The 56109-nt window shown below is 67.2% G+C and carries 54 protein-coding genes and 2 pseudogenes (2 of these 56 running past the window's edge); 35 read left to right on the top strand and 21 right to left on the bottom strand.

Annotated elements, in window-relative coordinates; translation table 11 throughout:
- From argB to HPA01S_RS04545, 9 genes are all read left to right on the top strand, one after another.
- On the top strand, positions 1-571 hold the 3' portion of the coding sequence (argB, locus tag HPA01S_RS04585; protein WP_066267234.1) for an acetylglutamate kinase. Its footprint begins 329 nt before the window's first position; the window shows 571 of its 900 coding nt (coding positions 330-900); its start codon lies off the left edge, out of view; its stop codon occupies positions 569-571.
- 138 nt (positions 572-709) lie between these two features.
- Entirely contained in the window at positions 710-1417 is a 708-nt protein-coding gene (gene slmA, locus HPA01S_RS04580) for a nucleoid occlusion factor SlmA (protein WP_084360461.1), read from the top strand.
- Positions 1418-1645: 228 nt separating this feature from the next.
- Entirely contained in the window at positions 1646-2353 is a 708-nt protein-coding gene (locus HPA01S_RS04575; RefSeq protein ID WP_066267230.1) for a TetR/AcrR family transcriptional regulator, read from the top strand.
- Positions 2354-2393: 40 nt separating this feature from the next.
- Positions 2394-4190, top strand: coding sequence for an acyl-CoA dehydrogenase C-terminal domain-containing protein (locus HPA01S_RS04570; protein WP_066267227.1), 1797 nt, complete (start codon positions 2394-2396; stop codon positions 4188-4190).
- Between the two features lie 118 nt (positions 4191-4308).
- Positions 4309-4746, top strand: coding sequence for a DUF2147 domain-containing protein (locus HPA01S_RS04565; protein ID WP_066267224.1), 438 nt, complete (start codon positions 4309-4311; stop codon positions 4744-4746).
- Positions 4747-4777: 31 nt separating this feature from the next.
- A complete protein-coding gene (locus HPA01S_RS04560; RefSeq protein ID WP_066267222.1) occupies positions 4778-7177 on the top strand; it encodes a 3-hydroxyacyl-CoA dehydrogenase/enoyl-CoA hydratase family protein in 2400 nt (799 codons plus the stop codon).
- Between the two features lie 4 nt (positions 7178-7181).
- Positions 7182-7637, top strand: a complete 456-nt coding sequence (locus tag HPA01S_RS04555; protein ID WP_218005323.1) for an endonuclease domain-containing protein — start codon at positions 7182-7184, stop codon at positions 7635-7637.
- Positions 7634-8842, top strand: coding sequence for an acetyl-CoA C-acyltransferase (locus HPA01S_RS04550; protein WP_066267220.1), 1209 nt, complete (start codon positions 7634-7636; stop codon positions 8840-8842). The genes HPA01S_RS04555 and HPA01S_RS04550 overlap by 4 nt, the downstream gene beginning before the upstream one ends.
- A 171-nt stretch (positions 8843-9013) precedes the next feature.
- Complete coding sequence (locus HPA01S_RS04545) at positions 9014-9838, top strand: acyl-CoA thioesterase (protein ID WP_066267218.1); 825 nt, start codon at positions 9014-9016, stop codon at positions 9836-9838.
- A 150-nt stretch (positions 9839-9988) separates the two neighbouring features.
- Here the strand turns inward: HPA01S_RS04545 and HPA01S_RS04540 are convergent, their stop codons facing one another.
- A complete protein-coding gene (locus HPA01S_RS04540; RefSeq protein ID WP_245638568.1) occupies positions 9989-12256 on the bottom strand; it encodes a patatin-like phospholipase family protein in 2268 nt (755 codons plus the stop codon).
- A gap of 235 nt (positions 12257-12491) precedes the next feature.
- Here HPA01S_RS04540 and HPA01S_RS04535 point away from each other — a divergent pair, with 235 nt between their 5' ends.
- Positions 12492-13256 carry an enoyl-CoA hydratase gene (locus tag HPA01S_RS04535; RefSeq protein WP_066267212.1) on the top strand — a complete coding sequence of 255 codons (765 nt, stop codon included), beginning with the start codon at positions 12492-12494 and terminating at the stop codon, positions 13254-13256.
- A gap of 25 nt (positions 13257-13281) precedes the next feature.
- On the opposite strand, the gene HPA01S_RS04530 is transcribed toward HPA01S_RS04535, so the two are convergent.
- Positions 13282-14760: a sensor histidine kinase gene (locus HPA01S_RS04530; RefSeq protein WP_066267210.1), complete on the bottom strand. Its 1479-nt coding sequence runs from the start codon at positions 14758-14760 to the stop codon at positions 13282-13284.
- Between the two features lies 1 nt (position 14761).
- Positions 14762-15451: a response regulator transcription factor gene (locus HPA01S_RS04525; protein WP_066267208.1), complete on the bottom strand. Its 690-nt coding sequence runs from the start codon at positions 15449-15451 to the stop codon at positions 14762-14764.
- A gap of 157 nt (positions 15452-15608) precedes the next feature.
- On the opposite strand from HPA01S_RS04525, the gene HPA01S_RS22985 reads away from it, so the two are divergent.
- From HPA01S_RS22985 to HPA01S_RS04505, 6 genes are all read left to right on the top strand, one after another.
- The gene (locus HPA01S_RS22985; RefSeq protein ID WP_157084897.1) at positions 15609-15878 is read left to right on the top strand and encodes a hypothetical protein; all 270 of its coding nucleotides are present in this window, start codon (positions 15609-15611) and stop codon (positions 15876-15878) included.
- Positions 15879-15928: 50 nt separating this feature from the next.
- Complete coding sequence (locus HPA01S_RS04520) at positions 15929-17239, top strand: carbohydrate porin (protein ID WP_066267206.1); 1311 nt, start codon at positions 15929-15931, stop codon at positions 17237-17239.
- A gap of 106 nt (positions 17240-17345) precedes the next feature.
- Entirely contained in the window at positions 17346-18341 is a 996-nt protein-coding gene (locus tag HPA01S_RS04515) for an ROK family protein (RefSeq protein WP_084360460.1), read from the top strand.
- 110 nt (positions 18342-18451) lie between these two features.
- Positions 18452-18586, top strand: coding sequence for a hypothetical protein (locus HPA01S_RS23695; protein WP_281192891.1), 135 nt, complete (start codon positions 18452-18454; stop codon positions 18584-18586).
- A gap of 9 nt (positions 18587-18595) precedes the next feature.
- Entirely contained in the window at positions 18596-19819 is a 1224-nt protein-coding gene (locus HPA01S_RS04510) for a tetratricopeptide repeat protein (protein WP_066267204.1), read from the top strand.
- A complete protein-coding gene (locus HPA01S_RS04505; protein WP_066267202.1) occupies positions 19816-20283 on the top strand; it encodes a GNAT family N-acetyltransferase in 468 nt (155 codons plus the stop codon). Before HPA01S_RS04510 ends, HPA01S_RS04505 begins: the two co-directional genes overlap by 4 nt.
- Positions 20284-20300: 17 nt before the next feature.
- On the opposite strand, the gene HPA01S_RS04500 is transcribed toward HPA01S_RS04505, so the two are convergent.
- The gene (locus tag HPA01S_RS04500; protein WP_066267195.1) at positions 20301-21341 is read right to left on the bottom strand and encodes an endonuclease/exonuclease/phosphatase family protein; all 1041 of its coding nucleotides are present in this window, start codon (positions 21339-21341) and stop codon (positions 20301-20303) included.
- A gap of 104 nt (positions 21342-21445) precedes the next feature.
- Positions 21446-21727 carry a cupin domain-containing protein gene (locus HPA01S_RS04495; protein WP_066267193.1) on the bottom strand — a complete coding sequence of 94 codons (282 nt, stop codon included), beginning with the start codon at positions 21725-21727 and terminating at the stop codon, positions 21446-21448.
- Between the two features lie 80 nt (positions 21728-21807).
- Here HPA01S_RS04495 and HPA01S_RS23785 point away from each other — a divergent pair.
- The 7 genes and pseudogenes from HPA01S_RS23785 to HPA01S_RS04460 form a co-directional block, all read left to right on the top strand.
- A pseudogene (locus HPA01S_RS23785) lies at positions 21808-22104 on the top strand (YciI family protein); the annotation flags it as partial.
- Positions 22105-22390: 286 nt separating this feature from the next.
- The gene (locus HPA01S_RS04485; protein ID WP_066267191.1) at positions 22391-23626 is read left to right on the top strand and encodes a flavin-containing monooxygenase; all 1236 of its coding nucleotides are present in this window, start codon (positions 22391-22393) and stop codon (positions 23624-23626) included.
- The gene (locus HPA01S_RS04480) at positions 23619-24119 is read left to right on the top strand and encodes a hypothetical protein (protein ID WP_066267188.1); all 501 of its coding nucleotides are present in this window, start codon (positions 23619-23621) and stop codon (positions 24117-24119) included. The genes HPA01S_RS04485 and HPA01S_RS04480 overlap by 8 nt, the downstream gene beginning before the upstream one ends.
- Before the next feature lie 13 nt (positions 24120-24132).
- Positions 24133-24522, top strand: coding sequence for a nuclear transport factor 2 family protein (locus HPA01S_RS04475; RefSeq protein ID WP_066267185.1), 390 nt, complete (start codon positions 24133-24135; stop codon positions 24520-24522).
- Positions 24519-24938 (top strand): YciI family protein, encoded by a 420-nt coding sequence (locus HPA01S_RS04470; RefSeq protein WP_066267182.1) that lies wholly within the window; start codon positions 24519-24521, stop codon positions 24936-24938. Before HPA01S_RS04475 ends, HPA01S_RS04470 begins: the two co-directional genes overlap by 4 nt.
- The gene (locus HPA01S_RS04465; protein WP_066267180.1) at positions 24925-25926 is read left to right on the top strand and encodes an alpha/beta hydrolase family protein; all 1002 of its coding nucleotides are present in this window, start codon (positions 24925-24927) and stop codon (positions 25924-25926) included. Before HPA01S_RS04470 ends, HPA01S_RS04465 begins: the two co-directional genes overlap by 14 nt.
- Before the next feature lie 232 nt (positions 25927-26158).
- On the top strand, positions 26159-27163 hold the full coding sequence (locus HPA01S_RS04460) for a porin (RefSeq protein WP_084360457.1): 1005 nt from the start codon (positions 26159-26161) through the stop codon (positions 27161-27163).
- 107 nt (positions 27164-27270) lie between these two features.
- On the opposite strand, the gene HPA01S_RS04455 is transcribed toward HPA01S_RS04460, so the two are convergent.
- Genes HPA01S_RS04455 through HPA01S_RS04420 form a run of 8 tightly spaced genes read right to left on the bottom strand, consistent with a single transcriptional unit; the run spans position 27271 to position 34518 of the window.
- Entirely contained in the window at positions 27271-27939 is a 669-nt protein-coding gene (locus HPA01S_RS04455) for a cysteine hydrolase family protein (protein ID WP_066267168.1), read from the bottom strand.
- Positions 27940-27947: 8 nt separating this feature from the next.
- Entirely contained in the window at positions 27948-28322 is a 375-nt protein-coding gene (hpxZ, locus tag HPA01S_RS04450) for an oxalurate catabolism protein HpxZ (protein WP_066267304.1), read from the bottom strand.
- Entirely contained in the window at positions 28322-29716 is a 1395-nt protein-coding gene (locus tag HPA01S_RS04445) for an AtzE family amidohydrolase (protein ID WP_066267166.1), read from the bottom strand. Before HPA01S_RS04445 ends, hpxZ begins: the two co-directional genes overlap by 1 nt.
- A 1-nt stretch (position 29717) precedes the next feature.
- The gene (locus tag HPA01S_RS04440; protein ID WP_066267164.1) at positions 29718-29924 is read right to left on the bottom strand and encodes a DUF4089 domain-containing protein; all 207 of its coding nucleotides are present in this window, start codon (positions 29922-29924) and stop codon (positions 29718-29720) included.
- Positions 29925-30848, bottom strand: coding sequence for an ABC transporter permease (locus tag HPA01S_RS04435; RefSeq protein WP_066267162.1), 924 nt, complete (start codon positions 30846-30848; stop codon positions 29925-29927).
- Positions 30845-31927, bottom strand: a complete 1083-nt coding sequence (locus tag HPA01S_RS04430) for an ABC transporter permease (protein WP_066267160.1) — start codon at positions 31925-31927, stop codon at positions 30845-30847. The genes HPA01S_RS04435 and HPA01S_RS04430 overlap by 4 nt, the downstream gene beginning before the upstream one ends.
- Positions 31924-33519 carry an ABC transporter ATP-binding protein gene (locus HPA01S_RS04425; RefSeq protein ID WP_084360456.1) on the bottom strand — a complete coding sequence of 532 codons (1596 nt, stop codon included), beginning with the start codon at positions 33517-33519 and terminating at the stop codon, positions 31924-31926. Before HPA01S_RS04425 ends, HPA01S_RS04430 begins: the two co-directional genes overlap by 4 nt.
- Positions 33520-33525: 6 nt before the next feature.
- Positions 33526-34518, bottom strand: coding sequence for a BMP family protein (locus HPA01S_RS04420; RefSeq protein ID WP_066267159.1), 993 nt, complete (start codon positions 34516-34518; stop codon positions 33526-33528).
- Between the two features lie 177 nt (positions 34519-34695).
- Between HPA01S_RS04420 and HPA01S_RS04415 the strand changes: the two genes are divergently transcribed.
- From HPA01S_RS04415 to HPA01S_RS04360, 12 genes and pseudogenes are all read left to right on the top strand, one after another.
- On the top strand, positions 34696-35496 hold the full coding sequence (locus HPA01S_RS04415; RefSeq protein ID WP_084360455.1) for a cysteine hydrolase family protein: 801 nt from the start codon (positions 34696-34698) through the stop codon (positions 35494-35496).
- Positions 35493-36680 carry an amidase gene (locus HPA01S_RS04410; RefSeq protein WP_066267157.1) on the top strand — a complete coding sequence of 396 codons (1188 nt, stop codon included), beginning with the start codon at positions 35493-35495 and terminating at the stop codon, positions 36678-36680. Before HPA01S_RS04415 ends, HPA01S_RS04410 begins: the two co-directional genes overlap by 4 nt.
- Positions 36681-36733: 53 nt before the next feature.
- The gene (locus HPA01S_RS04405) at positions 36734-37363 is read left to right on the top strand and encodes a TetR/AcrR family transcriptional regulator (RefSeq protein WP_066267154.1); all 630 of its coding nucleotides are present in this window, start codon (positions 36734-36736) and stop codon (positions 37361-37363) included.
- Between the two features lie 51 nt (positions 37364-37414).
- Entirely contained in the window at positions 37415-38572 is a 1158-nt protein-coding gene (locus tag HPA01S_RS04400; RefSeq protein ID WP_066267151.1) for a glycosyltransferase, read from the top strand.
- A 116-nt stretch (positions 38573-38688) separates the two neighbouring features.
- A complete protein-coding gene (locus HPA01S_RS04395) occupies positions 38689-39378 on the top strand; it encodes a TetR/AcrR family transcriptional regulator (protein ID WP_245638567.1) in 690 nt (229 codons plus the stop codon).
- Positions 39375-40286, top strand: coding sequence for an SDR family oxidoreductase (locus HPA01S_RS04390; RefSeq protein ID WP_066267148.1), 912 nt, complete (start codon positions 39375-39377; stop codon positions 40284-40286). The genes HPA01S_RS04395 and HPA01S_RS04390 overlap by 4 nt, the downstream gene beginning before the upstream one ends.
- Complete coding sequence (locus HPA01S_RS04385; protein WP_066267147.1) at positions 40279-41892, top strand: acyl-CoA carboxylase subunit beta; 1614 nt, start codon at positions 40279-40281, stop codon at positions 41890-41892. The genes HPA01S_RS04390 and HPA01S_RS04385 overlap by 8 nt, the downstream gene beginning before the upstream one ends.
- A gap of 127 nt (positions 41893-42019) precedes the next feature.
- Complete coding sequence (locus HPA01S_RS04380; RefSeq protein ID WP_066267145.1) at positions 42020-43192, top strand: acyl-CoA dehydrogenase family protein; 1173 nt, start codon at positions 42020-42022, stop codon at positions 43190-43192.
- A gap of 124 nt (positions 43193-43316) precedes the next feature.
- On the top strand, positions 43317-44111 hold the full coding sequence (locus HPA01S_RS04375; protein WP_066267142.1) for an enoyl-CoA hydratase/isomerase family protein: 795 nt from the start codon (positions 43317-43319) through the stop codon (positions 44109-44111).
- Positions 44108-46069: an ATP-binding protein gene (locus HPA01S_RS04370; protein ID WP_066267141.1), complete on the top strand. Its 1962-nt coding sequence runs from the start codon at positions 44108-44110 to the stop codon at positions 46067-46069. Before HPA01S_RS04375 ends, HPA01S_RS04370 begins: the two co-directional genes overlap by 4 nt.
- 23 nt (positions 46070-46092) lie before the next feature.
- Positions 46093-47245: pseudogene (locus HPA01S_RS04365) on the top strand (acyl-CoA dehydrogenase family protein).
- A complete protein-coding gene (locus tag HPA01S_RS04360; RefSeq protein ID WP_066267136.1) occupies positions 47242-47748 on the top strand; it encodes a thioesterase family protein in 507 nt (168 codons plus the stop codon). Before HPA01S_RS04365 ends, HPA01S_RS04360 begins: the two are co-directional and overlap by 4 nt.
- A gap of 43 nt (positions 47749-47791) precedes the next feature.
- Here HPA01S_RS04360 and HPA01S_RS04355 read toward each other — a convergent pair whose 3' ends face one another.
- The 8 genes from HPA01S_RS04355 to HPA01S_RS04325 all read right to left on the bottom strand — a co-directional run.
- A complete protein-coding gene (locus HPA01S_RS04355; protein ID WP_066267131.1) occupies positions 47792-48610 on the bottom strand; it encodes an endonuclease in 819 nt (272 codons plus the stop codon).
- Between the two features lie 3 nt (positions 48611-48613).
- Positions 48614-49891 carry a DNA cytosine methyltransferase gene (locus HPA01S_RS22565; protein WP_084360454.1) on the bottom strand — a complete coding sequence of 426 codons (1278 nt, stop codon included), beginning with the start codon at positions 49889-49891 and terminating at the stop codon, positions 48614-48616.
- A gap of 103 nt (positions 49892-49994) precedes the next feature.
- Positions 49995-50462, bottom strand: coding sequence for a DUF2784 domain-containing protein (locus HPA01S_RS04350; protein WP_157084896.1), 468 nt, complete (start codon positions 50460-50462; stop codon positions 49995-49997).
- 161 nt (positions 50463-50623) lie between these two features.
- Positions 50624-51796, bottom strand: coding sequence for an ABC transporter substrate-binding protein (locus HPA01S_RS04345; protein ID WP_066267129.1), 1173 nt, complete (start codon positions 51794-51796; stop codon positions 50624-50626).
- Between the two features lie 87 nt (positions 51797-51883).
- On the bottom strand, positions 51884-53050 hold the full coding sequence (locus HPA01S_RS04340) for an ABC transporter substrate-binding protein (RefSeq protein WP_066267128.1): 1167 nt from the start codon (positions 53048-53050) through the stop codon (positions 51884-51886).
- Positions 53051-53095: 45 nt separating this feature from the next.
- Positions 53096-54952 carry an AMP-dependent synthetase/ligase gene (locus HPA01S_RS04335; RefSeq protein WP_066267123.1) on the bottom strand — a complete coding sequence of 619 codons (1857 nt, stop codon included), beginning with the start codon at positions 54950-54952 and terminating at the stop codon, positions 53096-53098.
- A 49-nt stretch (positions 54953-55001) separates the two neighbouring features.
- Positions 55002-55790, bottom strand: coding sequence for an ABC transporter ATP-binding protein (locus HPA01S_RS04330; RefSeq protein WP_066267120.1), 789 nt, complete (start codon positions 55788-55790; stop codon positions 55002-55004).
- Positions 55787-56109 carry the 3' portion of an ABC transporter ATP-binding protein gene (locus tag HPA01S_RS04325; protein ID WP_066267114.1) on the bottom strand. Its footprint extends 502 nt past the window's final position, so the window shows 323 of its 825 coding nt (coding positions 503-825); the start codon falls outside the window, past its right edge; the stop codon is at positions 55787-55789. Before HPA01S_RS04325 ends, HPA01S_RS04330 begins: the two co-directional genes overlap by 4 nt.

Below are 56109 nucleotides of genomic sequence, written 5' to 3'. Positions count from 1 at the left end.
CGAGGTGCAGCAGGACATCGTGGGCCTGATCAACCAGGCCGGCGGCAAGGCCGTGGGCCTGACCGGGCGCGACGGCGCCATGATCCGCGCGCAGAAGCTGCGCATGGCCGACCAGAAAGACCCGAGCCTGCAGCACGACGTCGGCCAGGTGGGCGACATCGTCAGTATCGACCCCGCCGTGGTGAAGGCGCTGCAGGACGACCAGTTCATCCCCGTCGTCAGCCCGATCGGTTTTGGCGAGCAGAACGAGAGCTACAACATCAACGCCGATGTGGTGGCTGCCAAGCTGGCCACGGTGCTGCAGGCCGAGAAGCTGCTCATGCTGACCAACATCCGCGGCGTGCTCGACAAGGACATGCAGCTGCTCACCGAGCTCACGCCCCGCCGCATCGACGAGCTGGTGGAAGACGGCACCATCTCGGGCGGCATGATCCCCAAGATCGCCGGCGCACTGGACGCGGCGAAGAGCGGCGTGAACGCGGTGCACATCATCGACGGCCGCGTGCCGCACGCGCTGCTGCTCGAGGTGCTCGGCAACGAGCCCTTCGGCACCATGATCCGCTCACACTGAGGCGGTCACTCACTGCCTGAAAAGGGCTGGTGGCCACACAACAGTGGACGGCCCCTGCTGTGCGAGAATCCGCGAGGCAACATTCAGTAACGGCTCCAGGGCCGTACCGTCTGCACACACCACCCGGATCGCTCGCCCATGACCTCTACCGCCCCCGAGTCCCCTTCCCCGGAAGACCAGGCCGCCCGCGAAGCCGCCGAGGCGATCGGGGCCGCGGCAGCGCACACCGACGCGGCGGGCGGCAGCAGCGGCCGCAAACGGCCCAAGCCGGGCGAACGCCGGGTGCAGATCCTCGAAGCCCTGGCCACCATGCTGGAGCAACCCGGTGCCGAACGCATCACCACTGCCGCGCTCGCTGCCCGGCTGGACGTGAGCGAAGCCGCGCTGTACCGCCATTTCGCCAGCAAGGCGCAGATGTTCGAAGGCCTGATCGAATTCATCGAGCAGTCCATCTTCGGCCTGATCAACCAGCTCGGCGAACGTGAGCCCGATGCCAACACACGCTCGCGCAAGCTCGTCACCCTGCTGCTGCAGTTCGGTGAAAAGAACCCCGGCATGACGCGCGTGATGGTGGGCGATGCCCTGGTGTTCGAGAACGAGCGCCTGCAGCAACGCATGAACCTGTTCTTCGACAAGATCGAAGCCGCCTTGCGCCAGAACCTGCGCGAAACCTCGGTGGTGGCCGGCGCGGCCACGCCCACGGTGGACGCCCATGCCGACGCCTCGGCCATCACGGCTTTCTGCGTCGGGCGCCTGCAGCGTTTTGCGCGCAGCGGCTTCAAGCGCGTGCCGAGCGAAAGCCTGGAACACAGCCTGGCGCTGCTGCTGCCCATCGTCCGCCACTGACGGTTGCGGACGCCGCCGCGCCGTTTTAGGTCGCGGCCCCTAGACAAAACGCACACAAATCGCAGCGCGTTTGCGCACCAGCCCGGTTTTGCGGTAAAAATAGTACGACCGTTCGATTATTCGAGCGGTCGCTTTTTTCAGCCCTTCAACCAGGACCGATCGCATGAGCGTTGCGCAGACCCGCCTCCAGCCTTCCGCCACCGCCGTGCGCCGCATGGACGTGCCGGCATGAGCTCGATGCCGACGCCATCGCGGCGCGCGCGCGCCGACAGCACGGCACACAAGCCGCTGCAGAAGGGCCAGCAGACCAAGGCCGCCATCGTCGATGCCGCGCTCGGCCTGGCCACCCAGATCGGGCTCGAGGGCCTGTCCATCGGCGCCTTGGCCGAGGTCATGCAGATGAGCAAGTCGGGCGTGTTCGCCCACTTCGGCTCGCGCGAAGAGCTGCAGATTTCCGTCATCCGCGAGTACCACACGCGCTTCGAGGAAGAGGTGTTCTACCCGGCCATGGGGGCCGCGCGTGGCCTGCCGCGGCTGCGCAAGCTGTTCGACAACTGGATGAAACGCACCTCGGTCGAAATCGACTCGGGCTGCATCTACATCAGCGGCGCGGTCGAGTTCGACGACCGGCCCGGCCCGGTGCGCGATGCGCTGGCCAGCTCGGTCAACACCTGGCTCACCGCCATGCGCCGCGCGGTCGAGATCGCCATCGAAGAGGGCCACCTGGCGGCCGACACCGACGCCTCCCAGATGGCCTTTGAAATCCACGCGCAGATTCTCGCGCTGCACTACGAAGCGCGTTTCCTGCGCAGTCCCGATTCGGTGCAACGCGCCCTGCGCGCGTTCGAGGGCATCGTCGAACGCTACAGCCGCACTCCGGCCGCCGCCACGCCCGCCCGCCACACCTCAGCCGCTGCGCGCAAAGCGCAGGGCTGATCCCTTTCGCCTTTTCACAAACCCAGCACAGGAGTTCCCCATGCCCGTTTACAACCCGCCCCTGAGAGACATGCAGTTTGTGATGCACGAAGTGCTCAAGGTCACCGACGATTTCAAGGGCATGCCGCAGCATGCCGAGGTCGATGTCGACACCATCAACGCGGTGCTGGAAGAGGCCGGCAAGTTCGCCTCGCAGGTGATCTTCCCGCTCAACATCAGCGGCGACACCGAAGGCTGCACGCTCGACCAGAAGACGCACGAGGTCAAGACGCCCACCGGCTTCAAGGACGCCTACAAGACCTACGTGGAAGGCGGCTGGGCCGCGCTGTCGTGCGACCCGGCCTTTGGCGGCCAGGGCCTGCCGCTGGTGGTGAACCAGTGCTTCTACGAAATGATGAATTCGGCCAACCAGGCCTGGACCATGTACCCCGGCCTCACGCACGGCGCCTACGCCGCGCTGCACACCTACGGCACCGACGAGCAGAAGAAGACCTACCTGCCGAAGATGACCAGCGGCGAATGGACCGGCACCATGTGCCTGACCGAACCGCACTGCGGCACCGACCTGGGCCTGATGCGCACCAAGGCCGAACCGCAGGCCGACGGCACCTACAAGCTCACCGGCAACAAGATCTTCATCAGCGCCGGTGAACACGACATGGCCGAGAACATCATCCACCTGGTGCTGGCCCGCCTGCCCGACGCGCCGCCCGGCATCAAGGGCGTGAGCCTGTTCATCGTGCCCAAGTTCAACGTGAAGGCCGACGGCTCGCTGGGCGAGCGCAACGGCATCTACTGCGGCGGCCTGGAGCACAAGATGGGCATCCACGGCAACGCCACCGCGCAGATCGTGATCGACGGCGCCATCGGCACCATCGTCGGCCAGCCCAACAAGGGCATGCAGGCCATGTTCGTGATGATGAACGCGGCCCGCCTGGGCGTGGGCAACCAGTCGCTCGGCCTGACCGAAGTGGCCTACCAGAATGCCCTGGCTTACGCGAAAGACCGTATCCAGATGCGCTCGCTGACCGGCCCCAAGGCCAAGGACAAGCCGGCCGACCCGATCATCGTGCACCCCGACGTGCGCAAGATGCTGCTCACCGCCAAGGCCTACGCCGAAGGTGGCCGCGCACTGGCGATTTTCTGTTCCGTGCTGCTCGAGAAGGCGCACAACCACCCCGACGAGAAGGTGCGCAAGGACAGCGACGAGATGCTCTCGCTGCTCACGCCCATCACCAAGGCCTTCCTCACCGACAACGGCTACAACGCGGCGACGCAGTGCCAGCAGGTGTTCGGCGGCCATGGCTACATCAAGGAATGGGGCATGGAGCAGTTCGTGCGTGATGCCCGCATCAACATGATCTACGAAGGCACCAACACCATCCAGAGCCTGGACCTGCTGGGCCGCAAGGTGCTGGGCAACAACGGCGCCACGCTGAAGAAGTTTGGCAAGCTGGTCGGCGCGCTGGTGATGGAAGAGGGCGTGAACGAGAAGATGGCCGAGTTCATCAACCCGCTGGCGGTGCTGGGTGAGCAGATCACCAAATTCACCACCGAGATCGGCTTCAAGGGCCTGCAGAACGCCGACGAAGTGGGTGCCGCCGCGGTGGACTACCTGCGCGTCGCCGGCCACCTGGTGTTCGGTTACTTCTGGGCCCGCATGGCGCAGGTGGCCCTGCGCGAGATCGCCGCTGGCAACACCGACCCGTTCTACACCGCCAAGCTGCAGACCGCGCGTTTCTACTTCGCCAAGCTGTTCCCCGAGACGGCGTCGCTGATGCGGACCGCGCGCGCGGGTTCGAAAGTCCTCATGGACACCGACGCGGCTCTCGCGTGAAATGAGCTCCCCCCTGCGCCGCTTCGCGGCTTCCCTCAGGGGGGACGACACCAGCGGGCTGGCAAAGCCGGTTCCGCGGTGTCTCTGGTAGAAAACTTTTCACACCAAGGAGACTTCGATGATCAAGACAACGTTTGCTGTTTCGCTTCTTGCGCTCACTGGCCACGCGTTCGCTCAGATGTCGCCCGTGGGCCTGTGGAAGACGATCGACGACGACACGAAAAAAGAGAAGTCCCTGGTGCGCATCCAGGAAACCAACGGTGTCTACAGCGGCACCATCGAGAAGTTTCTGGATCCCGCGACCAAGGCCGATGCGGTGTGCGACAAGTGCACCGACGAACGCAAGGACAAGCCCATTCTGGGCATGACCATCCTGCGCAACCTCAAGCAGAGCACGGACGACAAGACCGTGTACGACGGCGGCGACATCGTTGACCCGAACAACGGCAAGGTCTACCGCTCGCGCCTCAAGCCGGTGGACGGCGGCAAGAAGCTGGAGATGCGCGGCTACATCGGCCCGTTCTATCGAACCCAAGTGTGGCTGCGTGTGGAATGAACACGCCCGGCAAAGCAACCATGGAAAACCAATGAACCGATTTCAAGTGAAGAAAGTCGCCGTGCTCGGCGCCGGCGTGATGGGTGCCCAGATCGCCGCGCACCTGGTCAACGTCAAGGTGCCGGTGGTGTTGTTCGACCTGCCTGCGAAGGAAGGACCGAAGAACGGCATCGTCACCCGCGCGGTGGAAGGCCTGAAGAAGCTCAAGCCTTCGCCGCTGGGCGTGGCGACCGATGCCGACCTGATCGGCCAGGCCAACTACGAAGAGCACATGGAGCAGCTGCGCGGTTGTGACCTGATCATCGAGGCCATCGCCGAGCGCATGGACTGGAAGCTCGACCTGTACCAGAAGATCGCGCCGTTCATTGCCGAACACGCCATCGTCGCGTCCAACACCTCGGGCCTGTCGATCACCAAGCTCAGCGAGGCTCTGCCCGAAGCCATCAAGCCGCGCTTCTGCGGCATCCACTTCTTCAACCCGCCGCGTTACATGACGCTGGTGGAGCTGATCGCCACGCCCACCACCGAACCGCAGATCCTCAACGACCTGGAGACCTTCGTCACCAGTGGCCTCGGCAAGGGCGTGGTGCGTGCCAAGGACACGCCCAACTTCGTGGCCAACCGCATCGGCATCGCCGGCATGCTGGCGACGATGAAAGAGGTGGAGAACTTCGGCCTCACCTATGACGTGGTCGACGACCTCACCGGCAAACGCCTGGGCCGCGCCAGCAGCGGTACCTTCCGCACCGCCGACGTGGTGGGCCTGGACACCATGGCCCATGTGGTGAAGACGCTGCAGGACAACCTGAGCCTCGACACCGACCCGTTCTACGACAGCTTCGGCACGCCGCCGGTGCTCAAGGCGCTGATCGACGCCGGCAATCTGGGCCAGAAGGCCAAGGCGGGTTTCTACAAGAAGGTGGGCCGCGACATCCTGCGCTTTGACCTGGCGAGTGGCGAGTACGTGCCCGGCGGCGAGAAGGCCGACGAGGTGTACGGCCGCATGCTCAAGCGCCCGGCCGCCGAACGCCTGAAGCTGCTGCGCAACGCCGAAGGCCCGCAGGGCCAGTTCCTCTGGGCCATCCTGCGCAACAGCTTCCACTACGCCGCCGTGCACCTGGCCACCATCGCCGAGACCGCGCGCGATGTCGACCAGGCCATGCGCTGGGGCTTCGGCATGAAGCAGGGCCCGTTTGAACTCTGGCAGGAAGCCGGCTGGCTGGAGGTGGCGAAGATGATCCAGGAGGACATCGACGCCGGCAAGGCATTGAGCAAGGCGCCGCTGCCCGAGTGGGTGTTCAAGGGCCCGGTGGCCGAGGCCGGTGGCGTGCACACGGCGCAGGGTTCGTGGAACCCGGGCAAGGGCGCGTTCGAAGGCCGCCTGCAACTGCCGGTGTTCCAGCGCCAGCATTTCCCCGAACTGCTGCTCGGCGAAGCCGGGCCGAAGTTCGAGACGGCCGGCAGCACGCTGGAAGAGAACGATTCGATCCGCCTCTGGACGCTGGACGAGCAGGTGCTCATCGCCAGCATCAAGACCAAGATGCACGCCATCAGCCCCGAGGTGTGCGAAGGCCTGATGGCGGCGGTGGACCTGGCCGAGAAGGAATACCAGGGCCTGGTGATCTGGTCGGGCGACGAGCCCTTCAGCGCCGGTGCCGACCTGCAGGCCATGCTGCCGGCCTTCATGGCCGTGGGCGTGGCCGCGATCGAAGACGCCGAAGGCTTCATGCAGCAGACCATGCTGCGCCTGCGTTATGCCAACGTGCCGGTGGTGTCCGCCGTGCGCGGCCTGGCGCTCGGCGGTGGCTGCGAAATGGCGGTGCACAGCGCGCGCCGCGTGGTGCACATGGAGAGCTACATCGGCCTGGTGGAAGTGGGTGTGGGCCTGGTGCCGGGTGCCGGCGGCCTCACCTACATCGCCCGCCGCGCGGCCGAAAACGCCGAGACCTCGACGGGCAAGGACCTGCTGCCCTTCCTCACCGAAGGCTTCACCGCCGCGGCGATGGCCAAGGTGGGCACCAGCGCCATCGAATCGCGCCAGCTCGGTTACGTGCTGCATTCCGACGTGATCGTGCCGCACAAGGACGAGCTGCTGTACGTGGCGATCAACGAAGCCAAGGGCTTGTTCAACGGCGGCTACCGTGCACCGCACAAGCGCCTGTTCCCGGTGGCCGGCCGCGACGGCAAGGCCACCATCCTGGGCAGCCTCGTCAACATGCGCGACGGTGGCTTCATCAGCCAGCACGATTTCCACATCGCTTCGCTGATCGCCAACGTGGTCACCGGCGGCGACGTGGAAGCCGGCACGCTGGTGAGCGAGGAGTATCTGATGACGCTGGAGCGCCAGGCTTTCTGCTCGCTGATCGTGCACCCGAAGACGCAGGAGCGGATTCTGGGGATGTTGAACACGGGCAAGCCGGTGCGGAACTGAGCGCATGAAGTCTGCCGAGGCCGACATGACTTGCCCCCTCTCCCACGAGCGGGAGAGGGTTGGGGTGAGGGCGGACGCCAAGGCGCATGCGCGTGAACTGAGGACACGCACTACCGAAGCCGAGGCCCTGCTGTGGCAACAGCTTCGAGGACGTCGTTTCCAGGGCTTCAAGTTTCGCCGTCAACGACCGCTGGGGCCTTACATCCTCGACTTTGTGTGTCTCGAAGCCGGTCTGGTCATCGAGGTCGATGGCTGGCAGCACAGCGATCAGCATGCCTACGACCAGAAGAGAACTGAACTGATCAAAAGCCAGGGCCTCATCGTGATCCGCTTCTGGAACCATGAAGTCATGAACGAAACCCCTGCCGTGCTGGAGAAGATCTGGCAGACGTTGCAGGCCCTCACCCCAACCCTCTCCCGCCAGCGGGAGAGGGGGCAAGACAACCAGGAACCATCATGAGCAAACAGATCCAAGACGCCTACATCGTCGCCGCCACCCGCACCCCCATCGGCCGTTCGCACAAGGGTTCCTTCAAGCACCTGCGCCCGGACGACATGCTGGCCCTCGCGCTGCGCTCCGCACTCGCACAAGCCCCCGGCCTGGACCCGAAGGCCATCGAAGACGTGATCTGCGGCTGCGCCATTCCCGAGGCACAACAAGGCCTGAACGTGGCGCGCATCGGCGCCATCCTGGCCGGCCTGCCCAACAGCGTGGGTGGCATCACCGTCAACCGCTTCTGCGCCTCCGGCCTGTCGGCCGTGCAGATGGCGGCCGACCGCATCCGAGTGGGTGAGGCCGACGTGATGATCGCCGCCGGCACCGAGAGCATGAGCATGGTGCCGATGATGGGCAACTCGCCCAGCCTCTCGCCCACCATCTTCAGCAACACCGACGACGTGGAGAGCTACGGCATCGCCTACGGCATGGGCCTCACGGCCGAGAAGGTGGCGCAGAAGTGGAAGGTCTCGCGCGAAGCGCAGGATGCCTTCGCCCTGCAGTCGCACCAGCGCGCCATGCTCGCCATGAAGAACGGCGAGTTCAGCGACGAGATCACGCCGGTGGAAGTGACCGAGCGCAGTGTGGACCTGGAGAGCGCAGAAGTCACCACGAGCACCCGCACCGTGAGCCTGGACGAAGGCGCGCGGCCCGACACCTCCATCGAAGGCCTGGCGAAGCTGCGCACCGTGTTCGCCGCACGCGGCTCGGTGACGGCTGGCAACAGCTCGCAGACCAGCGATGGCGCGGGTGCGCTCATCCTCGCCAGCGAAGCCGCCATCAAGCGCTTCGGCCTCACGCCGCTGGCGCGCTTCGTGAGCTACGCCTCGCGCGGCGTGCCGCCGCACCTGATGGGCATCGGCCCGATCGAGGCGATTCCCGCCGCGCTGAAGTACGCCGGCCTCACGCAGGACCAGATCGACTGGATCGAGCTCAACGAAGCGTTTGCCGCGCAGTCGCTCGCCGTCATCAACACCCTGGGCCTGGACCCGAGCAAGGTCAACCCCATGGGCGGCGCGATTGCGCTGGGCCACCCGCTGGGTGCCACCGGCGCCATCCGTTCGGCCACCGTGGTGCACGCGCTCAAGCGGCACAACAAGAAGTACGGCATGGTGACGATGTGCGTGGGCATGGGGCAGGGCGCCGCGGGCATTTTCGAAAGGGTGTGACGGCGCTCCCCCCCGCGCCGCGCTTGCAGCGCGTCACCCCCCTGTGAGGGGGGGCGATGACTTGGGCCGGCGGAGCCGGACCCTTGTCATCTCTGGATGGTGTTGCCTCGCGCCGGCCAGTCTGTCGCGTTGTGGACCTGAAATCCAGAGTGCCTCCAGCAAACTCTTCGCATGACCACACCGCACCCCTTCGATCAGGCCATCGCCCTCACGCCCGCCGGCCCGCACACCTACAGCGGCGCCACCTCGCCGGCCTACGGCAACATGGTGGGGCCGTTCGGTGGCATCACGGCGGCCACCGCCATGCAGGCGGTGATGCTGCACCCGCAGCGCCTGGGTGAACCGATCTCGCTCACGGTGAACTACGCGGCAGCGCTGGCCGATGGGGCCTTCACGCTCATGGCGCGGCCTGTGCGCACCAACCGATCCACCCAGCACTGGCTGCTGGAGATCACCCAGCCCGACGCGCAAGGTGAGCCCGCCACCGTGCTCACCGCCAGTGCGGTGACCGCCGTGCGGCGCGAGACCTGGAGCGTGGACGACGAGCCGATGCCGGCCGTTCCCCCGCCCGACCGCGTGGCGCAGGCCAACATCGCACCCCATGTGGCCTGGCCGCAGCGCTACGGCATGCGTTTCGTCACCGGCAGCATCCCCGAACGCTGGGACGGCCAGGGCGACACCAGCCTGTTGCAGATGTGGGTGCGCGACGAGCCCGGCCGTGCGCTCGACTTCCCCAGCCTGTCGGCACTGGCCGATGTGTTCTACCCGCGCGTCTGGCTGCGCCGCGCCAAACCGGTGCCCACCGGCACGGTGTCGATGACGGTGTACTTCCACGCTGGTGCGGCCGAGCTCGCCGCCACCGGCAGCGGCTGGTTGCTGGCGCAGGCGCGTGGCCAGGTGTTTCGCAACGGCTTTTTCGACCAGACCGCGCAGCTCTGGAACGAGGCCGGCCTGCTGCTGGTGACTACGCACCAGATCGTTTACTACAAAGAGTGAGCACCCCCGCCGCGCTGCGCGCCGACAACGGCTGCAGCCTGGCAAGGTTCTTGGTCTGATGGGGACTGGGGTGTGCGCGGCGAACGCCGACCCGCTGGCTGCGTCTCCCTCCAGGGGGAACGCGCGCAGCGCGGCAGGGGCTGGTTTCTTCTAGGGGCGGCCGAGGAACAGGTACAGACCGGTGTAGCCTCGCGGCGCGCTCACCAGGCTCAGGTACAGCGGGCCGATGCCGGTGTCCGCGCCCACGAACAGGCTGGAGCCTGCGCGCAGGTCTCTGGCGGAGATGTCGCTGCGTTGCGTCCAGGCGTTGCCCGCTTCCAGCGAGCCGCCCACGAACAGCGCGCGCGCCACGCCCACGCTCCAGGGCAGCCGGCGGTAGTAGGTGAGGCGGCCGAACACCAGGTAGTTGCCCGCCACCTGCCCGGCGCGGTAGCCGGACAGGTGCTGGAAGCCGCCCAGCGCGTACTCGTCAATCGCGCCGAGCGGAATCTGGCTGGCATACGCCACGCGGGCGCCGACGTTGAAGGTGTGTACGCCCCAGCTCTTCACACCGGTGGCCGTGCCTTCCAGGCGCGTGAAGCTGCCGCTGTTTCCGTAGTTGCGGAACGAGCGGCGGCCCGTCACGATCTCGCCCTTGGCCCGGTAACCGCGCGAGGGGAAGTTCGCGAAGTCGAGCTGGTCGGCGATGACGGCGGCACGCACACCCACCTCGCTCCACACCATGGCTTCATGCGCCTGGCCCGGCAGGAAGCCGGCAACGAGCTCGGGCTTGACCTTGCGGCGCGCCGCCACCAGGCCCACCCGCATGTCGCCCACATTGCCGAGCAGGCCCATGGGCCAGCCGATGTCCGCGCCGACCTGGATGCCCTGCCGTTGCGCCACCGCCGCCATGTCGCCGTCGGCCGTGTAGAGGTCCACCCGCTGCAGGCTCGCGTCCACATAGGCCGCCACGAAGCGGTCGCTGTGCAGCGTGAGTGGCTGGTACAGCTCGGAGTAGAGCCCCAGCGTCTCGCCCAGCTGCACGCGGTTGCGCCACTCGGCGCCGCTGTCGTTGAGCCAGTGCCGGTTGTGGCTGATGCGCAGGTTGAACGTGCCATGGCCCTGGAAGTCGGTGCGCAGGTCCAGGCCCACGCGCAGGTAGTTCGGGCCCCAGGTGTTCTCGCGCAGTTGCAGCGTCAGGTCTTCGGCGCCGTCGTCGCGCCGCGTGAGCGCGTAGTCCACGCGCTCGTAGTCGCCCGAGGCGGCGAGCTTCTGCAGGTCGCGCTCCAGCGTGGGCACGTCGAGTCGCTGCCCTTCGGACGTTTCCAGCGTGGTGGCCAGGCGTGCGGCATGTGCGTCGTTCACACCCTCGAATTTCACCGTCGCCACCGCACCGATGCGCCCGGTGTTCGCCTGCGACTGCGCCTCGCGCGAAGCCACCCAGCGCCGGTAGCTGGTGGCATCCACCGCGAAGCGCTCCAGCGCGCTGCCCACGGTCTTCGCGTAGTCGTTGCCGATCTTCACCAGCTCGGGCGCCTTGCCGAAATCGCTCGAGCTGAGCTGCGCCAGCGGCGGCGCCAGCAGCAGGTCGTGCGGCGTCAGCGTGGCGATGCTGGCCTGCACGTTCTGCTCGGTGAGGATGTTCACCATCTGCGTGGTGATGCCCACCACGCTGCCCAGCGTTTCGCGCCCGGCCAGCGGTGTGCCGATGTTCACCGCGATCACCACGTCCGCGCCCATGCGGCGTGCCACGTCCACCGGCAGGTTGTTCACCAGGCCGCCGTCGCCCAGGATGCGCCCGTCCACCGCCAGCGGCGAGAACACGCCAGGCACCGACATGCTGGCGCGCAGCGCGGCGGCGAGGTCGCCGTGGTCCATCACCACCGCCTTGCCGGTCTCCATGTCGGTGGCCACGGCGCGGAACGGCGTGGGCAGGCCGTCGAAGTTCGCGAGGTGGCGCGTGGACAATGTGTAGCGGCGCAACAGCATTTCCAGCGCGCGTGTCGACACCGCGCCGGAGGGCAGCACGAACTCGCCGTCGCGAAAGCCCAGCATCAGCACCGGTGAGAGCTCGAAGTCTTCTTCCTTGCGGCGCTGCGAGAGCAGCTGGCGCGGCTCGCGGCGGTCGAACAGGTCGCCCCAGTTCACGCCCAGGATCTCGCGCTCCAGCTCGTCCGCGCTCATGCCGCTGGCGTACAGGCCGCCGACGATGGCGCCCATCGAGGTGCCCACGATCACGTCCACCGGCACGTGCGCGGCCTCCAGCGCCTTGAGCACGCCCACGTGCGCAAAGCCCCGCGCCCCGCCGCCGGAGAGCACCAGGCCCACGCGCGGGCGGGGCGCGGCCGCCGGCACCGCCTCGGCCAGGCCGGGCGCGGGCGGCGCCGGTGCCTGCGCCTGCAGCAAGCTGGACATACCGGCCAGCAGCAGGGCGAGCATGTGGTTCAGACCGGGGCGAAAGAGGGCAGCGAATCGGGGCGGCATGGCAACGGCGCGGTGAGCGGAGGTTGGTGGTGGCGCGGCAGCGCTGAAACGGCAAGTGTAGGGGTGCCCGCGGGGCGGGCCGCATCCGGCGCAGGCTGTCACGCAGCCGTCAGCGCTGGCGCCACAAACCAGAAAAGCACGCCCGTTCGTGGTACTTTGCGGGTCCTTCCTTGCACCTTCAGAGACAACCATGAGCGACATCCTCGTCCACACCGAAGCCGGCGTCACCACCCTCACGTTCAATCGCCCGGACAAGAAGAACTCCATCACCGCCGCCATGTACGGCCAGCTGGCCGACGCGCTGCAGGCCGCGCAGGACGATGCCGCCGTGCGCTGCGTCGTGCTGCAGGGCAACGAGACCATCTTCTCGTCCGGCAACGACATCGGTGACTTCCTCAACAACCCGCCGGCCACCACCGACTCGCCGGTGTTCCGTTTCCTGCGTGGCATCGCGCAGTTCCCCAAGCCGCTGATCGCCGCCGTCTGCGGCCCGGCCGTGGGCGTAGGCACCACCCTGCTGTTCCATTGCGACCTGGTCTACGCCGGCGACAACGCGGCCTTCTCGATGCCCTTCGTCAACCTCGGCCTGTGCCCCGAGGCGGCGTCCAGCCTGCTGGTGCCGCAGATGCTGGGTTACCACCGCGCGGCCGAAGCGCTGCTGCTGGGTGAACCCTTCATGGCCGAGGCCGCGCTCGAAGTGGGCCTCGTCAACCGCGTGCTGCCGCCGCTGGAAGTGGCCGGCTACGCGCAGAGCGTGGCGCGCAAGATGGCCGCCAAGCCGATCAGCGCGCTGGTGGAGACCAAGCGCCTGATGAAGAAGAACCAGGCACCGCAGGTGCTGGCGGTGATGGCGGAAGAGGGCGCGAGCTTTGGCCGCATGCTGGGCGAGCCGGCCGCCAAGGAAGCCTTTGGCGCGTTTCTGGAACGCCGCAAGCCGGACTTCTCCGGCCTCTGAAACCTTGGGGCCGCTGGCCCCGGCTTCAGTCGATCACGGGCAGCCGGATGCTGGCGCGCAGGCCGTGGGGCTGCACCGCCGAGAGCGTGACGCTGCCCTGCTGGCGCTCCACGATTTCCTTCACGATCGACAGGCCCAGGCCACAGCCATTGCCCAGCGTGGAGGCGCGCACGAAACGCTCGAACATGCGCGGCATGTCTTCGGCGGCAATGCCGGGGCCGTTGTCCACCACGTCCAGCGTGACCTCGTCGCCCTCGCGGCGCAGGCTCACCGTCACCAGCGCACCGGGCCCGGCATAACGGATGGCGTTGTCGATCAGGTTGCTGATGGCCTCGCGCAGCAGCAGCGCGTTGCCCGCGACCGGCACCACCTCGCCGCCGCCGGTTGCCGTCTCCTGCCGGCCTTCAAAACCCAGGTCAACGCCGGCGCGCATGGCGCGCGGCACCAGCTCGGCGGTGATGGCGTGCGCCAGCTCGCGCAGGTCGAAGCGGGTGCGGCCCATGGCATGGCCCGACTCCGGCTCGGCGCGCGCCAGCGTCAGCAGCTGGTTCACCAGGTGGGCGCTGCGCGAAGCACTCTCGTGCACGCGCGCCAGCCGCGCCCGCTGCTCGTCGTCGCGCGCGGTCTGCAGTGCCAGTTCGGTCTGCGTCTTCAGTCCCGACAGCGGCGTGCGCAACTGGTGCGCGGCGTCGCTGATGAAGCGCTTCTGTGTCACCAGGTTGTGCTGCACGGAAGCCAGCAAGCTGTTGAGGGCGGCCACCAGCGAGCGCAACTCGTTCGGTGCCGACTCCAGCTGGATCGGTGCCAGGTCGGTCGGGGCGCGGCCTTCAACCTCGTGGCGCAGCCGCGCCAGCGGCGCGAGCCCGGCGCGGATGCCGGCCCACACCGCCACGGTCATGAGCACCAGCAGGCCGGCCAGCGGCAGCAGGATGTCGATCAGGATGCCGCGTGCCAGCGCTGCGCGGCTGGCGCGGTTGCGCGCCACCTGCACCAGCAGGGTGTCGCTGGCGTTGGCGCCGTGGCGCAGGACGATGGCGGCCACGCGCAGCCGCTGCTCCGCGCCGCCGCCTGCCGCGGGGTCGGGCAGGTTGGCGTTGTAGAAGTAGGGCTCGCCGATGGTGGCTTGCCTGAGCGCGTCCGCGGCCGGCAAGGGCAGGGTGCGGTTGCCGAACAGAACGCTGCCCGGCGGACTGCTCACCATGTACTGCAGCGCTTCGTTCGGGTCGGCCTCGATCTCGGCCCGGGCGGCGTTGGGCAGCCCGGTCGGCAGGCCGTTGTCCACGGTCTTGATTTGCCGGGCCAGTGCGCGCGAGGCCTGCGACAGGCTGCCGTCGACCGCGCCGTTGGTGTAACGCTCCGCCAGCTTGTAGGCGGCCAGCCCACCGCCCACCCACACCACCAGTTGCGGCAGCAGCAGCCAGATCAGCAGTTGCCGGTGCAGCGAGCCGCTGCCGCGCCGCCAGGGCGGCAACCACGCGAGGAACGAACGCTGCCGGGCAGCCATGTCAGTTGCGCGGCGCGGCGCGGTGGCGGTCGGCTTCCAGCAGATAACCCAGGCCGCGCACGGTGCGGATGTTCAGCGCCGAGTCTTCCAGCTTGCGGCGCAGCCGGTGCACATAGACCTCGATCGAGTTGCCGGTGCCGGCATCGCTGCCGTCGCCGGTCCAGGTCTGCGTGATCTGCTCCTTGGTGACCACCTCGCCCGCGTTTTCAACCAGCAGCTGCAGCAGGCTCCATTCGCGCCCGCTGAGGTCAACCGCCTCACCCGACAGCGTGGCGCGCCGCGCCTCGCGGTCGAGCGACAAACCACCCAGGTGCAGGGCGCCCGAGCGCGGGTGCGTGCGCCGCATCAACGCATGCAGGCGGACTTCGAGCTCGGGGAAGTCGAACGGTTTGGTGACGTAGTCGTCGGCACCGGCCTGGAAGCCCTGCACGCGGTCGTCCAGGCTGTCGCGCGCGGTCAACACCAGGATGGGCAGGCCGGGCTGCGCGCCGCGCACCTTGCGCAGCACCGAGAGCCCGTCAAGCATGGGCAGGCCGAGGTCGAGGATGGCGATGTCGAAGGCATGGCGCGCCAGCAGGTAGTCGGCCACCGCTCCGTTGGGCGCGACTTCCACCTGAAAGCCGGTACCGCGCAGCTGTGCAGAAAGGCCGTCGGCCAGGATTTCGTCGTCTTCGGCAAGGAGGAGGTGCATGGCGCCAAGCTTAACCAAAGACGGTGAAACACTATTTGGGTTTAACCTATGTTAATAAATTAACGACTCTTTAATATTCATGCACTCGCTGGTGTGCAGCGACGAGACACGCGCCCACAGGGCCACCTCAGTGACAGACACACAAGGAACAGCCCGCATGAACACCCACCGTTTCAAACGCAGCACCGGCGCTGCCGCGCTGCAGAAGGCCGGCCGTTCAAGGCGCGTTCTGACGGTGCGCGTGCCTGGCCATCTGCGCGTTGGTGATGCGGTGCACAAGCTTGATGCCGTCAGCGGCCGCCAGCTGTCTGTTGTCAGCCACGCGGATGCGCGTGCGGCCGCCGTGGCCGGCCCGTCGGGCCCAGACGGCACCACCCCCTCATCGCCTTGCGCGTCACCGGATAGCCGGTGGCGGGCGCGGCCGTGACGAAGAAGAGCGATTGTCATCACCAATACCCACGAGGGAGGAGACGCGAAATGAAATGCAAACGGATACCCCTGGCCGCTGCGGCGGCCGCGCTGGTCGGCCTGCTGGGCGCTGCCCACGCACAGACCACCGACACCGACCCGACGAAAGACTTCGTTAAGAAGGTCAACAGCGCCACCGGCCTGGAGTTCTGGGGCTACGGCCGCGGCGGCTTCTACAGCGCCAGCAAGGACGCCCCCAAGGGCGGTTACTCGCTCGGCGGTGACCTGCAGAAGTACCGCCTGGGCAACGAAGGCGACAACTACATCGAATTCGGCATTGGCAAGCGGTTCGACATGGGCGAAGGCGTCAAGTGGGGCGTGTTCTACATGCCCACGAACTACGAAGGCGACACCGGCACCGCCCAGCTGTACGCCTCGCTCACCGGCGTCTTCGGTTCGCCCGCCACCTTGTGGGCCGGCCAGCGTTATCACCGCCTGCAGGACGTGCACATCCTGGACAAGCAGATCATGGAAGATGGCGACAACTACGGTGCCGGTGTCGACGACATCCCGGTCGGCCTGGGCACGCTGAACCTGGCGCTGTACACCTCGGGCTCGTTCGACAACAAGAACGGCAACCCCAACAACGCCAAGCGCGCCAACGTGCAGTGGCGCAACATCCCGGCCAACGCCGGCGGCAAGATCACGCTGACCGGCGCCCTGATCTCCGGTGACTTCGCGCAAGGCAGCGACGGCGGCGCCCTGGGCTTCCTGCACAACCAGAAAGACTTCATCACGACGGGCCTGAACAACTCGTTCTTCCTGCAGGCCTCCACCGGCCACGCTTCCATCACCGGCAAGTTCTACGGCCTGGACAGCACCACCACACAAACCGGTGTGCTGCCACCCGCCACCCCGGGTGGCCTCTCACCGCTGGTGACGCTGACGACGAACACGCCCAATGCCGGTGCCAAGCAGCGCCGCATCCTGGACGTGATCGACTTCCAGTTCGGCCAGCTCGGTGGCCAGGCCCTGGTGGGTTACCAGACCACCAGGCCGGACCAGGGCGTGGAGACCAAGGACTTCTCGCTCGGTGGCCGCGTGTCCTATGGCATTGCCAAGTACACCAAGCTGCTGTTTGACCTGGGCATGACCCAGCGCGACATCGACGGCCAGGCCAAGCAGCGCCTGACCAAGGGCACCGTGGCGGTGGCGTTCGCGCCCAACACCCAGTTCTGGACCCGCCCGGAATTCCGCGTCTACGCCACGCGCGCCAGCTGGAACCAGGCCGCCGGCCTGGCGAACGCCGGCTCCTTCGGCGCCAACGGCCGCCGCAGCGCCACCACCTTCGGCGTGCAGATGGAAGCGTGGTGGGAGTGATGGATGTGTCGTGAGCGCCACGCGGGTGGCGCAGAGGCGCCGGCACATCGGCCGGCCCGCTGCCCGTCAGGCGTTCGAGTTTTCTTTTTGTGGTCCTTCAGAACCCATGAAAGCGTGTGTCGATATCGGTGGAACCCGGGTCGCCGTAGGTCTGGTCCATGAGCATGTGCCGGGCGGCCTCGTCGCGCGGCGCAGCGAAGCGACCGCCACGTCGGGCAGCCCCGATGCGGTGGTGCTGCAGGTGATGCGCATGGTCGAACAGGCCAGCGCCGAGGCGGGGGTGGATGCGAACGAAGTCAACGAGCTGGGAGTGGCCGCGCCAGGGCCGTTCCTGCTCAGGGAGGGACTCGTCGAACTCACCACGCCTCACATCTGCGGCGGTCTGGCCGGCCTGAGCCGGGGTTTGCCGAACGGCTGGCTGAGTGCCCCGAGCAAAGCGCCGCTGCGCCGGCGCTTTGGCCGGGTCCGGGTGGAAAACGTGGGTGTGGCGGCGCTGGAGGCCGAGCGGCGTTGGGGAGCGCTGCAAGGTTTCGCGCACTGTGCCCACGTGAGCCGGGGTGCCGGCATCGGTGTCGGGCTGTGTGTGGACGGGCGTGTGCTGCGTGGCAAGAACCGCAATGCAGCACACGCGGGCCACAGCTTCGTGACCGACAGCAACGCAGACGCGGCCCTGTGCGGCTGCGGCAACGTGGGGGATGGGGAAAGCCTGGTGGCGGGCGATGCGATCGAGCGGCGCTTCGGCCATTCCGCCTCAACACTGTTCATGGCCGCTGCCCGCGGCGATGCCCAGGCGCTGCGCAAGGCCGATGGCCTGTGCACGGTGGTGGGCCGTTTGTTGTTCAACCTCGTCACGACGCTGGACCTGCAGGCCATCGGTCTGGGCGGCAGTGTGTTCTGGCACCACCGCCAGTTCCTGCTGCCGCGGTTGCGCGCCGCGGTCGAGGCTTGCTTGCCGTCCATGACGGCGGGCGTTCTGGTGGTGCCGGCCGGCCTGGGTGACCAGGTGACTGGCTGCGCTGCCCTGGCGTTGCTGGCGGGCACCGTTCCCGATCCGCGACCACCGCAGGCGATGCCATCGCCCCGGGCGGAGCTGGTTGCATGAATTTTGTTGGGGTGTGAGAGGGGTCGCTTTTTGGGCCGGACTTCGTGTTCGGCCCTTTTTTTTTGGGCCTTCGTTCAACGAACAGACCCGGGCGCGCCCGCTTGGCGGGTGTGCCGCCACCCTGGCTGGAGCGCCTGTTCGTGCCGAGCGACACGCACCGCTTGCTCAAGCTGCCGCTGCACATCAACGATCCGCTGTTCGCCGCGGCGGTGGCCGAAGAGGTGAGAGCGGTGCTGGTGGTGTAAGGTGGCCGCATGAGCGACGCCACCACCGATCCCATCGACCCCACCGAACAGGCCAAGGCCTTTTTCTTCGAAGGCAACGCGCTGTTCGAGTCCGGCCAGCTCGACGAGGCCGTGAGCCGCTACCAGTCCGCGCTGGCGCTGGTGCCGGGTCGGCCCTCCATCCTGGCCAACCTCGGCGTGACCCAGTGCCGCCTGGGCCAGTGGCCCGAGGCGGTGGCCACCTTGCTGCAGGCGACCCAGGCCGACCCGCAACACCGTGACGCCTGGATCGCGCTCGGCCTGTCGCAGGAAGCGTTGTCCAACTGGGCCGGTGCCGCGCACGCGCTGCAGCAGGGCGTGAAGCTGGGCGCAACGAACGCACAGATCCAGCTCTCGCTGGCCTTGTGCCTGCTGCGCCTGGACCGCCCGGCCGAGGCGCTGCAGGCGCTGGACCGCGCGCTGGAGATCGACCCCACCCTGGCCGAGGCCTGGAGCCAGCGCGGCAGCCTGCTGCGCGACACCGGCGAATACGCCGAGGCCGCGCGCTGCTTCGAGCAGGCGCTGGCCCACGGTGGCGATCAGACCCTGCACCGCTTCTACCTTGCGTCTGTGCGCGCGGGCGAGGCCACGCCGCCGCAACCGCCGCCGGCCTATGTGGAGGCGCTGTTCGACGAGTACGCCGACGACTTCCAGGCCCACCTGATCCAGCACCTGAAGTACCAGGCGCACGAGACCTTGCTCGCCCCCCTGCGCGTGGGCGGCCAGCGTTTCCCGCTGGTGCTGGATCTCGGTTGCGGCACCGGCCTGTGCGGCCAGCTGATGGCACCGCATGCCGACGCGGTGGACGGCGTGGACCTGGCCAAGGCCATGGTGGACCAGGCGCGCGCCAGCGGCGCCTACCGCCAGGTGCAGCAGGGCACCTTGCTGGACTTCCTGCGCGCCAGCCAGGCACCGGCCGACCTGGTGATCGCCGCCGACGTGTTCATCTATGTGGGTGCGCTTGAAGAGGTGTTTGCCGCCGTGCGGCAGCGCTTGCAGCCGCAGGGCGTGTTTGCCTTTTCGGTTGAACTCGCGGACCCGGGGCATGAGCTGCAGTTGCGGCCCAGCCTGCGTTACGCGCATTCCGCCGCCTACGTCGAACGCCTGGCGGCTGCACACGGCTTCAGGCTGCGTCAGACCTGGGAGGCACCGCTGCGCGAAGACCAGCAGCAACCGGTGATGGGCCTGTACGTGTTGCTGGAGCCAGCGGCGTGACCGCGCTGTTGCGCGAGGCGCGCGCCACCGACGTGGACCGCGTGTTCGAGATCCGCACCAGCGTGCGCGAGAACCACCTCTCAATGGACGAGCTGGCGGCCCTGGGCATCACGCCACAGAGCCTGCCGGCCATGCTGGAACACCCGGGCCGTGGCTGGGTGGCCGAAGTGCAGGGCGAGGTGCTGGCCTTCGCCATGGCCGATGCCGAAGAGGCCACGGTGTTTGCGATGTTCGTGGCACCCGGCCACGAGAACCGCGGCCTGGGCCGGCGGCTCATGCAGGCGGCGGAGCAATGGCTGTTTGCGCAGGGTCTGGAATCGGTCTGGCTGCTGACCGACAGCGACCGCGCGGTGCGTGCCAACGGTTTCTACCGCCACCTCGGCTGGGTGGACGATGGTGTGCAGCCCGACGAGCAGGTGCGCTTCGTCAAGTCGCGCGACGCCCTGGCCACTGCAGAACGCTGACGGCGGGCCACCGCGCCTCAGGGCGTGACGACCTTGGCCGGGCTGTACTTGAAGGTGGCGCAGATCACGCCGTGGTCGGTCGAACCATCGGCCTTGTGGTCTTCAAAGTTCAGGTGGTCGTTGTTGATCGCCAGGCCGTCGAAGATCCAGATGCGGTGGCGGCTGTTGTCGTAGAACTCCTGGCTCACCAGGATGTGGTCGAGCGATTCGCGGATGTCCTGGTGCACGTGCGTGTAGTACACGTCGCGCGTGTCGCGGTACTCCTGCAGCGTCTGCGCGGTGTAGAGCGCGGTGTCGCCGCCGCCCTTGCTCTCGCCCACCAGGTAACGCGGCTGGTCGGTCAGGATGTTGGCGGTGTTGCTGTGCTGGCCGTCGTTGATGTCGCCGAGCACGATCACCGGGGTGTTGTTGTCCTTCATCTGCTCGGTGAGCAGGAACCGCAGGGCCGCAGCCTCGGCGGTGCGCCGGATGGTGGAGAGCGCGGCGCCCAGGCCGGTGGCGTGTTTGGTGTAGAGCGTGCGGTCGGCCTTGTACCAGGCCTCGGTGAAGACCTTGGTCGGCCCCTTGGACTTGAAGTGGCACACATAGACGTGCACATCCGGCCCCGCCTCGCGCGGACGGATGGTGAAGTGCAGCACTGGGCGCGAGAAGCCTTCGATGTTGACCGCGATGCGCGGCGTCTGCGGGTCGTCGCCTCTGGACTGCAGCACGAAGCCGGGCGGAAAGCGGGCAATCCAGTCGGGTGAGCCCTGCAGCAGCCCCTTGCGCACGATGGCCGCGCAGTGGATGGCGCGGCCGTCGGCGTCGGGCGGGGCCAGCAGATCGTGGGTGTCGGCCAGGCCGGAGGCCTCGAGCACACGCGCCAGCGAGGCCGCGTGCCAGAGCTCCTGGAAACCGAACACATCGGCCTGCAACATGCGCAACTGGCGCGCGGCCCACTCGATCTTGCGGTCGTACTCGGCCTGGGGCCAGCCGTCGGCGTCGGTGTAGATGGGCAAGCCGGGCTCGTTCAGGTTGTACAGGTTGAACGAACCGATGCGGAGTTGGCGCAGGTTCATGGCAGGCTCCTGTTGAAGCAGGCCGCCACTGTGCGCCAGCGGGTGTGACATCTCAACCCCCAGGCAAGGGAATGCGTGAGGGGATGTGTGCGTGTTTGTGGGGCTCAGTCTTCGCGCTGCGCCACCCAGCAGGTGGCGCCTTGCGCGCCGTACCTTTCGGCGTGTGGCTGGTCGCGCTGCACCTCGAAGCTTTCGCCCGGGCGCAGCTGGCGCGTGAGGTCACCCACGGTGATCCACATCTCGCCACGCGTGACCATGGCACGCGCCGAGAACGGGTGCGTGTGCATGTCCAGAATGGTCAGGGGTGCCCAGTCGCGCTCGAGCACCTCGTCATAGCCCTCCATCAGCGCCTGGAGGCGAAAAGCGTTGAAGGTACCAATGTTCATGGAAGGGAGTTGTGGGCATTTGCAGCAGCGGGTCAAGCGTTGGCATGGCATCTTTTGGGTACAACAAAAGGCTGCCATCCATGCCGCACAGGTTGTTGATCCTTGAGCCCACCGGGCAACGCAGCACCCGCACCGAAGCGCAGGGGCGTGAGCTGTATGCGCGCATGCAGCGCTTTGGTGAAGACCTGCAGGCACGTGGCAAGCTGCAGGCGCTCGCCTCGCAGTCGCAGGGGGTGCGTGTGCGCACCGGTGGTGGTGGCAAGCCGCAGGTGCTCGACGGCCCTTTTGCCGAAGCCAGGGAAATGGTCGGCGGCTTTTTCCTGCTGCGTTGCGAGAGCATGGCCGAGGCGATGGCCATGCACGCCGGGCCGGCGGCCGGTCTGCTGCTGATGGCCGCGCTGCAAAAGGACAAGTCGCTGTGCCAGTACCATTGGCTGCCCAGCGTGCGCGGTGATCTGCTGGCCCGGCTCGGGCGCGATGCCGAGGCGCGTGCCGAATTCGAACGCGCCGCCAGGCTGGCCGGCAACGCGCGTGAAAAAGCATTCTTGCAGGAAAGAGCCCGGCTGCTCGCCAGCTTCAGTGAAAACCCCCCCGGGTAAAAGCCCTCATGGCGAGCGCGGCGGCGGACCGCCACACTGGGCCACACTGACCCCTTTCGCCGCCATGGACCAAGCCACGCCTCACCCTCACTTCGAGCCGTTCCGCGGCTCCAACCAGGCCCCGCTGGACCCCGAGAGCGAGGCCGACATCATCGTCATCGGCGCCGGGCCGGCCGGGCTGGCCACCGCCGCCTGCCTGGTGCAGGCCGGGCACAGCCCGCTGGTGCTGGACCGCGCCAACGACGTGGCCTCGTCCTGGCGCCACCACTACACGCGCCTGCACCTGCACACCGTCAAGACCCATTCGGCGCTGCCGGGCATGGACTTTCCCGACGACGCGCCGCGTTACGTGCCGCGCCAGGGCGTGGTGGACTACCTGGTGGCCTATGCGCGCCGGCACGGCATCGAGCCCGAGTTCGGCCAGACCGTGACCGCCATCGAGCCGCGCCAGGGGCCCGGCGCGCCGTGGCAGGTGGCGCTGGGCAACGGGCGGCTGATGTCGGCCAACCACGTGGTGGTGGCCACCGGCGCGAACCAGCGGCCGCGCATGCCCACGCTGCCGGGTGAAGACGTGTACCAGGGCCGCCTGCTGCACAGCCGCAGCTACCGCAACGCCGCGCCCTTCGCCGGCCGGCGCGTGCTGGTGGTCGGCATGGGCAACACCGGCGCCGAAATCGCGCTCGATCTGGTGGAAAACGGCGTGCGCGCGGCGCTGTCGGTGCGCTCGCCGGTCAACATCGTGCACCGCGAGGTGATGGGCCGGCCCAGCCAGCTCTCCAGCATCCAGCTGAGCAAGCTGCCCACGCCGCTGGGCGATGCCCTGGCCACGCTGTTGCGCAACCTCACGGTGGGCGACCTGCGCCGCCACGGCTTGCGCACCCCGGCGATCTCGCCGCTGCGCCAGCTGCGCGAGCAGGGCAAGACACCGGTGATCGACGTCGGCACCCTGCACCGCATCGTCAGTGGCGACATCCATGTCTATCCGGGTGTGCAGACCCTCACCTCGGGCGGTGTGCGCTTCACCGACGGCACGGTGCACCCCTTCGACGCCGTGCTGCTGGCCACCGGCTACGACGCCGCACTGAGCGAGCTGTTCCCGTACACGCCCTTGCCGCTGGACGGCACGGGCCTGCCCACCACGCTCAGCGGCGAAGGCCCGCTCGAAGGCCTGCACTTCGTCGGCTTCGACATGCGCCAGCCCGGCGGCCTGCTGCGCACCATTGCCCAGCAGGCACCACGGGTGGCCGAACGCATCGGCCAGCGGCAGTCCCGCGCAGCGCGAGGGCAGCGCAGTGTCTGAGGCCGCGCACCTGCAACTGGCCATCGGCACGCGCCAGACCCGCATCACCGACAGCGGCAGTGGCCGCAGCTGGGTGTTGGGCATCGGCACCGAGGCGCTGGGCAACGGCCCGTTCCACCACGAGCCGCCCACGCCGCTGGAGATCGAACACGCGATCGAACACGTGGAGGACGCGGTGATGCCGCTGCTGCGCGAATTGCCATCCCCCATGCCCTGGGTCAGCAGCGATGCCGCCTCGTGGCAGCTGCACAACCTGCTGCCGCGCGGCGCGGCCACCGGGCCGGCGCTGCTGTCCATCGACGCGGTGGAAGACCTCTTCAACCAGCTGGCGGCGTTGTCGCTCGGCCGCCCCACCGCGTCGTCGGGCCTGCCCCTGCAGGCGAGCTTCATGGCCCATGTGCTGATCCTGCGCGAGGCCATGCACCACCTGCGTTTCACTTCCCTCGGCTTGATCGCCGATTCCGATTCCGATTCCGATTCCGATTCCGATTGAGAGAGACTGCCGCATGCCCAGCACCGCCACCCTTGAGCGTTTCATCGAACTGGTCGAGAGCAATGCACACGACCAGGCCATCGAAGCCTTTTACGCACCGCATGCCTCGATGCAGGAGAACCAGGATGCTCCGCGCGTCGGCCGCGAGCAGCTGCTGGCCCACGAGCGCGCGGTGATGGCGCGCGCCACCTCCATCCGCTCGCAGTGCGTGCGCCCGGTGTTCGTGAACGGCGACCAGGTGGTGTTGCGCTGGCGTTTCCGCTTCGTGTGGCACGACGATTCGGTGACCGAGCTGGAAGAACTCGCGCATCAACATTGGGAGGGCGAGCAGATCGTGCAGGAACAGTTCTTCTACGACCCGGCGCAACTGACCCCACAACCACCACCCGGAGCGGCGACATGAGCCTGGAAGAGCGCGACGACCCGCCGGTGAGCGAGTACCTCGTGATCTCGCGCGGCCAGTGGGATGCCGACAAGTCGCCGGAAGAAATCCAGGCGTCGATCGACGCGTTCTACCGCTGGTACAGCAATCTGGTGGAGCACGGCGTGATGCGCACCGGGCAGCGCCTGGAGCCCGAAGGCAAACGTGTTTCGCGCGAACGCATCCTGGACGGCCCGTTCACCGAGGCCAAGGAAGTCATCGGCGGCTTCTGGTTCGTGCGCGCGCGCAGCCTGACCGAAGCCGCGAGCCTGATGGCCGACAACCCCTGCCTGGCCTGCGGCCTGGAGTACGACGTGCGGCCCCTCGCGCAGAACCGCTGCAACGCCTTCGAGCGGACTTGCGAAACGCCTGAGCGCCCGGCCAATGACCGGGTCTGAGAAACGCACCCCGGCCCGGCGCGCCCGGTGGTGGGCTGCGGGCCTGCTCGCACTGTCCGGCGTGTGCGCCCACGCCGCCGGCTTCGACCGTCTTCTCGTGCCCGCCAACGGTACCGAACCCGGCATCGAGGCCCTGGTCTGGAGCCCCTGCGCCACTGCGGCCGAGCCCACCGCGCTCGGGCCCTATGTGGTGCAGGGCATGCGCCGCTGCCCGGTGGCGGGTGAGGCGCTGCCGCTGGTGGTGATCTCGCACGGGCAGGGCGGTGACTCGCTCGGCCACCACGACACCGCCACCGCGCTCGCCGACGCCGGCTTCGTGGTGGTGAGCCTGAACCATCCCGGAGACAGCTTCGGCGACGACGGCGCGGCCGGCCACTGGCGCATCTTTGAATCCCGCCCGCGCGATGTGAGCCGGGTGATCTCCTTCATGCAGGAAGACTGGCCGCAGCGCCGGCAGTTGAAGTCTCAAGCCATTGGCGTGTTCGGTTTTTCACGCGGTGGCTACACCGCGCTGGCCCTGGTGGGCGCGGTGCCCAGCGCCGCCGCGGCCAGCGCGCGCTTCTGCCCGCGTGGCGCGGCACCGGACGCCTGGCCCATCTGCCGCGAACTGGGCGCCAGCCCGCCCGCGCTGCGGCCACTCGCCGACCCACGCGTGCGCGCGGCGGTGGTGGTGGACCCGCTGAACCTGTTTGACGCCGCGGGCCTGAAACCGGTGCGCGCGCCAGTGCAACTCTGGGCCTCGGCCCTGGGTGGTGACGGTGTCGAGCCTGCGCACGTGGAGGCCATCCGCAAGGCGCTGCCGAAGCAGAGCATCGACCACCAGGTGGCGGACGGCGCAGGGCACTTTGTGTTTCTCGCGCCGTGCACCGCGGCCCTGCGCAACTTGGTGCCCCAGATCTGCGAAGACCCGCAGGGCGTCAACCGCGACGCGCTGCACCGACGCATGAACGCGGCGGCGGTGGCGTTCTTCCGCCAGCACCTGCGCTGAGCCGGGCGGCGCCGCCGCGCGCCTTCACACCCCACACAACTTCGAGGCCACGAGCAGCACGCAGGTGGTGATTGCGTGGCCCGGATATTGCAATCCAGCGAGCGCGTTCCGAGGCCTGGCCTTTGTGCACCGCCATGGTTCGGCCCGGCGTTGCGCGAGGCGATGGCCGAAGAGCGACCGCCCCCGGCGGTGTTCCAACAACAACCATTCCCTCTCGACTGGAGTTTCCTTGATGAAAAAAACATTCACTCGCAGCCTGTTGGCTGCCGCGGTGCTGGGTTCGGCCGCCGTTGGCGCGCAGGCGCAGAGCACGGTGCAGGTCTATGGCCTGATCGACATGAGCGTGGGCTCGACCAAGGCGCCCGGCGGCACCTCGGTCACCGGTGTGGACAGCGGCAGGATGAGCACCAGCTTCTACGGTTTCAGCGGCAGCGAAGACCTGGGCAGCGGCCTGTCGGCGCAGTTCAAGATCGAAGGCTTCTTCCGCGGCGATACCGGTGAACAGGCCCGTTTCAATGGTGACGCGCAGTTCTCGCGCACCGCCTCGGTGGGCCTGTCGCACAAGGACTTCGGTTCCATCAACTTCGGCCGCACGACCACGCAGCTGTTCATCTCCACGCTGATGTTCAACGCCTTCGGCGACTCCTTCGGTTATTCGCCTGCCACTCGCCACTACTTCGCGTCGGGCGCGGGTTCGGTCACCGGTGACAGTGGCTGGAACGACTCCGTGTCCTATGCCAGCCCGACGCTGGGCGGCTTCCGCTTCGGCACCTCGATCGCCACCAAAGAGAGCGCCGCCGGCGTCGGCAATGGCGGCAACTGGAGCGTGGGCGTGAGCTACAGCGGCGGTCCGCTGGCGGCCAGCCTGGTGTACCAGAACGTGAAGAAGGACGCCGCAGCACCACTGGCCGACACCGAGACCACCCAGTTGGGTGCCTCTTACGACTTCACGGTTGCCAAGGCCTTCCTGCAATACGGCCAGGTGAAGAACACCACCACGCTGATCAAGACCGACATCGTCGGCGCAGGTGTGCGCGTGCCGCTGGGCGCGGGCGCCGTGATCGCGCAGTACGGCTCCATGGACCTGAACGTGGGCGCCGACCGCGACACCGTGTCGCTGGGTTACGTGCACAACCTTTCGCGCCGCACCGACGTGTACGCGGTGTTCATGCACGACAAGCTCGAAGGCCTGTCCGCTGGCCGCAGCTACTCGGTGGGCATCCGCCACCGCTTCTGAACGCCTTGCTGTCTGCCAGAACCCTGTCCTTCCGGACAGGGTTTTTTATTTCGTGGGTTCTGCGCAGCGGTGTGGCGCTGTGGAGGTGGTGGGCCCCGGGGGAAGTTCTATCGGGCCGAGCCCAGCGCAGAGATCAGTTGCGCGCTGGTGGCCGTCCAGCCGACGATGGCGCCTTGCGCCCGGACCATCTCCACGGCCGCCGCCTTGAATTGCGGGAAGTAGCTCTCGGTGCAGTCTTCCAGCAGCAGGCAGTCGTAGCCGCGGTCGTTGGCTTCGCGCATGCTGGTCTGCACGCAGACCTCGGTGGTCACGCCCATGAAGATCAGGTGCGTGATGCCGGCTTGTTTCAACTGCGCATGCAGCGAGGTGCCGTAGAACATGCCCTTGCCCGGCTTGTCGATCACGGTCTCGCCGGCCACCGGTGCGAGTGCGGGAATGATCTGGTTGCCCGGCTCGCCGGCCACCAGGATGCGGCCCATGGGACCGACGTCGCCGATGCGCAGGCTGGGCTTGCCGCGCAGGCGCTTGGCCGGTGGGCAGTCGGAGAGATCGGGTGCATGCGCCTCGCGCGTGTGCACCACCATGCCGCCCGCGCGGCGCCATGCCCCCAGCGCGGCCTGGCACGCCGGCACGATGGCCGCGAGCAGCGCCACGTCATTGCCCAGGGACTCACCGAACCCGCCGGGTTCGATGAAGTCGCGCTGCATGTCGATGATGACCAGCGCGGTGTGCGCCAGGTCGAATTCGTAGGGGAAGGGCAGGGCAGGGAGTTGCATTGCAGACCTCAGGCCATCAGGCTCACGTGGGCGGCCACCACGCGCCAGCCTTCGGTGGTGCGCACCCAGGTCTGGCTCTGGCGCCCGACGCGGTCGCTGCCGGCACGGTGGAACTCGGTGTTGGCGGTCGCGAAGTCGCGGCCGAAGGTGGTGATGACGGTACGGCCCAGCGTGCGTGCCAGGCCCGCCGAGGGGCGGCCGGCGCGGAAGGCGCGGATCTCGTCGAAGCCGTAGAGGTTTTCGGTGGCGCCGTAGCGCAGTGTGTGCGGGCTGTTCCAGAACAACTCGTCGAGCACGGCCACGTCGTTGGTCACCAGGGCCACTTCGTAGCGTTCGAACGCGGCGGTCACATCGGCCAGCACGTCGGGCAGGTTCACGTCGATCACAGCGCGGGTTCCCTCAGGTGTGCCACGCCGGCCTGCGCCAGCGCCCAGCCCGCGCGCAAAGCGAGGTCTTCGCGCCAGGGCGCCGCGATGATCTGCACGCCGATGGGCAGGCCGTCGGTGCCATCGGGCCACATCGGTGCGGCCACCACCGGGCAGCCCGCGAACGAGATCGGTTGTGTGAGCAGGCCGATGGACGCGCGCGAGGGCAAAGCCTGGCCGTTGATGTGGATCCACTCGGCGCCGATGGCGGGCGCGGCCACCGGCGTGGCGGGCGCGAGCAGCACGTCCCAGTCACGGAACAGCGCGTTGACCTTGTCGCGGTAGACGCGGCGGAACCGTTGTGCGCGCACGTACCAGGCGGCGGGCTGCAAGGCGCCTGCGATGAAGCGGTCCACCGAGAGCGGCTCGAAATCGGCGGCCCGGGTGCGCAGGTGTTGCAGGTGCAATGCTCCGCCCTCGCTCGCACTGGTGATGAAAGCGGCGGCGCGGGCCTGTGCGGCGTCGGGCCATTCCACCGTGGCGCTGGCGCCGAGTGCGGCGGCGGCCTGCGCCACCGCGGCCCGCGCCGGCGCGCTGGCGTTTTCCATGAAGTAGCCGTCGAGCAGGCCCACGCGCAGGCCATGCACACCCTGCGGCAGCGAACGCACCGCCGGTTGCACGGCGGTGGCGAAGCAGCCCGGGTCCAGCGGGTCGGGGCCTTGCAGGGCGTCGTAGGCCAGGGCCAGCCCGTCGAGGTCGCTGGCAAAGGGGCCGACGTGGTCGATGCTGGCAACGAAGGGAAAGCTGCCGCGCCGCGAGAGCCGCCCGAAGGTGGGCTTCAAGCCCCACACGCCGCAGAAGGACGAGGGCACGCGGATCGAACCGTTGGTGTCCGAACCCAGCGTGAGCGGCACCTGGCCCGCCGCCACCGCTGCGCCAGATCCGCCCGAAGATCCGCCGGCCACGTGGCCGAGCCGGTGCGGGTTGTGGCAGGGGCCGTAGTGCGTGTTCTCGGTGGTGAAGCCGTAGGCGTACTCGTCCATGTTGAGCGAGCCGACCAGCACCGCACCGGCGGCCTGCAGGCGCTGCACCAGCACGGCGTCGGCGCTGGCCGGTGGGTTGCTGCGGTTCACCCTGGAGCCGGCCAGCGTCACTTCGCCTTCGATGTCGAACAGGTTCTTCACCGCGAACGGCACACCGGCCAGGGGCCCGAGCGGTTCGCCGCGCGCGCGTTGTGCGTCGATGCGGTTGGCCTGCGCACGCGCGGCCTCGAAGCGCCTGCCGGTGAAGGCGTTGATGCGCGCGTCGGTGGCTTCAATGCGGGCGATGCAGACTTCCAGCACATCGGCCGCAGTTTGCTGGCCGCTGGCCAAGGCCTGCGCGGTCTGGCTGAGGTTGGGGAGCATGGGCATGTCAGTCGGGAGCCTGGATGAAAGGGGCGGGGCGGTAGATCTCGGCGGGCTCGTCTTCGTCGTGCAGCGGAAAGGCGTCGAGCAACGCGGCCATGGCAGCGGTGCGCTGCAGGTGCGTGGCCACGCGTTCGGCCTGCGCCGCGTCCAGCGGGATGCCGACCATGCGTGCGTTGGCGGTCACGCAGTTCAGTACGTCTTGTGCTTGCATTCAATGGCCTTTGTAGGGTTGGGTGAGCGCGGCCGGGGCGATCTGCCGGCCGACGAGTCCGCCGACCGCGAGCAGGGCGAGCACGTAGGGCAGCATGATCAGCAGCGCATTGGGAATGTGCACGCCCATGGCGGGCAACTGGAACTGCAGGGCGGTGGCGGCGCCGAACAGCACACAGGCCAGCAGCATCCGGCCCAGCCGCCAGTTGCCGAAGATCACCGCCGCAATGGCCAGGTAGCCAGCGCCGCTGGTCATGCCCTCGGTGAAGGTGTGGATGTCGCCAATGGACAGGAAGCAGCCCGCCAGGGCCGACATGAAGCCCGTGAACAGCACCGCTCCATAGCGGATGCGGTTCACCGCCAGGCCCGAGTTCGCGGCCGCCTGCGGTGCCGTTCCGGCGGCGTGCACGGTCAGGCCCAGCGAGGTGGATCGCATGACCCAGGCCACGACCACGATCAGCACCAGCGCGGCATAGAGCAGCCAGGTCTGGTGGAACACGTGCTCGCCCACCACCGGCAGGTCGGCCAGACCGGGCGGCGCCCACTTGTCCAGGCCGGGAATCTCGGCGCGCGAACGGCTGCCGAACAGTGCGCGGTAGCCGAGCGTGGTGGCGCCGAGCACCAGGATGTTGATGCCGATGCCGGTGACGATCTGGTTGGCGCGCAACGTGATGCTGAGGAAGGCCTGCAGCCAGGCCACGGGCAGCACGCACAGCACGCCCAGCGCGAGGCCCATCACCGGCGAGCCCGTGGCCCAGGAACCCACGGCGCCCGCGAAGGCACCGGTGAGCATCATCCCTTCCACGCTCATGTTGAGCACGCCGGCGCGTTCGCTCACCAGCTCGCCGGTGGCGGCGAGCAGCAGCGGCGCCGCCAGGCGGATGGTGGAGCCGACGAAGACGGCGGCGAGTTCGGGTTCGATCATGCGGAGCGCCCTTCCATGCGTTGAATGGTCAGCGCGGCACCGGCCAGCGTGACGATGATCAGGCCCTGGATCACCACGACCAATGCGGTGGGCACCTGCGCCACCATCTCCATGTTGATGCCGCCCGAGCGCAGGAAGCCGAACAGCAACGAGCCCGCGATCACGCCGGTGACGGAGCCGCGCGCCAGCAGGCCCACCACAAGCCCGTCGAAGCCGTAGCCCGACGAGAACCCGGCCTTGAGCGTGTACTGCTCACCCTGCAGCATGCAGGCACCGGCCAGCCCGCCCAGCGCGCCTGCGGCGCACAGCACACCGATGCTGAGGCGGTCGATCGCCATGCCGGCGCGCCGCGCCGCGCGCGGGTTGAGCCCGGCGGCGCGCAGCTTGAGGCCCAGCACGGTCAGGCCGAGCACGGCGGCGACCACCACGGCCAGCACCAGCCCGATGGGCAGGCCGGCGTGCAGTGGCACCGAGGCGTCACCCAGCAGCAGCGGCAACTGCGTGGCGGCGGGGATTTCCAGCGACTCCGGCAGCGTGGCCGAGGTGGTCATCGGCCGGCGCAGCAGGTTCTCGGACTGCACGCTGCCGTAGACCATCCAGATTGCGATGAACGACAGCAGCAGCGTGGCGATCACCTCGTTCGTGCCGGCCTTGACCTTGAGCACGCCGGCGATGCCGCCCCAGAAGGCACCCGCCAGGCAGGCTCCGAGCATCGGCACGATGAAGGCCAGACCGAAAGGCAGCGAGGCCACGGGCGGCCAGAGGCACAGCGCGGTGGCGGCGATGCCACCCACGGCGATCTGGCCTTCGCCACCCACGTTGGTGAGGCTGGCGCGTTCGGCGAGCACGAAGCCCAGACCCACCAGCATGAGCACCAGCGCGCGGTTGATCGAGGCGGCCAGCGCGTAGGGCGACCCCCAGGCGCCGTCGGCGAAGGCCGCAATGGCTTCGCTCACGGGCACGCCCATCAGCGCCACCATGGCCGTGCCCACGGCCAGCGAACCGGCCACCGCGGCGAGTGACACCCACAGCGCGGGACCGGGCTGCAGGTTTTTCCAAGACAGCGGCAAAGCGCTCATGCTGTGTGCTCCTGTTGACCGGCCATCCAGGCACCGATGCGTTGGCGTTCGTTGTGATCGGCCCGGCAGATGCCCATGATCCGGCCGCGGTACAGCACGACCACGCGGTGTGCCACGGACAGCAGTTCATCGAGCTCGGACGAGATCAGCAGCACGCCGACGCCTCGCGCGGCGGCCGAACGGATGTGGTTGTAGATGGCTTCGACCGCGCCCACGTCCAGGCCGCGCGTGGGCTGTGCGGCGAGCAGGAAACGCAAGGGGTCGAGGGTGAGTTCGCGCGCCAGCACGGCCTTCTGCTGGTTGCCTCCGGAGAGGCCGCCGAAGGCCACGTCGGGGCTGGCGGCGCGCACGTCGAAACGGGTCATGAGTGCCTGCGCGGCCGACTTCATCGCGGCACGGTCCAGCAGGCCGAAGCGGCGGAAGTGGTGCAGGCGGTCGAGCATGATGTTCTCCGCCACGCTCATGCCCGTGACGCAGGCCAGCGCATGCCGGTCTTCCGGCACCACGCCGCAGCCCGCCTGCGTGAGCACGCGGGGTGGGCGGCCCGTCATCTCGTTGCCGTCGAGAAAGAAGCGCCCTTCGGTGGGCGCGAGCATGCCCGAGAGCACCGCGCCCAGCTCGCTCTGGCCGTTGCCCTCCACGCCGGCCACCGCGACGATCTCGCCGGGCGCCACCATCAAGGTGAACTTGTCCAGGCGCAGCACGCCATCCGCATCGCGCACGGAGAGGCCGTCGGCCATGAGGGCCGGCTCGGGGACGGCGCTGCCCGCTTCCACGGGGGCCATCGGCACCGGCATGGCAGGCGCGGCTGCCGCGGGTTCTGCCAGGTCGCGCTGGATCATGGCGCGCACCAGCAGGTCGATCTCCTGCGTGGGTGCTTCGGAGCGTGCTGCCACACGACCACCGCGCAACACGGTGGCGCGCCGGGCCACCTGGCGGATCTCGGCCAGCTTGTGTGTCACCAGCATCACGCCGCAGCCTTGTGCCGCAACGCGCTCGCACACCGCGAGCAGGGCCGATATTTCCTCGGGCAGCAACACGGCGGTGGGCTCGTCCAGCACCAGCAGGCGGGGCTCGCGGATCAGGCATTTGACGATCTCCACGCGCTGGCGCTCGCCCACCGAGAGGTCCTGGATGAGCGCCCAGGGATCGAGTGCCAGGCCGTAGCGCTCGCGCATGGTGTCGAGCTTGGCGGCCCAGCGTTTGCGGTCGAGCACGCCACTGGCCTGGCCAAGCAGCAGGTTGTCGACCACGCTGAGGTCGGGCACCAGGCTGAAGTGCTGGTGCACCATGGCGATGCCGTGCGACAGCGCCTCGGCGGGCGAGCGTGGCCGCCAGGGCTGGCCGTTGAACACCATGGCGCCGGTGTCGGGCGCATGCACGCCGAAGACCAGGTTGCACAGCGTGGACTTGCCCGCGCCGTTTTCACCCAGCAGGCAATGCACCTCGCCCGGCCAGAGCTCGAGCGAGACGTCCTGCAGCGCCTGCAGCGTGCCGAAGCGCCTGGACAGTCCTTCGATGCGCAGCAGGGGCGCATCGTGAGGTGCCCCCATGCCGCCTGCACCGGCCACCAGATCTGGCTTGTCGCGCATCGGGGTTCAGCCTTCCAGCACCTTGATCTTGCCGCTGAGGATGTCCTTCTTGATGTCCTCGAGCTTCTTCGTCACCTCGGGCGAGGCACCGCAGACCACCATGTCGGAGGCTTGTGCGCCCATGGCCAGGCCGAAAGGCTTGTAGCCGGCTTTCCAACTGCCCTTCACGGTTTCGTCGATGGCGTACTGCACCTGGTAGCCCACGCCGGTGATGCTGTAGGCCGGGTACAGGGCGTCGGTGCCACAGCGGTTGGTGTAGCTGCCCACCACCTTGGTGCTCTTTTCCTTCGCCGCCTGCTCCATGCCGCGCAGGCCCAGGTTCAGGATGTGGTAGTGCACGTCGGCACCCTGCGCGATGGCGGCCAGCGTGGCTTCCTTGGACTTCGCCACGTTGTCGAAGTCACCGGTGTAGTTCTCGAAGTACTTGATCTTCGGGTTGATGAACTTCGCGCCGTTGCCGAATTCCTTGCCGGCGTTCACGATGGACGGAATCTCCATGCCACCCACATAACTCACCGCGCCATTCTTCGACAACATGGCCGCTGCCGCACCGGCCAGGAACGCGACCTCGGCCTGCTTCACGTCGTAGCCCGCCACGTTGGGCAGCTCCTCGCCCTTGTTGCCGCCGACGATGGAGAACTTGATGTTGGGGAAACGCTTGGCGATCTTCATCACCGCGGCCTGGGTCTGGCCGCCGACGCCGATCACCAGCTTGTTCTTGCTGGCCAGGTTGGTCAGGGCCTGCTCCATGTCGGCGTAGTTGATGTTCTCGATCATCTGCACCTTGATCTTGTCGCCATGCGCCTTCTGTGCGGCCACGAGGCCGTCGTAGCCGGATTCCATCCAGCCCTTGTCGGACTTGGAGCCCGGGATCAGGATGCCCACCGCCAACGGATCGGCGGCCTGGGCCAGCGGTGCCAGCACGCCCGCCGACAGCAGCAGCGCCGCGGTGATGCTGGAGAGTGCCAGGGTGCGGCGGGAAGGGATTCTGGATTTCATGGCATGCCTTTCGCTAGTGAGTGGGTGGAAAGTAAATAACTGATTACTTACCGACTTGTCTTGCAATAACAGTGCCAGTCAAAAATCCGCTTACATGCCCCAAGGGGGTGCGCCAATCACGGGTTCGCACCAGCCTGAGGCGATGCGGGTGAACGGCTGCACGCAACTGGAGCTTTCATGAAACGCCACCCTTACCTGCCCGATGCACGTCCGCAAGGCGCCCTTGGCCTGGGCCACCACTACTACTGGGTGGCGCGGCCCGACGAGGTGGACATGGCCACGCCGCCACCCGCGCCCGTGCGTGCCCGCATCGACGCCGCGCCGCAGAACGTGGTGCTGGACTTGCGGCGCACGGCTATCGTGGTGATCGACATGCAGAACGACTTCTGCGCTGAAGGCGGCTGGGTGGATTCGCTCGGCTTCGACCACACCGCCGACCGCGCACCGATCGCGCCGCTGCAGAAGCTGCTGCCTTCGCTGCGCCACGCGGGTGTGCCGGTGATCTGGGTCAACTGGGGCAACCGGCCCGACCTCGCCAACATGCCGCCCAACCAGATCCACCTGTACGACAACGGCGGCAAGGACATCGGCCTGGGCCACCCGCTGCCCAATGGCAAGGGCAATGTGCTGGAGAAGGATTCGTGGGCCGCGGCCGTCGTCGATGAGCTCGCCCCCTTGCCCGGCGACATCCAGGTGGACAAGTACCGCATCAGCGGCTTCTGGGACACGCCTCTGGACAGCATCCTGAAGAACCTCGGCATCAAGAGCATCCTGTTCGCGGGTTGCAACACCGACCAGTGCGTTCTGCACACCCTGACCGATGCCAACTTCCTGGGCTACGGCTGCGTGATGCTGGAAGACTGCTGCGCCACCAGCTCGCCCGCGTTCTGTGCCGAAGCCACGGTGTGGAACGTCAAGAAGTGCTTCGGCTTCGTCACCGGATCGCAGCAGGTGCTCGACGCGCTGCCCGCTGCATGACCGTGCCGGCGTGCTCATCGGGTGCCTTCGTGCCCGGCCCGGTGTGTGAACGCGGCCCCACCGGCAGCGGCGCGCTCGGCGGCGTGCGCCTGGCGGTGAAGGACCTGATCGATGTGCAGGGCGCGGCCACCGGCGCGGGCAACCCGGACTGGGCCGCCAGCCACCCGGCGGCCGCAACGGCCGATGCCGCTTGTGTGGCGGCCTTGCGCGCGGCCGGCGCGCGCGTGGTGGGAAAGACCATCACCGACGAACTCGCCTTCAGCCTCGAAGGCGAGAACGCCTTCCACGGCACACCGCGCCATCCCGTGCAGGCAGACCGCCTGCCCGGTGGCTCCTCCAGCGGCTCGGTGGTGGCCGTGGCCTGGGGCGAGGCCGACGTGGCGCTGGGCACCGACACCGGTGGCTCGGTGCGTGTGCCGGCTTCGTTCTGCGGCGTGGCTGCCATGCGTCCCACCCATGGCCGCGTGCCGTTGGCCGGTGTGCTGCCGTTCGCGCCGAGTTACGACACCGTGGGCTGGTTCGCACGCGACGCGGCCTTGTTGCGCAGCGCAGGCCACGCGCTGCTGGGCCGCACGGCGGCAAGCGGCCGTTCGCCGCTGCGCCTGTGCATTGCCGAAGACGCCGTTGCCCTGGCAGACGCGCCGGTGCGCGAAGCCCTGCACGGCTGGGCGCAACGGGCCGGCATCCATGAAACCCGCCAGGCCTTCACGGGCGAATGGGCCACCTGGGCGCAGGCCTATGCCGAGTTGCAAGGCCACGAGATCGCGGCGCAGCTGGGCCCCTGGATCCGGCAGACGCGCCCCACGTTCGGTGCGGCCATCGCGCCGCGCTTTCAGCAGGCGCTCGCACTCGACACCGCGCAGCGGCCACGCTGGCAGGCCTGGCGCGTGCAGGCGGCGCAGCGGCTGGTGCAGCAGCTGGGTGCCGACGAAGCCTGGCTGGTGCCCGCGGCGCCCTGCGTGGCCCTCCAGAAGAGCGCCGATGCCGACGAGCGCGCGTTTTTCTACAGCCGCGCGCTGGCCCTCGGTTCTCTCGCGGGCCACGCGGGCCTGCCCCAGGTGGTGCTGCCGCTGGCCAGTGCACAAGGGCTGCCGGTCGGCATATCCTTCATCGCGGCGCCCGGGCAGGACGAACGCCTGCTCGACCTCGCCATGGCATTCTCTGAAAACGGGAGAACCTCTTGACACGTGCTTCACCAGCCCCCCGACCCGCGCCCGTTCCCGAGGCCGATCCTGAGATGGAAACGCCCGCGCGCCGCGACCCCGCGCGCACACGCGCCCGGTTGCTGGACGCCGCCGTGGACGAGTTCGCCGACCACGGTTTCAGCGGTGCCCGCACCGACCGCATCGCGCGCCAGGCGGGCACCAACATCCGCATGCTCTACCACTACTTCGGCAGCAAGGACGACCTCTACGTCGCCGTGCTCGAAGCCGTGCTGGCCGACCTGCGCCACGACGAACTGCAGCACGACATCGGCACCCTGTCGCCGCTGGAAGGCCTGCTGTGCATCTTCGACTTTGTGGAAAGCCACTTCGCCGCGCACCCGCGCCTGCGCAAGCTGCTCGCCTTCGAGAACCTCAACGAGGCGCGCCATCTGGCGTGCTCGGCGCGCATTCCGGAAATGGCTTCGCCGGTGCTCAGCCGCATCCGCAAGCTGCTGGCGCTCGGCGCCGCCAGCGGCGAGGTGCGCGCGGGTGTCGATGCCCTGCACCTCTACGTGGTCATGGTGAGCCTGTCGTACTACGGCCGCGCCCACGCCTTCACCCTCTCGCGCATCTTCCACAAAGACCTGCTGAAGCCCGCGTGGCAGAAGGCCCACCTGAACATGGCCCGGCAGATGATGGCGGCCTACCTGGCGCCGCAGTGACAGCACCCCGACTGCCACACGTCTGACACACGGCGCCGATCCAATCGGGCCATGCGCACGGTTGACCTGATCTACTTCAATGCCGGTGGTGGACACCGCGCCTCGGCCCTGGCGCTGCAGGCGGTGCTGCGCGAGCAAGCGTCGCCCTGGAACGCGCGCCTGGTCAACCTGTTCGAGGTGATCGACCCCAAGGCCAAGTTCCTGCAGATGACCGGCAGCGCGCCGGAAGACTGGTACAACCGCCGCCTCGCGCGTGGTTGGACGGTGGGCATGGCGCAGGAGCTCAAGCTGCTGCAGGGCCTGATCCGGCTCGCCCACCCCATGCTGGTGCGCCAGCTGCAGCAGCACTGGCTGCGCACCGAACCCGACATGGTGGTCTCGCTGGTGCCCAACTTCAACCGCGCCATGTACCAGGGCCTGGCCTCGGCCCTGCCGGGTGTGCCCTACGCCACGGTGCTGACCGACCTGGCCGATGTGCCACCGCATTTCTGGATCGAGCCCGGCCAGCCGCAGCACTTCATCTGCGGCACGCCGCGCGCGGTGGGCCAGGCCTGGGCCATGGGCCACCCGCCCGAACGTGTGCACGCCACCTCGGGCATGATCATCCGGCCCGACTTTTACCAACCGGTGCGCCAGGACCGCGAGGCCGAACTGCGCCGCCTCGGGCTCGACCCGGCGCGCCCCACCGGCATCGTGATGTTCGGCGGCCACGGCTCCAAGGCCATGCTCGGCATCGCCGAACGCCTGGCCGACAGCACGCAGCTCATTCTGGTGTGCGGCCACAACCGGCGCCTGGCCGCCCAGTTGCTGGCCATGCCGCGTGGCGCGCCGCGCCTGGTGGTGGGTTTCAGCAACGAGGTGTCGCGCTACATGCAGCTGGCCGATTTCTTCATCGGCAAGCCCGGGCCGGGCAGCGTGAGCGAAGCGGTGCAGCAGGGCCTGCCGGTGATCGTGGTGGACAACGCCTGGACCATGCCGCAGGAGCGCTACAACGCGCAGTGGGTGCGCGAGAACGGCCTGGGCGTGGTGGCGCCGAGCTTTCGCCGCATCGACCGCGCGGTGGCCCTGCTGCTGGCCAACCTGGAGAGCCACCGCACCCATGTGCGCGGCATGGACAACCGCGCCCTGTTCGAGATTCCGCAACTGCTCGACCGCATCCTGGCGCAGTCGCAGAGCGTGCCGCAGGCCGACGCGCTGCCGTCGTTCTAGCGCCGCGCGCCGCGCCGGGCCGGTGCCGCCCCGCTGTCCAGCGGGTGACAGGCATCAGGGTATTTATGGAAAGCACTTGCTTGTTGAAAATTCAGGCGGCTGCTATCGTGCCTTGCATGAGCCTGGCCGACACCGAACTTTCCACCGCCCCGCCGCAGGCCTCGCGCCGCCCGCGTGGCCGCCCCCGCAAGACCGCCGACGAACGCGACGACGGCAACCGCCGCCAGGAGCTGATCACCGGCGCCGCGCGCCTGTTCCGCCAGCAGGGCTTTGCCGCCACCACCACGCGCGACATCGCCGCCGCCGTCGGCATGCGCTCGGGTTCACCCTTCTACCACTTCGAAAGCAAGGAGGCGCTGCTGGCCGCGGTGATGCTCGAAGGCATGCAGGGCGCGCTGCAGCGCCAGCAGGCCGCGCTGGCGCGGCTGGCGCCGGGCGTGACGCAGCGCGAACGCCTGCGCGCGCTGGTGCGCAACCACTTCGATGTGCTGCTCGGGCCCGACAGCGACTTCATCCCCGTGATGCTGTACGAATGGCGCTCGCTCAGCACCGCGCAGCGCAGCGACGTGAACCGCCTGAAAGACCGCTACGAGGCCGAGTGGGTGCCGGTGTTCGAGGCCCTGCACGCCAGCGGTGAACTGGGTGGCCAGCCGGTGCTGGCGCGGCTGATGATCTTCGGCGCGCTCAACTGGTCGGCCCAGTGGTACCTGCCCCCCTCGGGCCGCAGCGCCAGGACACGCGCGCGCGCCACGCTCGACGAACTCACCGAATCCGCCTTGGCCTTGTTTCTGAAGGAGCCGGCATGAGCCACAACCACCACGACGCACCGCGTTACCGCTCTGCCTTCGCCCCCGACCTGCTGCACGGCCGGGTGGTGGTGGTCACGGGCGGGGGCTCGGGCATCGGCCGCTGCACCGCGCACGAACTGGCCAGCCTCGGAGCCCATGTGGTGCTGATCGGGCGCAACCTGCAGAAGCTGCAGGACACGGCCGGTGAAATCGTGGCCGACGGCGGCCGCGTGAGCTTCCACCCCTGCGACATCCGGCAGGAAGACACGGTGCGCAGCGTGGTCACCGCCATCGTGGTGGCGCACGGCCGCATCGACGGCCTGGTGAACAACGCCGGCGGCCAGTACATCACGCCGCTGGAACAGATCAGCGCCAAGGGCTGGCAGGCGGTGCTCGACACCAACCTCACCGGCGGCTTCCTGTTCGCGCGCGAGTGTTACCTGCAGAGCATGCAGGCGCAGGGCGGCGCCATCGTCAACATCGTGGCCGACATGTGGGGCTCCATGCCCGGCATGGGCCACAGCGGTGCGGCACGCGCCGGCATGGTGAGCTTCACCGAAACCGCGGCGATGGAATGGGCCATGAGCGGTGTGCGCGTGAACGCGGTGGCGCCGGGCTACATCGCCTCGCACGGCATGGACCACTACCCGCCCGAGGCCGGCCCCATGTTGCGCGAGATGCGCGCAACGGTGCCCGCCGGGCGCTTCGGCAACGAGGCCGAAACCTCGGCTGCCATCGTCTTCCTGCTCTCGCCCGCCGCCAGCTTCATCAGCGGCACGGTGCTGCGCGTGGACGGCGCGCGGCCGCAAGTGCGCATGGGCTGGGGCCAGGTGGCCGCGCCCAGGGAGGCCCAGGGCCGCGATGCGGTCAAGCCGTTTGACGGTTTCCACCGCTACGTCGTACCAAAGGTGTTCCAGGATGTTTGAGTCGTCGTTCAACCCCCAGAGCGCCTTGGCCCTGCAGCGGCGCGAGGCCATGCTGGCGCGTGTGGCGCAGCTGCGCGCACTCGAAGAACGCAGCGCCCAGACATCGGCGAAGTCCAGGCCGGTGTTCGACAAACGCGGCCAGCTGCTGCCGCGCGAACGCGTGGCCCTGCTGCTCGATCCCGGTGCGCCCTATGTGCCGCTGTGCTCGCTGGCCGGGTACCTGCAAGACCACAAGGACCCGGCCCGCTCCGTGCCCGGTGGCGGCATGGTGGCCGGCATGGGCTTCATCGGCGGTGTGCGCTGCATGGTGGTGGCGAGCGATTCCGGCATCGAGGCCGGCGCGATCCAGGCACGTGGGCTGGAGAAGATCCTGCGCGTGCAGGAGATCGCGCTGGAGAACAAACTGCCCTTCGTGCACCTGGTGGAGAGCGCGGGCGCCAACCTCACGCAGTACCGGGTGGAAGGTTTCGTGCTCGGCGGCTCCCTGTTCCGCAACCTGGCGCGGCTGTCGGCGGCGGGCATTCCGGTGATCACCGTGCAGCACGGCTCGGGCACGGCCGGTGGTGCCTACATGCCGGGCCTGAGCGACATCGTCATCATGGTGCGTGGCCGCTCGCGCGCCTTTCTGGCCGGGCCGCCGCTGCTGATGGCGGCCACGGGCGAGGTGGCGACGGAAGAAGAACTGGGCGGCGCAGAAATGCACACCGGCCTCTCCGGTCTGGGTGAACACCTGGCCGAAGACGACCGCCAGGCGCTGGGCATCGCGCGCGACGTGGTGCGGCGCACCGGCTGGCAAACCGCTGCCTCTGCGGCGGCGCTGGCCGCAGCGGCACCGCGCTTCGAGCGCGACGAACTGCTGGCCCTGATGCCGGCCCACCATCGCGAGCCGGTGGACATGCGCGAGGTGATGGCGCGCATCGTCGATGGCTCCGAGCTGCTGGAGTTCAAGGCGCTGTATGGCGCGGCCACGCTGTGCGTGCAGGTGCACATTGGCGGCCATGCGGTGGGGATCATCAGCAACAACGGCCCGATCGACGTGGCCGGCGCCAACAAGGCCACGCACTTCATCCACTGGATGTGCCAGCTCGGCCACCCCATCGTTTACCTGCAGAACACCACCGGCTACATGGTGGGCAAGGACAGCGAGCAGGGCGGCATGATCAAACACGGCAGCAAGATGATCCAGGCCGTGACCAACGCCAGCGTGCCGCAGATCACCATCCAGTGCGGCGCCTCGTTTGGTGCCGGCAACTACGGCATGTGCGGGCGTGGTTATGCGCCGCGTTTCCTGTTCAGCTGGCCGCAGGCGAAGACGGCGGTGATGGGCGGCGAGCAGGCCGCACGCACCATGCAGATCGTGGCCGAGGCCGGCATGGCGCGCAAGGGCATCACGCCCGACCCGGCGCAGATGCAGGCGCAGTTCGACCAGATCGTCAACGTGTTCGAGAGCCAGGCCGACGCCTTCTACACCAGCGGCCTGGTGCTCGACGATGGCGTGATCGACCCGCGCGACACGCGCGCGGTCTTGTCCTTCTGCCTCGACACCTGCGCCGAGGCGGCCACACGCACGCCGCGGCGCATGCAGTTCGGAGTGGCCCGCATGTAGGGTGACCCGTTCGGCTCCACCCTGTTCACCCGGACTGTGTGAAAGGGTTTGTCAAGCGGTTGGCGAGGGTTTCGACCAGCGCAGCCCGCTCAGAAGAGTTTTTGGATTCAACGACCAGGAGACAAACATGCAGTTCACACACGAGCACCGGGAAATTCAGAAGACGCTCAAACGGTATATCGACGAACACATCAACCCGCACGTGGACGAGTGGGAGGTGGCCGAGATGATGCCCGCGCATGACATCTTCAAGGGCCTGGGCGATCTCGGCCTGCTCGGCCTCACCAAGCCCGAGGCCTACGGCGGCGCGGGGCTCGACTATTCCTACGGCATGGCCATGGCCGAGACGCTGGGCCACATCCACTGCGGCGGTGTGCCCATGGCCATTGGCGTGCAGACGGACATGGCCACGCCCGCACTGGCGCGGTTTGGCAGCGAAGAACTGAAACGCGATTTCCTCGCGCCCGCCATCGCCGGTGACACGGTGGGTTGCATCGGCGTGAGCGAGCCGGGTGCGGGCAGCGACGTGTCGGCCATCAAGAGCGTGGCGCGCAAGGACGGTGACGACTACGTCATCAGCGGCCAGAAGATGTGGATCACCAACAGCCTGCAGGCCGACTGGATGTGCATGCTGGTCAACACCAGCGACGGCCCGGCGCACAAGAACAAGAGCCTGGTGATGGTGCCGATGCGCGAGAACGGCAAGCTCGTCAAAGGCATCGAGGTGGCGCAGAAGATCAGGAAGATCGGCATGCACAGCAGCGACACCGGCCTGATCTATTTCGACGAAGTGCGCGTGCCGCAGCGGTACCTGATCGGCCAGGAAGGCGCCGGCTTCATCTACCAGATGCAGCAGTTCCAGGAAGAGCGCCTGTGGTGCGCCGCGAGCACGCTGCAAAGCCTCTCCAACTGCATCGAATGGACGGTGGAGTGGGCGCAGGAGCGCAAGCTTTTCGGCGCCAGCCTGGCCGACCAGCAGTGGGTGCAGTTCAAGCTGGCCGAACTGAAAACCGAGGTGGAGAGCCTGCGCGCACTGACCTACCTGGCGGTGGAGCGCTACGTGGCCGGCGAAGACGTGACCGAGTGGGCCACCATGGCCAAGCTGAAGGCCGGGCGCCTGAACCGCGTGGTGCCCGACACCTGCCTGCAGTTCTGGGGCGGCATGGGATTCACCTGGGAGAACAAGGTGTCGCGCATGTACCGCGACGGCCGCCTGGCCTCCATCGGCGGTGGTGCCGATGAGGTGATGCTCGGCATCCTGAGCAAGATCATGGGCATTGCCAAGAGGCCGGTGAAATAGAACCCTCCAGCGCCGCTGCGCGGCTTTCCCCTCCCCGATGGGGGACGGCGGCCGCGGCCGGCGGAGCCGGACCGGCGCCGCCCCTCGACGATCACATTGAACGCACAGAGAGGAACTTGAACCGATGAGCACTTTTCTGACCGAACGCGCGGGCGCGGTGGAGCGCTGGACCCTCAACGACCCCACCACGCGCAACGCCCTGAGCGACGCCATGGTGCTCGGCCTGTACGAGGCCTGCCTGCGCGCGCAGCAGGACGAGACCCTGCGTGTGGTCATCCTCACCGGCGCGCCGGGTGCCTTCAGTGCCGGCGGCAGCCTGGGCCGTTTCGCCAGCGCCATCGGCCAGCCGCTGCAAGCTGGCGAGGACGATCCGCTGATCGCGCTCAACCGCGTGTTCGGTGACACGCTGCACGCACTCTGTGCGTTGCCGCAACTGCTGGTGGCCGCGGTGGACGGTCCGGCCATGGGTGGCGGCTTTGGCCTGCTGTGCTGCGCCGACCACGTGATCGCCACCGAAAGCTCCAGCTTCGCCACGCCCGAGGTGACGCTGGGCCTGCCACCGGCGCAGATCGCGCCCTTCGTCTGGCAACGCCTGGGCGACGCCGCCGCGCGCCAGTGCCTGCTGCAAGGCCGCAGCTACAACGCCGAGGGCGCACGCACCCTGGGGCTGGTGGACGAGGTGGTGGCCGATGGCGCGCTCGACACCGCGCTGCGCCAGCGCGTGTTGCAGATGTGCCGCGCCGCACCGGCCGCGGTGGCCAGCACCAAACGCCTGTTGCAGCGCCTGCGCACCGATGTGCCCGACCTGCGCAGCGAAGCCGCCATCGCATTCGCCAGCGCACTGCGCAGCCCCGAAGCGGCTGGTGGCCTGGTCGCGTTCGCCAAGAAACAACCTGCGCCCTGGGCCGACACACCATGAAGCGACTGCTGATTGCCAATCGCGGGGAGATTGCCCGAAGAATCATCCGCACCGCCCACGCCATGGGCATCGAAACCGTGGCCGTGTATTCGGAACCCGACGCCCAGGCGCTGCACGTGCGCGAAGCCACCAGCGCCTATGCGCTCGGCGGCGCGTCCTCTGCCGATTCGTACTTGCGGGTCGACCGCCTGCTCGACGCCGCCGTGGCCACCAACGCCGACGCGGTGCACCCCGGCTACGGTTTCCTGAGCGAAAACGCCGACTTCGCGCAGGCCGTGATCGACGCCGGCCTGGTCTGGGTTGGCCCGCCACCTGCGGCCATCCGCGCGCTGGGCAGCAAGTCGGCCGCCAAGGCCCTGGCCATCGCGCACGGCGTTCCCTGCCTGCCGGGTTACTTCGGCGACGACCAGCGCGATCAGACCTTTGTGGCCGAAGCGCAGCGCATCGGTTTTCCGCTCATGGTGAAAGCCGTGGCCGGTGGCGGTGGCCGCGGCATGCGCCTGGTGCACGAGGCCGCCCAGCTGCTGCCCGCGCTGGCCAGCGCGCGCTCCGAAGCGCTGGCCGGTTTTGCCAATGGCGACCTGCTGATCGAACGCGCCCTGCTGCGCCCGCGCCATGTGGAGGTGCAGGTGTTTGCCGACGCGCTGGGCCACTGCGTGCACCTGGGCGAGCGCGACTGTTCGGTGCAGCGCCGGCACCAGAAGATCATCGAAGAAGCACCCAGCCCGGCGGTGTCGCCCGCGCTGCGCGCCGAGCTCGGCCGCTGCGCCGTGGCGCTGGCACAAGCGGCGGGCTACGTGGGCGTGGGCACGGTCGAGTTCCTGCTTGAAGGCAATGCGTTCTTCCTGATGGAGATGAACACCCGCCTGCAGGTGGAACACCCGGTGACCGAAGCCCTGACCGGCCTCGACCTCGTGGCGTGGCAACTGCGCGTGGCGCGCGGCGAAGCACTGCCGCTGGCGCAAGAAGCCATCACTTTCAACGGCCACGCCATCGAAGTGCGCCTGTGCGCCGAGGACGACCAACACACGCCGCACACCGGGCGCGTGCTGCGCTTCGACGAACCACCCGCCGTGCCCGGCCAGCGCTTCGACCACGCACTGGAGACCGGCAGCGAGATCACGCCGCACTACGACGCCATGCTGGGCAAGCTCATCGTGCACGCGCCCACGCGCCGCGAAGCGATCGACCGCCTGGCCCACGCGCTGGACCAGACGCGCGTGCTCGGCCTGCCCACCAACCGTGGCTTTCTGGCCGCCTGTTTGCGCCACCCGGTGTTCCATGAAGGCGGCGCGCTGATCGCCTTCCTGGCCGACGAGGGCGACGCGGTGCGCAGCATGCTGCAACCACCACCTGACGCGGTGCTGGCCGCCATCCTCGCGGCCGCCTTCCCCGCACAGGCGCCGTCCGCCAGCGCCGCCGCAGCGCTGCCGTGCCCGTTCGCGCGTCCGCTGCGCTGGGCGCACGGCGACGATACGCAACCGCCGCTGGAGATTTCGGTGCTGGAAGCTGGGCCGGGCGGTGCGCTGCGCGTGTCGTGGGGCGAGCGTTGCGTGGCCGCCCGCGTGCAGGCCGCCGGCCGCGACGGCATCGTGCGCGTGGTGGTGGACGGCGTCACCTGGCCGGTGGCTCTGGCCGCGCTCGATGGCCCTGGCCGCTGGCAGGCGCAGGCGGGTGCACACACCCTGGCGCTGACCGACCTCAGCCTGGCGCCGCGCGAACGCGCCGGTGGCGGTGCCGCCGCGCGCGAACTGCGCGCGCCCTTCAACGGCAAGCTGATCGCCGTGCACGTGGCGCCCGGCGACCACGTCACCCGGGGCAGCCCCTTGCTGGTGATCGAATCCATGAAGCTCGAACACACCCTGGCCGCCCCGCGCGACGCCACCGTCGACAGCGTGTCGGTGGTCGTGGGCCAGCAGCTGGCGCCCGGCCAGTTGCTCATTGGCTTTGCCGCGTGACCTGAACACCCCTGAATGGCGCCATGAACCCCAGTCCTGATCACGCCTTTACCGCCGAAGACCGCAGCGCCCTGGTGGACACCGTGCAGCGCTTCGCCACCCAGGCCATTGCGCCGAACGTGGCCGCCTGGGAAGACGCAGGCGAACTGCCGCGCTCACTGCACCGCCAGGCCGCCGACATCGGGCTGCTCGGCCTCGGTTACCCCGAACACCTGGGCGGCACGCCCGCGCCCTGGAGCACGCGCAACGCCATGTCGCGCACGCTGGCGCGCTATGGTGGCAGCGGCGGCGTGATGGCCAGCCTGTTCACCCACAACATCGGCCTGCCGCCCGTGCTGGCACACGGCACGCCCGAGCTGCAGCAGGAGGTGGTGCCGCCGGTGCTGCGCGGCGAGCAGATCGCCGCGCTCGGCATCACCGAAGCCGGCGGCGGCTCCGACGTGGCTGCGCTGCGCACCACCGCGCGGCTGGATGGTGATCACTACGTCATCGACGGCGAAAAAATCTTCATCACCTCCGGCATGCGCTGCGACTGGATCACGCTGGCCGTGCGCACCGGGCGCTGGCGGCATCTCGATGATCGCCGTGCCCTGCCACACGCCCGGCCTCTCGCGCACCGCGCTGAGCAAGATGGGCTGGCTGTGCTCGGACACCGCGCAACTGCGCTTCGACGGCGTGCGCGTGCCCGTGCGCTACCGCCTGGGCGCGGAGGGCGCGGGCTTTCGCATGATCATGGGCAACTTCAACGGCGAGCGCCTGGCCCTGTCTGCCATGGCACTCGGCTTTGCCGAGGCCTGCTACGACGAAGCCCTGGCCTGGGCGCGGCAACGCAACACCTTCGGCGCCGCGCTGATCGAACGCCAGGTGATCCGCCACAAACTCATGGACATGCAGATGCGCATCCAGTCCACCCAGGCCTGGCTGGAAGCGCTGGGCGCGCGCGTGGACGCGGGCGACGAAGGCACCGACTGGGTGGCCAACGTCTGCCTGCTCAAGAACCACGCCACCCAGGCCATGCAGTTCTGCGCCGACGCCGCGGTGCAGATCCTCGGCGGCATGGGCTACATGCGCGGCACCGTGAGCGAGCGCGTGTACCGCGAAGTGAAGGTGATGATGATCGGCGGCGGTGCTGAAGAAATCATGAAAGAACTCGCCGCCCGGCAATGGAACCTATGAGCAGCAAACACGCCACATCCAATACCCACCCCGCCGCCACCCCGGTGGTCTTCGAGCCCGAGTTCATCGTGCAGCTCAAAGACCTGTTTGAAGAGAAGATCGTCTTCAACAAAGTGCTGGGCCTGAAGATCCAGGACATCACCCCCGAGCGCGTGACCGGACGCATCCAGATGAAGCCCGAACTCATCGGCCACTACCAGCACGGCCGCGTGCACGGCGGCGTGGTCAGTGCCTGCCTCGACGCCCTGGGCGGCCTCGCCTGCATCGCCGCCATCGGCGCACGCCACTTGAACGAAGAGCCGCTGCAGCGCCTGCAACGCTTCAGCAAACTCGGCACCATCGACCTGCGCATCGACTACCTGCGCCCCTGCGTGGGCGTGCATTTCGACATGCACGCCGAAGTGCTGCGCCTGGGCTCCCGCGTGGCCAACACACGCATGGAGTTTCGGGGGGCGGATGGGAAGTTGCTTTGTGCGGGGGCTGGGGCTTATATCGTGTCTTGAAACTTGAAGGTAATGCTTGAGTTCACAGCCGAGTTCGAGATAGCTATTTCGCTGCGTAGGTTCGCAGATCCTCTGCACTTATCGAGTTCGCTGGAACGAGTTGATAGTGACGCTCGTCCACGACAAAAATTTGTTCCTGTTGCAGCGTCAGTTCGAACATGACGATATGCCCCTCTTGCGTGAACTGCGCCGAAATAGCGCGGCATTTCAAGTTGGGGAAACGTTGAGCGCACCAAAGGATGTCTTGCTCAGTCTGCGTGACCCCGTGGCGATCACTACCGCCCTTTGCTTGGACGGGGATGATGTACTGGCCGCCATTTCGATCAACTCCGACGTATACCTCATCAATTTCAATCTGACCAATATCTTTGACAGTCGTGCGTAGATGGCTTTGCAAAGAGTAAGTTGTCACGCCGAGGAAGATGTCGATGAGCCTGTTGTAACGAACCTTAGCTAGCAGTGCTTGCTCATCAGTCATGGCGTACGCCACGATGATTTCGGGCGTCGCATCTGGAATTTTGACTTTCACCAACTCCTCTCGGGGGCTGATGCGCACCTTACGAATCTGCTTGAACCGGTACATCGCTTGTCCGGCGCCTCTGATAATCCATTCATAGCCTGCCTTGGCTGTGCTTGTGATTTCTTCCGGCAGATCTACGCGGTAGCGAAACGTGTAAGGGAGGTCTCCGACATTCTTTATAAGCGGCAGCTTTAGGAAAGTTGCCGCTTCGTTGATTTCCTCTCGGTTGAAATCGAAGCCGGTGGAGCCCGCTCTGTAATGCGTCTTAAAAATGTGAGCAATGATGAGCTTGTAGCGGTGGGCCGATCCGCGGGCAGGACTTGTCGAGATGTCTGTGGTCATGTCTTAGGCATGTTGAGCTTGAGACTCGGCTGTCTCTTCTGCTGTCAGGATTTCACGTGCGCGCGAGCGTTGAGCAATGGTGTTCCGTGGAACTTCAAAGTGCCGCGCCGCCTGTCCCATATCGAACTGCAGCAGCTCGGCGAGGCCGGGCTGCAATTTCTCCTGAGGCTTGCTCGGTTTAAGCCCGAGAGCCTTGAGCACTTCAGCTGCAACAGCTCTTCCGAGTAGCGGAGGAACGCTGTTTCCGATTTGACGAAACCCGTGCCATTTGGTCGAGTGAAATCGGAACCAATCTGGAAAAGAATGGAGTCTTGCTGCTTCGCGAACGGTGATCACCCGAGGCGCTGTCGGGTGAATTGGGCGTGGAGATGTAAATGCACCTCTTGCGCTGTCAGTGCCCGCTCGCAGCGTGTTGCACAACCCATCACTTGGCAACTTTCTGAACCTGCTAATGGGCTCAGTTTCCCCTGGCAGAGTTGCTCGGAACCGCTGCTTCGAGACTTGAGTATGTTCTGTGCGCAGGCTCGATGACAAGAGGTCTCGATCAAACTCGCGTCGATACCCGAAGTCCAACGGGTCTCTCTCTAGATCGCGAAGTCGGCGGCCATAAATTGACAGCGTCTCCCACTTGACGGAAACAGAGTCGCTGACCTTAAGCGTTTTGAATTTGTCGGCATCGGGCAGGTCTCCGATAGCGTCAGCGACCGTGACCGTTTGATTGAGGGGCTTGGGATATGTGGGCAACGTGAGACCACGTCTAGCACCCATCAAAAACAGCCGCTTCCGGTCTTGAGGGACCCCGTAGGACGACGCATTTAGAACTTGGTACGGCGTGAGTACGTCGTACCCGGCGTCGGCTAGTGCATCTATTAGTTCGTGTAGAAATTTCGAATGAAGGCCAAGCGTAAGGCCCTTCACATTTTCGAAAACGAAGTACTTGGGCTGTAGCTCCCTTATCAGCCGAACGTAGTGAAACACTAGCTGATTTCTTTCGTCATCTAGTGCGCGTTTGCCGATTAAAGAAAAGCCTTGACATGGTGCTCCGCCGAAGACCACATCAATGTCTGTAGAGCCCAGACCAGCTAGCCTGCGTAGATCTGTCCCCGTTAGGTTGACAACGCTTGCACAAATCGTCTTCGTTAGCGGAAAATTTCGTTCGTGAATCGCACAATGTATGGGGTCGATTTCAACTGCTGCCACAACGTCGAACCCGGCTTGCTCGAATCCAAGTGAAAGGCCGCCTGCGCCCGCGAACAGGTCTACTCCGATGGGTCGATTCATTTGGTGCGCGTGATAAAGATGAACATGTGACGTGGGTATCTTACAAGTGCCGAGTCGGGCTGTCGATCGATATTTTGACGAGCCCTTGAGTCGACGCCTCTTCTCACAGGTCCACTTTTTTTATGCGAGAGACAGCTGTTGTCTTGGTTGGCTTTCCACTGCGGATTGATCCCGGCCTCACCCACCACCAACCCACCCCCACCAACGCCGCAAACCCGGTATACCCCGCCACAAACACCCACCAAGGCGCGTCCCAATACAGCAGCCTTGAAAGCCAGTGTTCGATGAAGCTCTCGCGGTAGCTGCCCTGGCCGGCCATCTGCCTCAGGTTCTGCTCCCACACGGTGAGGGGGCACAGCTGGCCCAGCCAGGTCTGGACCACGATGAACACCATCAAGCCCAGATGCGTGAGGCGCAGGCCGCGGTGGCGCACCCAGCGCCAGCCGAGTGCGCCGCCCAGCAGCACCAGCGGCAGCAGGCCCACCACGAAGAGCACGACGCCCACGTGCAGCGCGAGCAGGGCGTCGGCCAGCAGGGCGGCGGTGGTGGGGCTGAGTGGTGTGTTGATCACCGCCCCATGGTAGTCATCGCGCTGTCGTCGGGCGTAAAAAAACCGCCAGCGCACGGGGCGCTGGCGGTTCACGCATGGCCTGCCGAAGCAGGCGTCGCGATATGGGTGAACTCAGGCTGTCAGTCTTCCATCACCATGTCATCCTTCTAGTTATCTTTTGCTTATTGGATTCTCGTGTAGTCGGACACCACCTTCCAGCGATTGTCGACCAGTTGGGACAGGCGGGTGGCGTTGCTGCCCAGGCGCTTCTGCGGGCCGAAGGTCATTTCGGCGCTGCCGAAGATGTCGGGCGGAATGGTCATGGTGTCCATCGCCTTGATGAAGGTTTCGGTGTTGAGGTTGCCGCCGGTTTTGCCGGCCGCGCGCAGGAAGGCGTCGATGGCCGAGTAGCCGTACACCGAGAACACGGTCGGGTCGTCGTTGAACTTGGTCTTGTACTTGTTGGCCCAGAAGCGGATCGGCTGCGAGGCTTCGTCGGTGTAGGGGTTCTGCACCGTCATGGCGGCGTAGAAGCCGTTCATGGCAGGGCCGCCGAGCTTGTGGATGAGGTCGGTGTAGGCCGCGCTGGAGCCAACGAAGGTGGGGTTGAAGCCCAGGCGCTTCGCGGTGGCGATGCCGCCGATGGTCTCGCGGATGATGGTGCCCATCACCACCAGGTCGCACTGTTCGGCCTGCAGCTTCTGCATTTGTGAGGCGAAGTCGGTGGCGCCGCGTTTGTAGGTGGTCTCCACCGCCAGGGTCATGCCGGCTGCCTTCAGGCCGTCTTCGGCACCGCGTTTCACTTCGAGGCCAAACTCGTCGTCCTGGTACATGGTGCAGACCTTCTTGGCGCCTTTTTCTTTCGCCAGCTTGGGCACCACGATCTTCATCTGGTCGTAGTAGGTGGCTGCGAAGGAGTACTTGAGCTTGTGGAAGGGCTCGTACATTTCGCGCGCGGCCGTCACAGGGAAGAAGTTGATCACGTTCTTCTGGAACTGCACCGGCATGGCGGCCATGTTCTGCGCCGTGCCGATGTGGCCGACCATCATGAAGATCTTGTCCTGGTTCACCAGCTTCTGTGCCGCCAGCACCGCGCGCTTGGGGTCGTAGCCAGAGTCTTCCACCAGCAACTTGACCTTGCGGCCGTTGATGCCGCCTTGTTCGTTGACCTCGTCCACACGCAGCAGCATGCCCATTCGAACTTGCTTGCCGAAAGCGGCAAGCGGGCCCGACATATCCTGGATGCTGCCCAGCGTGATCTCGTCCTTGCTCACGCCCTGCGACTGCGCAAAAGCGGCGCCGCCGGTGCCGCCAAGCGCGAGCGCCGTGGCCATCAGAGTCAGTGTGTTCTTCATGGTGCTTGTCTCCTGAAAGTTGTATTCACATCGAAAAGCAGCGCTTCTTCTTGTTCTCTATCGGATCCCTGTGGGGGCGACCCTGCTTCACTGGTTCACATACTCCGAGGTGACCTTCCAGCGCCCATCCTGAATCTGCGACAGGCGCGTGGCCATGCTGCCGTAGCGGCGCTGCGGGCTGAAGCGCAGCTCGGGCGAACCGAAGATGTCGGCTGGCACGGTCAGGCTGTCCATGGTCTTGACAAATGCGTCAGTGGTGAGGTTTGCACCGGTTCGGCCTGCCGCACGGGCGAAGATGTCGATCGCGTTGTAGCCGTAGACCGAGAACACGTTGGGATCTTCGTTGAACTTGGTCTTGAACTTGTTGGCCCAGAAGCGGATAGGCTGCGAGGTCTCGTCCAGGTAGGGATGCTGGATGGTCATGGTGGCGTACAGGCCGTTCATGGCCGGGCCGCCCAGCTTGTGGATCAGGTCGGTGTAGGCCGCCTGCGAGCCGAAGAAGGTGGGGTTGTAGTCCAGCTTGCGCGCGGTGCCAATGGTGCCGATGGTCTCGCGGATGATGGTGCCCAGCACCACGAGGTCGCAGTTGGCCGCCTTCATGCGCGCCACCTGCGAGGAGAAGTCGGTGGCGCCGCGCTTGAACGAGGTCTTTTCCACCAACGTCATGTTCACGGCCTTCAGGCCTTCTTCCGCGCCGCGCAGCACTTCCAGGCCGAACTCGTCGTCCTGGTAGATCGCACACACCGCCTTGGGTTTTTTCTCCTGCACCATGCGCGGCAGGAAGATGCGCATCTGCTCGTAGTAAGGCGCGATGCTGGCGAACTTGAGCTTGTGGAAGGGCTCGTACATTTCGCGTGCCGCCGTCACGGGCAAGAAGTTCACCACGTTCTTCGGAAACTGCACTGTCATCGCCGCCATGTTCTGCGCGGTGCCCAGGTGGCCAACCATGGCGAAGATCTTTTCCTGGTTGACCAGTTTCTGTGCCGCCAGCACCGCGTTGCGCGGGTCGTATTTGCTGTCTTCCACCAGCAGACGGATCTTGCGGCCGTTGATGCCACCTTGTTCGTTGATTTCGTCAACGCGCAGCATCATGCCTTGCCGCACCGACTTGCCGAAGCCGGCCAGCGGGCCAGAGAGATCCTGGATGGAGCCGAGCACGATCTCGTCCTTGCTCACGCCCTGCGTCTGCGCGAGGACGGCACCGGCCGAGAGGCTCAGTGCGAAGGCGATCAGGGTGTGTCGGGAGGTGCTCACAGTGGGTCTCCTGGGGGTTGATGGGCGGGGGGAAAGGTGGCCGCTTCAGCGGTACATGGCTTCGATCTGGGGTTCGTACTTGGTCTGCAGCAGCTTGCGCTTGAGCTTCATGGTGGGGGTGAGTTCTTCGTCTTCGGCACTGAGTTGCGTGTCGAGCAGGAAGAACTTCTTGATCTGTTCGACGCGCGCAAACTTCTTGTTCACGCGTTCGATCTCGGTCTGGATCAGGGCCTGCACCTCGGTCGACCGGGTCAGGCTGGCGTAGTTGGAAAACGGCACGTCGTTGTCCTGTGCGTACTTCTCCACGTTTTCCTGGTCGATCATGATGATGACGGTGAGGTAGGGCCGCTTGTCACCGATCACCACGGCGTCGGTCACGTACGGCGAGAACTTGAGTTCGTTCTCCAGCTCGCTCGGCGTGATGTTCTTGCCCCCTGCGGTGATGATGATGTCTTTCATGCGGTCGGTGATGCGGAAAAACCCTTCCTCATCGACCGTGCCCACGTCGCCGGTGTGCAGCCAGCCATCGGCATCGATGGTCTCGGCGGTTTTCTCGGGCAGGTTGAGGTAACCCATGAACACGTTGGGCCCGCGCACCAGGATCTCGCCGGTCTGCGCATCGAGCCGGATCTGGTTGTAGCTGGCCGCCGGGCCGATGGAGCCGGGCTTGATGCGCGCGGCCGGCACACCCGTGGCGGCGCCGCAGGTTTCCGTCATGCCCCACACCTCCAGCATGGGCACGCCCAGCGCCAGGTACCAGCGCACCAGATCGGGCGAGATCGGCGCCGCGCCGGTGACGAGGAAACGCGCACGGTGGATGCCGATGAGCTTGCGCACGTTGTCCAGCACCAGCAGGCGCGCCACGGTGAAGCGCATGCGCAGGCTGGCGGGCACCGGCTGGCCGGCCATCACCAGGTCGGCCACCTGCTGGCCGACGCCGATGGCCCAGGCGTAGGCGCCTTGCTGAACCTTGCCGGCTTCCTTGAGCGTGATCATCACGCCCGAATAGAACTTCTCCCACACCCGTGGCACGGCGGTGAACACCGTCGGTGCGATCTCGCGCACGTTCTCCGGCACGGTTTCGGGGTTCTCCACGAAGTTGAGCCTGGCGCCGGTGTAGAGCGAGAAGTACTCGCCCCCCATGCGCTCGGCGATGTGGCAGAGCGGCAGGAAGCACATGCACTCGTCGTCCTGGTTGCGGGCGATCAGCGTGTTGTAGCCGCGCACGGTGTAGACCAGGCCGTGGTGGCTGTGCATCGCGCCCTTGGGCCGGCCGGTGGTGCCCGAGGTGTAGACCAGGATGGCCAGTTCCTCGGGTTGGATGGCGGCCACGCGCGCGTCCAGCATCTGCGGATGCTGCCGCAGGTGCTCGCGGCCGATCTCGCGCAGCGCCGCCAGGCTGATCACCTGCGGGTCGTCGAGGTCGCGCAGGCCGTCCATGTCGCTCACGATGATCTTCTTCAGCAGCGGCAGCTGCGCGCGCACGGCCAGTGCCTTGTCCAGCTGCTCGTCGTCTTCCACGAACAGCATGGTGGTGCGCGAGTCCTCGCACAGGTACTGCACCTGCTCGGCCGCGTCGGTCGGGTAGATGCCGTTGGACACGCCGCCCGCGCTCAGCACGGCCAGGTCGCAGAGCACCCATTCCACCGTGGTGTTGGAGAGGATGGACGCGGTATCGCGCGACTCGAAGCCCAGCGCCATCAGGCCGTGGGCGATCTCGCGCACCGCGGTGCCGGTCTGGTCCCAGGTCCAGGCGCGCCAGATGCCGAAGTCTTTCTGCCGCATCCAGACCTGGGGGCCGCGCGCGGCCACGCCGTTCCAGAACAGGGCGGGGATGGTGTCGCCCTCCAGCACCACGTCGGTTTGTGGCTGGATGCCGGAGAGATCCCAAAGGTTGCTCATTGCAGTGCTCCCATCTTCACGCCAGAGGCGCTGCGGGGGTGGTTCATCCTCATCTCCAGTTCTTCTTCTTTTTCCAGCGCCGGTCGGCACGCACGCCTTCTTCCTTCATGCCGAGGTAGAACTCCTTGATGTCGTCTTTCTCGCGCAGGCGGGCGCAGGTGTCTTCCATCACGATGCGGCCGTTCTCCAGCACGTAGCCGTAGTCGGAGGCGTTGAGCGCCATGTTGGCGTTCTGCTCCACCAGCAGGATGGTGGTGCCGCGTTCGCGGTTGATGCGCACCACGATCTCGAAGATTTCCTTGGTCAGCTTCGGGCTCAGGCCCAGGCTGGGTTCGTCGAGCAGGATCAGGTCGGGGTTGGCCATCAGCGCGCGGCTGATGGCGAGCATCTGCTGCTGGCCGCCGGAGAGCAGGCCGGCGTCCTGCAGGGCGCGCTCGCGCAGGATGGGGAAGTAGCTGAACACCAGCTCCATGTCGCGCGCCACGCCGTCGCGGTCCTTGCGGGTGTAGGCGCCCATCAGCAGGTTGTCGCGCACCGAGAGCAGCGGGAACACCTCGCGTCCCTCGGGCACATGGCTCAGGCCCTGCTGCACGATCAGCGCCGGGTCTTGCGCGGTGATGTTCTCGCCCTTGAACTCGATGCTGCCCTTGCGCGGATCGATGATGCCGCTGATGGTCTTGAGGATGGTGGTCTTGCCCGCGCCGTTGCTGCCGAGCACGGTGGCGATCTCGCTGCGGCGCACCTGCAGGCTCACGCCGCGGATCGCCTTGATCGGGCCGTAGGCGCTCTCGACGTTGAGCAGCTTGAGCACGGGGACGTCTGAAGTCGGAACGCTCATGCCGCCACCTTGCTGTTTTCCCGGCGCAGGCTGGACAAGTCGTCCACCGAACCGAGGTAGGCCTCGATCACACCCGGGTCGGCCTGCACTTCGGCGGGTGTACCGGTGGCCAGTTCGGTGCCCATGCTCATGGCCAGCACGCGGTCAGACACTTTGGACACCAGGCTCATGTCGTGCTCGACCATCAGCACCGTGATGCCCAGCTCTTCCTTGATGTCTGTGATCCAGAACGCCATGTCTTCGGTTTCTTCCACGTTCAGGCCCGAAGACGGTTCGTCGAGCAACAGCAGCTGGGGCTCGGTGCAGAGCGCGCGCGCCA

Origin of the sequence: Hydrogenophaga palleronii NBRC 102513, from assembly GCF_001571225.1 — a bacterium.
In the GTDB taxonomy this organism is placed as follows: Bacteria; Pseudomonadota; Gammaproteobacteria; order Burkholderiales; family Burkholderiaceae_C; genus Hydrogenophaga; species Hydrogenophaga palleronii.
The sequence above is the reverse complement of the archived record's forward strand: the minus strand, read 5'-3'. Positions and strand labels throughout refer to the sequence as shown.

Excerpts from the sequence above, each read along its gene's own strand:
- HPA01S_RS04460 (WP_084360457.1), top strand. The coding sequence starts at position 26,159 with ATGAAAAAAACATTCACTCGCAGCCTGTTGGCTGCCGCGGTGCTGGGT.
- HPA01S_RS04395 (WP_245638567.1), top strand. The coding sequence starts at position 38,689 with ATGAGCCTGGCCGACACCGAACTTTCCACCGCCCCGCCGCAGGCCTCG.
- HPA01S_RS04575 (WP_066267230.1), top strand. The coding sequence starts at position 1,646 with ATGAGCTCGATGCCGACGCCATCGCGGCGCGCGCGCGCCGACAGCACG.
- HPA01S_RS04495 (WP_066267193.1), bottom strand. The coding sequence starts at position 21,727 with ATGAACATTGGTACCTTCAACGCTTTTCGCCTCCAGGCGCTGATGGAG.
- HPA01S_RS04390 (WP_066267148.1), top strand. The coding sequence starts at position 39,375 with ATGAGCCACAACCACCACGACGCACCGCGTTACCGCTCTGCCTTCGCC.
- HPA01S_RS04345 (WP_066267129.1), bottom strand. The coding sequence starts at position 51,796 with ATGAAGAACACACTGACTCTGATGGCCACGGCGCTCGCGCTTGGCGGC.
- HPA01S_RS04380 (WP_066267145.1), top strand. The coding sequence starts at position 42,020 with ATGCAGTTCACACACGAGCACCGGGAAATTCAGAAGACGCTCAAACGG.
- HPA01S_RS04420 (WP_066267159.1), bottom strand. The coding sequence starts at position 34,518 with ATGAAATCCAGAATCCCTTCCCGCCGCACCCTGGCACTCTCCAGCATC.
- HPA01S_RS04430 (WP_066267160.1), bottom strand. The coding sequence starts at position 31,927 with ATGAGCGCTTTGCCGCTGTCTTGGAAAAACCTGCAGCCCGGTCCCGCG.
- HPA01S_RS04435 (WP_066267162.1), bottom strand. The coding sequence starts at position 30,848 with ATGATCGAACCCGAACTCGCCGCCGTCTTCGTCGGCTCCACCATCCGC.
- HPA01S_RS04525 (WP_066267208.1), bottom strand. The coding sequence starts at position 15,451 with ATGCACCTCCTCCTTGCCGAAGACGACGAAATCCTGGCCGACGGCCTT.
- HPA01S_RS04455 (WP_066267168.1), bottom strand. The coding sequence starts at position 27,939 with ATGCAACTCCCTGCCCTGCCCTTCCCCTACGAATTCGACCTGGCGCAC.
- HPA01S_RS04360 (WP_066267136.1), top strand. The coding sequence starts at position 47,242 with ATGAGCAGCAAACACGCCACATCCAATACCCACCCCGCCGCCACCCCG.
- HPA01S_RS04545 (WP_066267218.1), top strand. The coding sequence starts at position 9,014 with ATGACCACACCGCACCCCTTCGATCAGGCCATCGCCCTCACGCCCGCC.
- HPA01S_RS04330 (WP_066267120.1), bottom strand. The coding sequence starts at position 55,790 with ATGAGCGTTCCGACTTCAGACGTCCCCGTGCTCAAGCTGCTCAACGTC.
- HPA01S_RS22565 (WP_084360454.1), bottom strand. The coding sequence starts at position 49,891 with ATGAATCGACCCATCGGAGTAGACCTGTTCGCGGGCGCAGGCGGCCTT.
- HPA01S_RS04405 (WP_066267154.1), top strand. The coding sequence starts at position 36,734 with ATGGAAACGCCCGCGCGCCGCGACCCCGCGCGCACACGCGCCCGGTTG.
- HPA01S_RS04560 (WP_066267222.1), top strand. The coding sequence starts at position 4,778 with ATGAACCGATTTCAAGTGAAGAAAGTCGCCGTGCTCGGCGCCGGCGTG.
- HPA01S_RS04500 (WP_066267195.1), bottom strand. The coding sequence starts at position 21,341 with ATGAACCTGCGCCAACTCCGCATCGGTTCGTTCAACCTGTACAACCTG.
- HPA01S_RS04470 (WP_066267182.1), top strand. The coding sequence starts at position 24,519 with ATGAGCCTGGAAGAGCGCGACGACCCGCCGGTGAGCGAGTACCTCGTG.
- HPA01S_RS04445 (WP_066267166.1), bottom strand. The coding sequence starts at position 29,716 with ATGCCCATGCTCCCCAACCTCAGCCAGACCGCGCAGGCCTTGGCCAGC.
- HPA01S_RS04375 (WP_066267142.1), top strand. The coding sequence starts at position 43,317 with ATGAGCACTTTTCTGACCGAACGCGCGGGCGCGGTGGAGCGCTGGACC.
- HPA01S_RS04515 (WP_084360460.1), top strand. The coding sequence starts at position 17,346 with ATGAAAGCGTGTGTCGATATCGGTGGAACCCGGGTCGCCGTAGGTCTG.
- HPA01S_RS04355 (WP_066267131.1), bottom strand. The coding sequence starts at position 48,610 with ATGACCACAGACATCTCGACAAGTCCTGCCCGCGGATCGGCCCACCGC.
- HPA01S_RS04415 (WP_084360455.1), top strand. The coding sequence starts at position 34,696 with ATGAAACGCCACCCTTACCTGCCCGATGCACGTCCGCAAGGCGCCCTT.
- slmA (WP_084360461.1), top strand. The coding sequence starts at position 710 with ATGACCTCTACCGCCCCCGAGTCCCCTTCCCCGGAAGACCAGGCCGCC.
- HPA01S_RS04385 (WP_066267147.1), top strand. The coding sequence starts at position 40,279 with ATGTTTGAGTCGTCGTTCAACCCCCAGAGCGCCTTGGCCCTGCAGCGG.
- HPA01S_RS04570 (WP_066267227.1), top strand. The coding sequence starts at position 2,394 with ATGCCCGTTTACAACCCGCCCCTGAGAGACATGCAGTTTGTGATGCAC.
- HPA01S_RS04335 (WP_066267123.1), bottom strand. The coding sequence starts at position 54,952 with ATGAGCAACCTTTGGGATCTCTCCGGCATCCAGCCACAAACCGACGTG.
- HPA01S_RS04565 (WP_066267224.1), top strand. The coding sequence starts at position 4,309 with ATGATCAAGACAACGTTTGCTGTTTCGCTTCTTGCGCTCACTGGCCAC.
- HPA01S_RS04530 (WP_066267210.1), bottom strand. The coding sequence starts at position 14,760 with ATGGCTGCCCGGCAGCGTTCGTTCCTCGCGTGGTTGCCGCCCTGGCGG.
- HPA01S_RS04410 (WP_066267157.1), top strand. The coding sequence starts at position 35,493 with ATGACCGTGCCGGCGTGCTCATCGGGTGCCTTCGTGCCCGGCCCGGTG.
- HPA01S_RS04555 (WP_218005323.1), top strand. The coding sequence starts at position 7,182 with ATGAAGTCTGCCGAGGCCGACATGACTTGCCCCCTCTCCCACGAGCGG.
- HPA01S_RS04510 (WP_066267204.1), top strand. The coding sequence starts at position 18,596 with ATGAGCGACGCCACCACCGATCCCATCGACCCCACCGAACAGGCCAAG.
- HPA01S_RS04370 (WP_066267141.1), top strand. The coding sequence starts at position 44,108 with ATGAAGCGACTGCTGATTGCCAATCGCGGGGAGATTGCCCGAAGAATC.
- HPA01S_RS04465 (WP_066267180.1), top strand. The coding sequence starts at position 24,925 with ATGACCGGGTCTGAGAAACGCACCCCGGCCCGGCGCGCCCGGTGGTGG.
- HPA01S_RS04485 (WP_066267191.1), top strand. The coding sequence starts at position 22,391 with ATGGACCAAGCCACGCCTCACCCTCACTTCGAGCCGTTCCGCGGCTCC.
- HPA01S_RS04535 (WP_066267212.1), top strand. The coding sequence starts at position 12,492 with ATGAGCGACATCCTCGTCCACACCGAAGCCGGCGTCACCACCCTCACG.
- HPA01S_RS04550 (WP_066267220.1), top strand. The coding sequence starts at position 7,634 with ATGAGCAAACAGATCCAAGACGCCTACATCGTCGCCGCCACCCGCACC.
- HPA01S_RS04425 (WP_084360456.1), bottom strand. The coding sequence starts at position 33,519 with ATGCGCGACAAGCCAGATCTGGTGGCCGGTGCAGGCGGCATGGGGGCA.
- HPA01S_RS04520 (WP_066267206.1), top strand. The coding sequence starts at position 15,929 with ATGAAATGCAAACGGATACCCCTGGCCGCTGCGGCGGCCGCGCTGGTC.
- HPA01S_RS04440 (WP_066267164.1), bottom strand. The coding sequence starts at position 29,924 with ATGCAAGCACAAGACGTACTGAACTGCGTGACCGCCAACGCACGCATG.
- HPA01S_RS04475 (WP_066267185.1), top strand. The coding sequence starts at position 24,133 with ATGCCCAGCACCGCCACCCTTGAGCGTTTCATCGAACTGGTCGAGAGC.
- HPA01S_RS04540 (WP_245638568.1), bottom strand. The coding sequence starts at position 12,256 with ATGCTCGCCCTGCTGCTGGCCGGTATGTCCAGCTTGCTGCAGGCGCAG.
- HPA01S_RS22985 (WP_157084897.1), top strand. The coding sequence starts at position 15,609 with ATGAACACCCACCGTTTCAAACGCAGCACCGGCGCTGCCGCGCTGCAG.
- HPA01S_RS04400 (WP_066267151.1), top strand. The coding sequence starts at position 37,415 with ATGCGCACGGTTGACCTGATCTACTTCAATGCCGGTGGTGGACACCGC.